This is a genomic window from Escherichia sp. WS1451 (assembly GCF_046487365.1).
In the GTDB taxonomy this organism is placed as follows: domain Bacteria; phylum Pseudomonadota; class Gammaproteobacteria; order Enterobacterales; family Enterobacteriaceae; genus Escherichia; species Escherichia coli.
Genome location: NZ_JBJQJP010000012.1, coordinates 1 through 57671, shown reverse-complemented (window position 1 = coordinate 57671; position 57671 = coordinate 1). Strand labels below are relative to the sequence as shown.

The 57671-nt window shown below is 48.0% G+C and carries 49 protein-coding genes, 1 tRNA gene and 1 pseudogene (1 of these 51 running past the window's edge); 24 read left to right on the top strand and 27 right to left on the bottom strand.

Translation table 11 applies throughout. The features are described 5' to 3' along the window. Window positions 1–44, bottom strand: partial view of a ribosome biogenesis factor YjgA gene (gene yjgA, locus ACJHX7_RS15975; protein WP_000166270.1) — the beginning only. It extends 508 nt beyond the left edge of the window; the window shows 44 of its 552 coding nt (coding positions 1–44); the start codon lies at window positions 42–44; its stop codon lies beyond the left edge, outside the window. A gap of 93 nt (window positions 45–137) precedes the next feature. Here yjgA and pmbA point away from each other — a divergent pair, with 93 nt between their 5' ends. From pmbA to ACJHX7_RS15955, 4 genes are all read left to right on the top strand, one after another. Then, window positions 138–1490 (top strand): metalloprotease PmbA, encoded by a 1353-nt coding sequence (gene pmbA, locus ACJHX7_RS15970; protein WP_016242696.1) that lies wholly within the window; start codon window positions 138–140, stop codon window positions 1488–1490. A 183-nt stretch (window positions 1491–1673) separates the two neighbouring features. Further along, a complete protein-coding gene (cybC, locus tag ACJHX7_RS15965; protein WP_021576676.1) occupies window positions 1674–2060 on the top strand; it encodes a cytochrome b562 in 387 nt (128 codons plus the stop codon). Window positions 2061–2251: 191 nt separating this feature from the next. Next, on the top strand, window positions 2252–2494 hold the full coding sequence (locus ACJHX7_RS15960; protein ID WP_032172221.1) for a type II toxin-antitoxin system RelB/DinJ family antitoxin: 243 nt from the start codon (window positions 2252–2254) through the stop codon (window positions 2492–2494). Continuing rightward, window positions 2484–2774: a type II toxin-antitoxin system RelE family toxin gene (locus ACJHX7_RS15955; protein WP_001105432.1), complete on the top strand. Its 291-nt coding sequence runs from the start codon at window positions 2484–2486 to the stop codon at window positions 2772–2774. Before ACJHX7_RS15960 ends, ACJHX7_RS15955 begins: the two co-directional genes overlap by 11 nt. Here ACJHX7_RS15955 and nrdG read toward each other — a convergent pair whose 3' ends face one another. The 5 genes and pseudogenes from nrdG to treR all read right to left on the bottom strand — a co-directional run. Beyond that, entirely contained in the window at window positions 2775–3239 is a 465-nt protein-coding gene (nrdG, locus tag ACJHX7_RS15950) for an anaerobic ribonucleoside-triphosphate reductase-activating protein (RefSeq protein ID WP_032172223.1), read from the bottom strand. Between the two features lie 179 nt (window positions 3240–3418). Continuing rightward, window positions 3419–5557, bottom strand: a complete 2139-nt coding sequence (gene nrdD, locus ACJHX7_RS15945; protein ID WP_000187799.1) for an anaerobic ribonucleoside-triphosphate reductase — start codon at window positions 5555–5557, stop codon at window positions 3419–3421. A 393-nt stretch (window positions 5558–5950) separates the two neighbouring features. Next, window positions 5951–7606 (bottom strand): alpha,alpha-phosphotrehalase, encoded by a 1656-nt coding sequence (treC, locus tag ACJHX7_RS15940; RefSeq protein WP_089582899.1) that lies wholly within the window; start codon window positions 7604–7606, stop codon window positions 5951–5953. Window positions 7607–7655: 49 nt separating this feature from the next. After that, window positions 7656–9077 (bottom strand): PTS trehalose transporter subunit IIBC, encoded by a 1422-nt coding sequence (treB, locus tag ACJHX7_RS15935; protein ID WP_089582898.1) that lies wholly within the window; start codon window positions 9075–9077, stop codon window positions 7656–7658. 118 nt (window positions 9078–9195) lie between these two features. After that, window positions 9196–10146 (bottom strand): annotated as a pseudogene (gene treR / locus ACJHX7_RS15930) (trehalose operon repressor TreR); the annotation flags it as partial. A gap of 181 nt (window positions 10147–10327) precedes the next feature. On the opposite strand from treR, the gene mgtL reads away from it, so the two are divergent. Beyond that, entirely contained in the window at window positions 10328–10381 is a 54-nt protein-coding gene (mgtL, locus tag ACJHX7_RS15925) for a mgtA regulatory leader peptide MgtL (protein WP_001387276.1), read from the top strand. A 140-nt stretch (window positions 10382–10521) separates the two neighbouring features. Further along, on the top strand, window positions 10522–13218 hold the full coding sequence (gene mgtA / locus ACJHX7_RS15920; RefSeq protein WP_000471847.1) for a magnesium-translocating P-type ATPase: 2697 nt from the start codon (window positions 10522–10524) through the stop codon (window positions 13216–13218). 205 nt (window positions 13219–13423) lie between these two features. On the opposite strand, the gene ridA is transcribed toward mgtA, so the two are convergent. From ridA to bdcA, 6 genes are all read right to left on the bottom strand, one after another. Further along, entirely contained in the window at window positions 13424–13810 is a 387-nt protein-coding gene (gene ridA / locus ACJHX7_RS15915; protein ID WP_000047539.1) for a 2-iminobutanoate/2-iminopropanoate deaminase, read from the bottom strand. A 72-nt stretch (window positions 13811–13882) separates the two neighbouring features. Next, window positions 13883–14344, bottom strand: coding sequence for an aspartate carbamoyltransferase regulatory subunit (pyrI, locus tag ACJHX7_RS15910; protein WP_000148579.1), 462 nt, complete (start codon window positions 14342–14344; stop codon window positions 13883–13885). Window positions 14345–14356: 12 nt separating this feature from the next. Beyond that, on the bottom strand, window positions 14357–15292 hold the full coding sequence (pyrB, locus tag ACJHX7_RS15905; protein ID WP_000013046.1) for an aspartate carbamoyltransferase: 936 nt from the start codon (window positions 15290–15292) through the stop codon (window positions 14357–14359). Window positions 15293–15295: 3 nt separating this feature from the next. Beyond that, a complete protein-coding gene (gene pyrL, locus ACJHX7_RS15900; protein ID WP_001296693.1) occupies window positions 15296–15430 on the bottom strand; it encodes a pyr operon leader peptide in 135 nt (44 codons plus the stop codon). A gap of 280 nt (window positions 15431–15710) precedes the next feature. Further along, entirely contained in the window at window positions 15711–16106 is a 396-nt protein-coding gene (locus tag ACJHX7_RS15895; protein WP_094030090.1) for a RidA family protein, read from the bottom strand. Between the two features lie 131 nt (window positions 16107–16237). Then, window positions 16238–16951 carry an SDR family oxidoreductase gene (gene bdcA, locus ACJHX7_RS15890; protein ID WP_094030091.1) on the bottom strand — a complete coding sequence of 238 codons (714 nt, stop codon included), beginning with the start codon at window positions 16949–16951 and terminating at the stop codon, window positions 16238–16240. A 70-nt stretch (window positions 16952–17021) separates the two neighbouring features. Between bdcA and ACJHX7_RS15885 the strand changes: the two genes are divergently transcribed. From ACJHX7_RS15885 to ACJHX7_RS15875, 3 genes are all read left to right on the top strand, one after another. Further along, the gene (locus ACJHX7_RS15885) at window positions 17022–17615 is read left to right on the top strand and encodes a TetR/AcrR family transcriptional regulator (protein ID WP_032172230.1); all 594 of its coding nucleotides are present in this window, start codon (window positions 17022–17024) and stop codon (window positions 17613–17615) included. A gap of 144 nt (window positions 17616–17759) precedes the next feature. Then, entirely contained in the window at window positions 17760–18212 is a 453-nt protein-coding gene (gene tabA / locus ACJHX7_RS15880; RefSeq protein ID WP_001361371.1) for a toxin-antitoxin biofilm protein TabA, read from the top strand. Window positions 18213–18334: 122 nt separating this feature from the next. Continuing rightward, window positions 18335–19987, top strand: a complete 1653-nt coding sequence (locus ACJHX7_RS15875; protein ID WP_088170630.1) for a DNA-binding protein — start codon at window positions 18335–18337, stop codon at window positions 19985–19987. 71 nt (window positions 19988–20058) lie between these two features. Here the strand turns inward: ACJHX7_RS15875 and argF are convergent, their stop codons facing one another. Beyond that, on the bottom strand, window positions 20059–21063 hold the full coding sequence (gene argF, locus ACJHX7_RS15870) for an ornithine carbamoyltransferase (RefSeq protein WP_000012928.1): 1005 nt from the start codon (window positions 21061–21063) through the stop codon (window positions 20059–20061). A 161-nt stretch (window positions 21064–21224) separates the two neighbouring features. On the opposite strand from argF, the gene rraB reads away from it, so the two are divergent. After that, entirely contained in the window at window positions 21225–21641 is a 417-nt protein-coding gene (gene rraB / locus ACJHX7_RS15865) for a ribonuclease E inhibitor RraB (RefSeq protein ID WP_000002953.1), read from the top strand. Window positions 21642–21686: 45 nt separating this feature from the next. Here the strand turns inward: rraB and ACJHX7_RS15860 are convergent, their stop codons facing one another. Beyond that, complete coding sequence (locus ACJHX7_RS15860; protein WP_088170629.1) at window positions 21687–22190, bottom strand: GNAT family N-acetyltransferase; 504 nt, start codon at window positions 22188–22190, stop codon at window positions 21687–21689. A gap of 192 nt (window positions 22191–22382) precedes the next feature. On the opposite strand from ACJHX7_RS15860, the gene ACJHX7_RS15855 reads away from it, so the two are divergent. Further along, window positions 22383–23579 (top strand): YjgN family protein, encoded by a 1197-nt coding sequence (locus ACJHX7_RS15855; RefSeq protein ID WP_063815131.1) that lies wholly within the window; start codon window positions 22383–22385, stop codon window positions 23577–23579. A 53-nt stretch (window positions 23580–23632) separates the two neighbouring features. On the opposite strand, the gene valS is transcribed toward ACJHX7_RS15855, so the two are convergent. From valS to pepA, 3 genes are all read right to left on the bottom strand, one after another. After that, window positions 23633–26488, bottom strand: coding sequence for a valine--tRNA ligase (gene valS, locus ACJHX7_RS15850; protein ID WP_000416392.1), 2856 nt, complete (start codon window positions 26486–26488; stop codon window positions 23633–23635). Beyond that, window positions 26488–26931, bottom strand: coding sequence for a DNA polymerase III subunit chi (gene holC, locus ACJHX7_RS15845; protein WP_000786399.1), 444 nt, complete (start codon window positions 26929–26931; stop codon window positions 26488–26490). The genes valS and holC overlap by 1 nt, the downstream gene beginning before the upstream one ends. A gap of 133 nt (window positions 26932–27064) precedes the next feature. Next, window positions 27065–28576 (bottom strand): leucyl aminopeptidase, encoded by a 1512-nt coding sequence (pepA, locus tag ACJHX7_RS15840; protein WP_112028409.1) that lies wholly within the window; start codon window positions 28574–28576, stop codon window positions 27065–27067. 153 nt (window positions 28577–28729) lie between these two features. Here pepA and ytgA point away from each other — a divergent pair, with 153 nt between their 5' ends. From ytgA to lptG, 3 genes are all read left to right on the top strand, one after another. After that, complete coding sequence (ytgA, locus tag ACJHX7_RS15835; protein ID WP_211180521.1) at window positions 28730–28780, top strand: protein YtgA; 51 nt, start codon at window positions 28730–28732, stop codon at window positions 28778–28780. Between the two features lie 62 nt (window positions 28781–28842). Further along, window positions 28843–29943, top strand: coding sequence for an LPS export ABC transporter permease LptF (gene lptF, locus ACJHX7_RS15830; protein WP_000584114.1), 1101 nt, complete (start codon window positions 28843–28845; stop codon window positions 29941–29943). Continuing rightward, window positions 29943–31025 (top strand): LPS export ABC transporter permease LptG, encoded by a 1083-nt coding sequence (gene lptG, locus ACJHX7_RS15825; RefSeq protein WP_410231656.1) that lies wholly within the window; start codon window positions 29943–29945, stop codon window positions 31023–31025. The genes lptF and lptG overlap by 1 nt, the downstream gene beginning before the upstream one ends. 148 nt (window positions 31026–31173) lie before the next feature. Here the strand turns inward: lptG and ACJHX7_RS15820 are convergent, their stop codons facing one another. The 5 genes from ACJHX7_RS15820 to idnD form a co-directional block, all read right to left on the bottom strand. Beyond that, complete coding sequence (locus tag ACJHX7_RS15820; RefSeq protein WP_001294540.1) at window positions 31174–32676, bottom strand: helicase HerA-like C-terminal domain-containing protein; 1503 nt, start codon at window positions 32674–32676, stop codon at window positions 31174–31176. A 77-nt stretch (window positions 32677–32753) separates the two neighbouring features. Further along, window positions 32754–33752: a DNA-binding transcriptional regulator IdnR gene (gene idnR / locus ACJHX7_RS15815; protein ID WP_001309159.1), complete on the bottom strand. Its 999-nt coding sequence runs from the start codon at window positions 33750–33752 to the stop codon at window positions 32754–32756. A 66-nt stretch (window positions 33753–33818) separates the two neighbouring features. Beyond that, window positions 33819–35138: a gnt-II system L-idonate transporter gene (gene idnT / locus ACJHX7_RS15810; RefSeq protein ID WP_001128336.1), complete on the bottom strand. Its 1320-nt coding sequence runs from the start codon at window positions 35136–35138 to the stop codon at window positions 33819–33821. Window positions 35139–35202: 64 nt separating this feature from the next. Then, a complete protein-coding gene (gene idnO / locus ACJHX7_RS15805) occupies window positions 35203–35967 on the bottom strand; it encodes a gluconate 5-dehydrogenase (RefSeq protein ID WP_000998703.1) in 765 nt (254 codons plus the stop codon). Between the two features lie 23 nt (window positions 35968–35990). Next, on the bottom strand, window positions 35991–37022 hold the full coding sequence (gene idnD, locus ACJHX7_RS15800; protein ID WP_001197409.1) for an L-idonate 5-dehydrogenase: 1032 nt from the start codon (window positions 37020–37022) through the stop codon (window positions 35991–35993). 216 nt (window positions 37023–37238) lie between these two features. Here idnD and idnK point away from each other — a divergent pair, with 216 nt between their 5' ends. Continuing rightward, window positions 37239–37802: a gluconokinase gene (idnK, locus tag ACJHX7_RS15795; RefSeq protein ID WP_000896742.1), complete on the top strand. Its 564-nt coding sequence runs from the start codon at window positions 37239–37241 to the stop codon at window positions 37800–37802. A 3-nt stretch (window positions 37803–37805) separates the two neighbouring features. On the opposite strand, the gene ahr is transcribed toward idnK, so the two are convergent. Then, entirely contained in the window at window positions 37806–38825 is a 1020-nt protein-coding gene (ahr, locus tag ACJHX7_RS15790; RefSeq protein WP_001361370.1) for an NADPH-dependent aldehyde reductase Ahr, read from the bottom strand. 195 nt (window positions 38826–39020) lie between these two features. Between ahr and ACJHX7_RS15785 the strand changes: the two genes are divergently transcribed. The 5 genes from ACJHX7_RS15785 (at window position 39021) to ACJHX7_RS15765 (ending at window position 45632) form a co-directional block, all read left to right on the top strand. After that, a tRNA-Leu gene (locus tag ACJHX7_RS15785) sits at window positions 39021–39105 on the top strand. A gap of 342 nt (window positions 39106–39447) precedes the next feature. Further along, window positions 39448–40227, top strand: a complete 780-nt coding sequence (locus ACJHX7_RS15780) for an HNH endonuclease (protein ID WP_001088803.1) — start codon at window positions 39448–39450, stop codon at window positions 40225–40227. 68 nt (window positions 40228–40295) lie between these two features. Continuing rightward, the gene (locus ACJHX7_RS15775) at window positions 40296–40673 is read left to right on the top strand and encodes a hypothetical protein (protein ID WP_000784767.1); all 378 of its coding nucleotides are present in this window, start codon (window positions 40296–40298) and stop codon (window positions 40671–40673) included. A 325-nt stretch (window positions 40674–40998) separates the two neighbouring features. After that, entirely contained in the window at window positions 40999–44514 is a 3516-nt protein-coding gene (locus tag ACJHX7_RS15770; protein ID WP_410231655.1) for an AAA domain-containing protein, read from the top strand. Window positions 44515–44642: 128 nt separating this feature from the next. Continuing rightward, the gene (locus tag ACJHX7_RS15765; RefSeq protein WP_086176906.1) at window positions 44643–45632 is read left to right on the top strand and encodes a restriction endonuclease; all 990 of its coding nucleotides are present in this window, start codon (window positions 44643–44645) and stop codon (window positions 45630–45632) included. 184 nt (window positions 45633–45816) lie between these two features. On the opposite strand, the gene ACJHX7_RS15760 is transcribed toward ACJHX7_RS15765, so the two are convergent. After that, complete coding sequence (locus tag ACJHX7_RS15760; protein WP_024179470.1) at window positions 45817–46800, bottom strand: toll/interleukin-1 receptor domain-containing protein; 984 nt, start codon at window positions 46798–46800, stop codon at window positions 45817–45819. Window positions 46801–47097: 297 nt separating this feature from the next. On the opposite strand from ACJHX7_RS15760, the gene ACJHX7_RS15755 reads away from it, so the two are divergent. Genes ACJHX7_RS15755 through ACJHX7_RS15740 form a run of 4 tightly spaced genes read left to right on the top strand, consistent with a single transcriptional unit; the run spans window position 47098 to window position 54350 of the window. Next, window positions 47098–48597, top strand: a complete 1500-nt coding sequence (locus tag ACJHX7_RS15755) for a class I SAM-dependent DNA methyltransferase (RefSeq protein ID WP_000172638.1) — start codon at window positions 47098–47100, stop codon at window positions 48595–48597. Window positions 48598–48602: 5 nt separating this feature from the next. Next, window positions 48603–50093: a class I SAM-dependent DNA methyltransferase gene (locus tag ACJHX7_RS15750; RefSeq protein WP_001361369.1), complete on the top strand. Its 1491-nt coding sequence runs from the start codon at window positions 48603–48605 to the stop codon at window positions 50091–50093. Continuing rightward, the gene (locus tag ACJHX7_RS15745) at window positions 50094–51287 is read left to right on the top strand and encodes a restriction endonuclease subunit S (RefSeq protein WP_000139624.1); all 1194 of its coding nucleotides are present in this window, start codon (window positions 50094–50096) and stop codon (window positions 51285–51287) included. It abuts the gene before it with no gap. After that, window positions 51288–54350 carry a type I restriction endonuclease subunit R gene (locus tag ACJHX7_RS15740; protein WP_000481472.1) on the top strand — a complete coding sequence of 1021 codons (3063 nt, stop codon included), beginning with the start codon at window positions 51288–51290 and terminating at the stop codon, window positions 54348–54350. 80 nt (window positions 54351–54430) lie between these two features. Here the strand turns inward: ACJHX7_RS15740 and ACJHX7_RS15735 are convergent, their stop codons facing one another. From ACJHX7_RS15735 to ACJHX7_RS15725, 3 genes are all read right to left on the bottom strand, one after another. Then, complete coding sequence (locus ACJHX7_RS15735; protein WP_001097955.1) at window positions 54431–56332, bottom strand: N-6 DNA methylase; 1902 nt, start codon at window positions 56330–56332, stop codon at window positions 54431–54433. Next, window positions 56329–57240: a hypothetical protein gene (locus ACJHX7_RS15730; protein WP_410231654.1), complete on the bottom strand. Its 912-nt coding sequence runs from the start codon at window positions 57238–57240 to the stop codon at window positions 56329–56331. The genes ACJHX7_RS15735 and ACJHX7_RS15730 overlap by 4 nt, the downstream gene beginning before the upstream one ends. Continuing rightward, the coding region (locus ACJHX7_RS15725; RefSeq protein ID WP_032224128.1) for an IS3 family transposase at window positions 57215–57671 on the bottom strand (457 nt) is incomplete at its 5' end. The genes ACJHX7_RS15730 and ACJHX7_RS15725, both read right to left, overlap by 26 nt.

Here is a 57671-nt window from a genome sequence, read left to right as displayed (position 1 = left end):
TCACCGGGAACGTCGTCGAGCCAGTCTTCGGGCTGCTTAGTCATCTCAGGCTCCTTAAAAAAAGAGGCTAATGTTACCAGTTAAGATGCGCACTGAAAAACGGTTCTCTGTTAGACTTCAGAGAAACTCTCTACATTATGGCACTTGCAATGAAAGTAATCTCTCAAGTTGAAGCGCAGCGCAAGATTCTGGAAGAAGCAGTTTCGACTGCGCTGGAGTTGGCCTCAGGCAAATCGGACGGTGCAGAAGTTGCCGTCAGCAAGACCACCGGCATTAGCGTAAGCACGCGTTATGGTGAAGTGGAGAATGTTGAATTCAATAGCGATGGCGCGCTGGGGATCACCGTTTATCACCAGAACCGTAAAGGTAGCGCATCGTCTACCGATTTAAGCCCGCAGGCCATTGCCCGCACCGTACAGGCGGCGCTGGATATTGCCCGTTACACTTCGCCAGATCCGTATGCAGGCGTGGCAGACAAAGAACTGCTGGCTTTTGACGCACCGGATCTCGACTTGTTCCACCCTGCGGACGTTTCTCCGGATGAAGCCATTGAACTGGCGGCTCGCGCGGAACAGGCGGCATTGCAGGCGGACAAACGCATCACCAATACCGAAGGCGGTAGCTTTAACAGCCACTACGGTGTCAAAGTTTTCGGCAACAGCCACGGCATGTTGCAGGGTTACTGCTCTACGCGTCATTCGCTCTCCAGCTGTGTAATTGCCGAAGAAAATGGCGATATGGAGCGTGATTACGCCTACACCATTGGCCGTGCGATGAGCGATCTGCAAACGCCAGAGTGGGTTGGGGCCGACTGTGCTCGCCGCACTTTATCGCGTCTGTCACCGCGTAAACTCTCCACCATGAAAGCGCCGGTCATTTTTGCCAATGAAGTGGCAACCGGGCTTTTTGGGCATCTGGTGGGGGCGATAGCGGGTGGATCGGTTTACCGTAAATCCACCTTCCTGCTGGATTCGCTGGGTAAACAAATTCTGCCGGACTGGCTGACCATTGAAGAGCATCCGCATCTGCTGAAAGGGCTGGCCTCTACGCCATTCGACAGCGAAGGTGTGCGCACCGAGCGTCGCGATATTATTAAAGATGGCATTCTGACTCAGTGGCTGCTGACCAGCTACTCGGCGCGGAAACTGGGGCTGAAAAGCACTGGACACGCAGGCGGTATTCACAACTGGCGGATTGCCGGACAAGGGCTAAGCTTCGAACAAATGCTCAAAGAGATGGGTACCGGGCTGGTGGTGACGGAGCTGATGGGCCAGGGCGTGAGTGCCATTACCGGTGATTATTCCCGTGGTGCAGCGGGCTTCTGGGTAGAGAATGGCGAAATTCAGTATCCTGTTAGTGAAATCACCATCGCAGGTAATTTGAAAGATATGTGGCGCAATATTGTCACCGTCGGTAATGATATTGAAACACGCAGTAATATACAGTGTGGTTCTGTGCTGTTGCCGGAGATGAAAATCGCCGGGCAGTAAAAAAACTGGCGCGACCTGCCGCGCTATAAACTAAAAAATTACACAAAATCATTCGCACTGCATCGAGACGGAAAGTGAATGAGAGCCGGGGAGCGTACTCGTAGTACGTGACTCGGGCGAATGAGCGTAGCCGTCGATGAGGCAGTGTGAAGGATGAAGTGTAAATAAAAAAGGAAGTGAGCAATGCGTAAAAGCCTGTTAGCTATTCTTGCAGTCTCCTCATTGGTATTCAGTTCGGCGTCGTTTGCCGCTGATCTGGAAGACAATATGGAAACCCTCAACGACAATTTAAAAGTGGTCGAAAAAGCCGATAACGCGGTGCAAGTCAAAGACGCGTTAACTAAAATGCGCGCTGCGGCGCTGGATGCGCAAAAAGCGACGCCGCCGAAGCTTGAAGGCAAATCACCGGACAGCCCGGAAATGAAAGACTTCCGCCACGGTTTCGATATTCTGGTCGGTCAGATTGACGACGCGCTGAAGCTGGCAAATGAAGGTAAAGTAAAAGAAGCGCAGGCTGCCGCAGAGCAACTGAAAACGACCCGCAACGTCTATCACCAGAAGTATCGTTAATTCTTTATTGGGCGGTGAAACGTTACCGCCCAACGCTTTCTTCTCCCTTCGTAAAATCACCGCAATATCTATCTTCACCACGGCATATTCCTGCGTGTCGTCCTCATTTTTGCGAGGCGTTTTCCAGAAATGAATGTAATGCATATGTAATGCTATAATGCATTACACTTTTCATAATTACCGGAGGCATAATGGCCACACTTAACGTCCGCCTGGATGACAAACTGAAAAATGAGGCTTATGCGGTGCTGGAAAAATTAAATATTACGCCTACTGAAGCAGTGCGGCTGCTGTTTCAGTACGTTGCGGAAAATGGACGAATGCCGGTAAAAACGCTCACTGTCAGTGATAGTGAAGAAGCCTTGTTACGCACTGTCAGGGAACGACTTTCCAACCCACAAGAGGCCATTAAGGTCCGACTGGATGAACTATGAGCTGGCGTTTGATCCGCGGGCGCTGAAAGAGTGGCAAAAACTGGGCGTGACAGTCCGGGAACAATTTAAAAAAAAGCTTGAGGATGTGCTGAAAAGGCCGCGCAATCCATCGGCTAAACTGCGGGATTTACCGGACTGCTACAAAATTAAGCTGCGCACACTGGGATATCGCCTGGTCTATTCCGTCAATGATAAAGAGTTACTCGTGTTGGTGATAGCTATTGGTAAGAGAGAGAACTCAGCCGTTTATGAAGACGCGACAAAACGGCTGGATGAGTGACTAACGTAAATGATGCACCACCTGATTGCTGCTGCCGCGCCAGATCAGGGAAGGGTCTTTTAAATCCTGCACAAATTTGCCGTCGACCAGCACGTTAATCAAATCAACAACCTGCATTTGCGTAGCGTTGAGTTCGTCGAGTTTATAGCCTGTCCACACCCAGATGTCTTTACCCGGACACTCGGCGCGGATGCGTTGTACCAGTTTCAGAATATCCGGCACGTTTTGCGGATGCAGCGGATCGCCGCCGGAGAGGGAAATACCCTGGCGTTTGATGCGAGTGTCATTCAGATCGTTAATGATCTGGTCTTCCATTGCTTTGGTAAATGGCTGACCGGAATTTACCCGCCATGTGCTTTTGTTATAGCAACCGGGGCATTCATGAACACACCCGGAGACAAACAGGGTGCAGCGAGTGCCGGGGCCGTTGACGATGTCGACAGGATAGTACTGATGAAAGTTCATTTTCGCTTCTCAATTGACGCCATGACTGCTCTGGTGCGTACGGGCGAAGTCCCCCGATGCTACGGCCACCTTGCGACGACACCAACTGGCCAGAGGCAATTCATTATGTCGGGAATCAGGAAGGGGCACGGAACGGTACCCTCTCCCTTGAGGGAGAGGGTTAGGGTGAGGGGGAAGGATTAACCTATCTGCCCATTCCCCAAATGTTTAACGCGGCGCTTAACTTCTTCCTGCTTACCAGCGTTAAACGGACGCGCATCCGGGCTACCTAAATATCCGCACACGCGGCGAGTCACCGACACACGGGAGGTGTCATGGTTACCACATTTCGGACAAGTGAAGCCTTTGCTGGTGCACTCAAACTCGCCGGTAAAGCCACACTCGTAGCATTCATCGATCGGTGTGTTGGTGCCGTAATACGGTACATGCTGATAGCTGTAATCCCAGACATCTTCCAGCGCCTTCAGGTTGTGCTGAATGTTTGGATACTCGCCATAGCAAATGAAGCCACCGTTCGCCAGTGGCGGGTAAGGCGCTTCAAAGTCGATCTTGTCGTACGGGTTCACCTTCTTCTCCACATCGAGGTGGAAACTGTTGGTGTAGTAACCTTTATCGGTCACGCCCGGCACCACGCCAAACTCAGCGGTATCGAGACGGCAGAAGCGGTCGCACAGGTTCTCACTCGGCGTACTGTAGAGGCTGAAACCGTAGCCCGTTTCTTCTTTCCACTGATCCACCGCCTGACGCAGACGCTCAACAATCGCAATACCTTTCGCGCGCAGCTGCTCGTTGTCGTAAACATGCTCGCCGCCGAACAGCGCGTTAATGGTTTCGTGGATGCCGATGTAACCCAGCGAAATAGACGCACGACCGTTTTTGAAGATTTCAGAAACGTCGTCGTCAGCATTCAGACGCACGCCACAAGCGCCTTCCATATAGAGGATCGGGGCTACGCGCGCTTTCACGCCTTCGAGACGAGCGATACGGGTCATCAGTGCCTTACGTGCCAGCACCAGACGTTCATCCAGCAGCTTCCAGAAGGTGGCTTCATCGCCTTTTGCTTCCAGCGCAATACGCGGCAGGTTCAGGCTGATCACGCCGAGGTTGTTACGACCATCGTGGATCTGCTCGCCGTTTTCATTTTCCCACACGCCGAGGAAGCTGCGGCAGCCCATCGGGGTTTTAAACGAACCGGTGACTTTCACTACCTGATCGTAGTTCAGGATATCCGGATACATGCGCTTGCTTGCGCACTCCAGCGCCAGCTGTTTGATGTCGTAGTTCGGATCGCCTTTTTTATGGTTCAGGCCATCGCGAATCGCAAACACCAGTTTCGGGAACACCGCCGTTTTACGGTTTTTACCAAGGCCTGCGATACGGTTACGCAGGATAGATTCCTGAATCAGGCGCGATTCCCAGCTGGTGCCCAGACCAAAACCAAAGGTCACAAACGGTGTTTGACCGTTGGCGGTGTGGAGGGTGTTTACTTCGTACTCCAGCGACTGGAAGGCATCGTAGCACTCTTTGATGGTACGAGAGTTAGCGTAGCCTTCGGCGTCCGGGATGTTCCACTCTTCTGCGGTCTTGCGATGTTTGTTGTAGCTGGCGGTGACAAACGGTGCCAGCACTTCATCGATACGGTTAATGGTGGTGCCGCCATAAATATGGCTGGCGACCTGAGCAATAATCTGCGCAGTTACAGCGGTTGCCGTAGAGATCGACTTCGGCGGTTCAATCTCGGCGTTCCCCATTTTAAAGCCCTGGGTCAGCATGCCTTTCAGGTCGATCAACATGCAGTTGAACATCGGGAAGAACGGTGAGTAATCGAGATCGTGATAGTGAATATCGCCACGCTCATGTGCCTGCACCACGTCACGCGGCAGCAGGTGCTGGCGTGCATAGTGTTTAGCCACGATCCCGGCCAGCAGGTCGCGCTGGGTTGGAATCACCTTGCTGTCTTTGTTGGCGTTTTCGTTGAGCAACGAGGAGTTGGTCTGCTCGACCAGACCACGGATCTCCTGGTTCAGGCGACCGCGTTTTTCACGTTCAATGTCGCGATCGTGACGGTACTCGATGTAAGCACGAGCCAGCTGTTTGTATGGCCCCGACATCAGCTGGTTTTCAACTGCGGTCTGGATCTCATTGATATCCACCTGGTTGCGGCCCTGCATCTGCTCGCTGACAACCGCAGCAACAGTGGCGCAATAATCGGCATCATCGACTTCCGCTGCTTTAGCTGCACGCAGAATCGCTTCTTTGATGCGCTCTGATTTAAACGGCACTTTGCAGCCGTCTCGTTTCATCACATGCGGTGTCATGATCGCTCCATATTTTTAAGAACAGGTTATCCACAGAAATTGGGAAAGGCGTTTTCCGGTTTTTTCGTTTCGTTTTCCGGTGCTTTCCGCAATCGCCATCCGCTTATCCACAACGCCGCACCTTTTTCGTGGGGAGCTGTAGTAGCAATTATAGTCGATTAATACAACATATTGGGTTGGGACGCATTTTAAAGTCTATATATAGTGCTTTGCATCAAGGATGTTTGAACTTTTTTTGATGTAGCTCAAAGTAAAAAGCAGAGCGTACGGATGACGGGCGCTACAGCGATATGTAAATTTTTTAATGAATTTTTTGATTATAAAATCAACAAAAACAACATGCTGACAGGCAAAACCCCGGAATGACAGGCATTACCGGGGCTTAGCGAAGATTTACTTCTGTAACCACCAGACAGCCTCAAAAGGCCGTAAAGTCATGGCACAGGGTTGTGGTGAGGCTTCTTCGTAGTTATGCATCACAAGCTGCCAGTTGCCGCGCATTTTCCCTGGCTGCCAGGGTTGGGTCTCACGGCTAAGGTTGGCAATGACCAGCAAGGTTTGCCCCTTCCACTCACGGCGATAGCACCACAATACAGGGCTGTTTGGCAGCAGATCCTGGTAATCGCCCCATGTCAGGACGGCTTCATGCTTACGCAGTGCGATTAACTTTTGGTAGGTGTAAAACACCGAGGACTCATCGGCCAGCGCTGCTTCTACGTTGATTTCCTGATAGTTATCGCCCAGGCCAATCCACGGTTCGCCAGCCGTAAACCCGGCATTATCGCCGTTGGTCCATTGCATGGGTGTGCGACTGTTGTCACGGGATTTACTGGCGAGGATTGCCAATAACTCGTCGGCATCACGACCATCGTTGCGCAGCTCGGCAAACATATTGAGGCTCTCCACGTCGCGATAGTCAGTAATGCGCGTGAAATGTGGGTTGGTCATGCCAATCTCTTCGCCCTGGTAGATATACGGCGTTCCCTGCATGCCATGCAGCACCATCGCCAGCATTTTTGCCGCAGGCACGCGGTATTCACCTTCATCACCAAAGCGAGAAACAATGCGCGGCTGATCGTGGTTACACCAGAACAAGGCATTCCATGCCACGTTGTGCATTCCTTGTTGCCAGTGGCGGAACAATGTTTTCAACGCCACAAAGTCAGGTTTAGCCAGCGTCCATTTCTCACCACCGGGATAATCGACCTTCAGGTGATGAAAATTAAAGGTCATCGACAATTCACTGCCTGTCAGTGCCGCGTATCGCTGGCAATGCTCAAGGCTGGTGGAGGACATTTCACCTACGGTCATTAACCCGCGTGGCGTAAACACATCGCGGTTCATCTCGTGCAAAAATTCGTGTGCTCGTGGCCCGTCGGTGTAGAAGCGACGCCCGTCGCCATCCAGGTCTTCAGGGTAACGCGGGTCTTTGGAGATCAGATTCACCACATCCAGGCGCAACCCGTCGACCCCACGATTGGCCCAGAACTCACAGACTTTTTTCAGCTCTGCGCGTACCGCTGGATTCTCCCAGTTGAGATCCGCCTGTTCTGGTGCAAAGAGATGCAAATAGTACTGTTCGCTTTCTGCATGCCAGCGCCACGCACTACCACCGAATTTTGAACGCCAGTTGTTCGGTGGCGTTTCTGGTTCTCCATCGCGCCAGATATAAAACTGGCGGTAAGGGCTTTCTTTGTTCAGCGCCTCACGAAACCAGGCATGTTGGGTAGAAGTATGATTAAACACCATATCGAGAATGATACGAATCCCGCGCGATTTTGCCTGCGTCACCAGTTCGTCAAAATCGTCCAGCGTGCCGTAGGTGGGATCAATCGCCGTATAGTTCGCTACATCGTAACCGTTATCGACCTGCGGAGAGACATAAAAGGGGGTTAGCCAGATGGCATCAACGCCCAGTTTATGCAGATAGTCCAGGCGTTGGATAACGCCACGTAAATCGCCGGTGCCGCTACCCGTGGTGTCCTGAAAACTCTTTGGATAAATCTGGTAGATAACGCCGTTTTGCCACCAGTGGGGAAGATGAGTCATTACGTTATTCCTGCAAATGCGAGGGGGCGAAATTGCGCCCCGAAGAAAATTAAACAATGTCCAGCGTGCCCAGGCGGTATTTCCGCTGATAGATAAACGAGGTGAGTACAATCGGGATGATGATGGCGATAGCCATTGCCAGCGCAAACACCTGCCAGTAGTTCGGCTGAATGGAGAGGATGCCCGGCAGGCCGCCTACGCCGATGCCATTCGCCATAACGCCGTTCAGGCCGCATAGCAATCCTGCCAGACCAGAACCAATCATCGCGCACAGCATCGGGAAGCGATATTTTAGGTTGATGCCGTACATAGCAGGCTCAGTGACCCCAAGCCAGGCGGAGATAGCGGCAGGCACGGAGATCTCGCGTTCATTGTGCTTGCGGCTGGAAATGATAATACCTATCACGGCGGAGCCCTGAGCGATATTCGACAGCGCAATCAGCGGCCACACTGGCGTGCCACCCATGCTTTGAATCATCTGCAAATCAATAGCAAGCGTGGTCTGGTGTACGCCGGTGATCACCAGTGGGGCGTACAGGAAGCCAAACAATGCCGCGCCAATCGGAGCAAAGCTGCCGGTCATCAGGTGACGTACCGCAAAGGCAACGCCATCGCCAATCATGCGACCAAACGGACCAATCAGCGCATGGGCGAGGAACACCGCGAGGATCAGCGAACAGACGGGCACCACCACCAGATAGAGGTAATCCGGCACGATGCGTTTAAGGCGAGTTTCAATAACGCCCAGCGCCAGCCCGGCTAACAGTGCCGGGATCACCTGCGCCTGATAGCCCACTTTGGCGATGCTGAACATGCCAAAGTCCCATACTTCCGGCAGCTGCTGCCCGAGCAGATAAGCGTTCATCAGCTGTGGAGAAACCAGTGTCACGCCAAGCACGATACCAAGGATCGGCGTGCCGCCCATTTTTTTCACCGCTGACCAGCAAATCCCGACCGGTAGGTAGAAGAAGATCGCTTCACCGATCAACCACAGAAAATCGTAGATCGTTTGCAGGGAAGGGTACATTTGCGCCAGCGTTTGACCGTTGCTCATGGGCAAATCGCCGATCACATTGCGAAAACCGAGGATCAAACCGCCGCTAATCAACGCGGGCAGCAACGGGAAGAAAATCTCCGCGAAATGAGAGATCAACTGCTCATGCCATTTCATATTCTGCCGGGCGGCTTTTTTTACCTGCTCTTTATCAACCTGCGCCTGTCCGGTTGACGCTATCAGTGCTTGATAGTAATCACCCACGTTGGTGCCAATCACCACCTGAAATTGCCCGGCATTGGTGAAACAGCCTTTCACCATGGGGAGTTGCTCAATTTCTTTCGGTCTGGCATTGGCCGGTTGGTTGAGGACAAAGCGCAGACGAGTAATACAGTGGCTCACCGTCGCAATATTGCCGCGCCCGCCGACCAGTTCAATCAACCGATCGATATCCGTTTGGTTTATTTTGCTCATCATAAAGCCCCATGGCAGATGACATTTTTGGTTGGCTGCAGAATATATTGCGCGGAAAAATTTAAAAACGGGAACGTTCCCGAAACGCAGCGAAGATCACAATTTATCGTTCAGGAAACGATCAGGACAGGGTGGCGGGGATGATGATTTGTTGCGGTTCGCTGCGCCCGGTGACCTGCGCGATCAACTGGCAGGCCGCCTGGCGTCCAGCTTCGGCGTAACCGGGATCTACGGTGACGATCTCCGGATGGAGGAATTTCATTAACGGTGTATTACCGACGCTCGCCAGTTGCAAGGTGTCGATGCGTTGCTCTTGCAGGTATTTACTTGCGCCAAGTGCCAGCGTGTCGGTTGCGCACAGTAACGCGGTAGTTTCAGGCGTAATCACTTTTGCTACGTTCTCATAGCCTTGCTTCATAGCAAGCCCTGGCAGAGCGGCAACAGGATGCAATTTATGCGCTTTGCAGAACGCCAGGTAGGCTTCGTGACGTCGCTTACCGGTCGTCACGTCACTATGCGGCACGCCGAGATAACTGATATTACGATGCCCCTGGTCATACAGCCGTTGCATCAGGATCTTGATTGCCCCTTCGTCGTCATAACAGACCGAAGCAAAGCCTTTTGCGTCACGCGCCAGCAGAACCAGCGATGACTGCCAGTGGGCTAACATTTCTTCTGTTATGCCGGTAAAACCGAACAGCACTACGCCGTCGATATTACGCCGTTTCAGGACCCCCAAATGTTCGGCAACTAATTGTGGGGAAAACTGACTTTCCATCATGATTGGATCGTAACCTTGTTCATAGAACGCTGGCAGCATGGTTTGAACGGCGAGATTTTCTGACAACGAATCCAGACGGGTAACAATGATGGCGACCACTTTATCGCTTTGCCCACGCATAGCGCGCGCAGAGCGGGAAGGGGAAAATCCATGCTGATTCATCACTGCTTCAACACGCTCGCGCGTGCGCTGGCTCACGCCGCTTTCGTTATTCAGCACCCGGGAAACCGTAGATTTCCCCACGCCGCTTAAGCGCGCGATGTCTTTGATGGTCAGCCGATTTTGCATCCTGTTGTCCCGTAACGTGTTGTTTAATTATTTGAGCCTAACTTTACCCGTGCATTCAGCAATGGGTAAAGTCTGGTTTATCGTTGGTTTAGTTGCCAGCAGGTATTATATCGCCATAGATGCTACGAATATTATTGGATTCTCCTTATTATTTGCGGCGCTTTTTTCACTTACCGGAGGTTATATGGAACCTGATCCCACGCCTCTCCCTCGACGGAGATTAAAACTTTTCCGGTAAGCCCGTCTTTTCACGGCGTTACCGGATGCGTAAGGCCGTGACGTTTTAACGTCCCTGCTCAGCTTTATTACCTTCAGGTAAGGCTTCGCCACGCCTGAAGACATTTCTGTACTGTTTCAGACAGTGCGGAGGGACTCCTTATGTTTAAAGAAATTTTTACCCGGTTCATTCGCCATTTACCTTCCCGTCTGGTTCATCGCGATCCATTGCCTGGCGCGCAGCAGACAGTGAATACGGCGGTCCCGCCGTCCTTAAGTGCGCATTGCCTGAAAATGGCGGTGATGCCCGAAGAAGAATTGTGGAAAACGTTCGACACCCATCCGGAAGGATTAAATCAGGCGGAAGTGGAATCTGCCCGCGAACAACATGGTGAAAATAAATTACCCGCACAACAACCGTCGCCGTGGTGGGTTCATTTATGGGTCTGCTATCGCAACCCCTTTAATATTTTACTCACCATTCTCGGCGCTATTTCTTACGCCACGGAAGATTTATTTGCCGCGGGCGTTATCGCGCTAATGGTCGCTATTTCTACGTTGCTGAACTTTATTCAGGAAGCACGTTCCACTAAAGCGGCAGATGCCCTGAAAGCGATGGTCAGCAATACTGCGACGGTGCTGCGCGTAATTAACGACAAAGGCGAAAATGGCTGGCTGGAGATCCCGATCGACCAGCTGGTGCCCGGCGATATTATAAAACTGGCGGCAGGGGATATGATCCCGGCAGATTTACGTATCTTGCAGGCGCGGGATCTGTTCGTCGCTCAGGCGTCGCTAACCGGTGAGTCTCTGCCCGTAGAAAAAGCCGCTACCACTCGCCAGCCGGAGCACAGCAATCCGCTGGAGTGCGACACCCTGTGTTTTATGGGCACCACCGTGGTGAGCGGCACGGCACAAGCAATGGTGATTGCCACAGGTGCCAATACCTGGTTTGGTCAACTGGCGGGGCGTGTTAGTGAGCAGGAAAGCGAGCCGAATGCCTTTCAGCAAGGGATCAGCCGCGTCAGTATGCTGCTGATTCGCTTTATGCTGGTGATGGCTCCGGTGGTGTTGCTTATCAACGGTTACACCAAAGGCGACTGGTGGGAAGCGGCACTGTTTGCGCTTTCGGTCGCGGTAGGCTTAACGCCAGAAATGTTGCCGATGATTGTTACCTCGACGCTGGCGCGCGGCGCAGTAAAGCTGTCGAAACAGAAAGTGATCGTCAAGCATCTGGATGCCATTCAGAACTTTGGCGCAATGGATATTCTGTGCACTGATAAAACCGGCACCCTGACGCAGGACAAAATTGTGCTGGAGAATCATACCGATATCTCCGGTAAAACCAGCGAACGCGTGCTGCATAGCGCGTGGTTGAACAGTCATTACCAGACCGGGCTTAAAAACCTGCTTGATACCGCGGTGCTCGAAGGTACGGATGAAGAGTCAGCGCGCTCGCTGGCCAGCCGTTGGCAAAAAATTGATGAGATTCCGTTTGATTTCGAGCGTCGTCGGATGTCGGTGGTTGTGGCAGAAAATACCGAACACCATCAGCTGGTTTGCAAAGGCGCATTGCAGGAAATCCTCAATGTGTGTTCGCAGGTGCGTCACAATGGCGAGATTGTGCCGCTCGATGACATTATGCTGCGTAAGATTAAGCGGGTTACTGATACGCTGAATCGTCAGGGGCTGCGCGTGGTTGCGGTGGCGACGAAATACCTGCCAGCGCGTGAAGGAGATTACCAGCGGGCGGATGAATCCGACCTGATCCTCGAAGGATATATTGCTTTCCTTGATCCGCCAAAAGAGACAACAGCTCCGGCACTGAAGGCATTAAAAGCGAGTGGAATTACCGTAAAAATCCTTACTGGCGACAGTGAGTTAGTTGCAGCGAAAGTGTGCCATGAAGTGGGGCTGGACGCGGGAGAGGTGGTCATTGGTAGTGATATTGAAACGCTATCTGACGACGAACTGGCAAATCTCGCACAGCGCACCACGCTGTTTGCTCGTCTGACGCCGATGCATAAAGAACGCATCGTAACGTTGCTGAAGCGCGAAGGGCATGTGGTTGGCTTTATGGGCGATGGTATTAATGATGCGCCCGCCTTACGCGCTGCGGATATCGGCATTTCTGTGGATGGCGCGGTAGATATTGCCCGTGAAGCGGCTGATATCATCCTGCTGGAAAAAAGCCTGATGGTGCTGGAAGAGGGGGTTATTGAGGGACGTCGCACTTTCGCCAACATGCTGAAATACATCAAAATGACGGCGAGCTCTAACTTCGGTAATGTGTTCAGCGTGCTGGTGGCGAGTGCTTTCTTGCCCTTCCTGCCGATGTTGCCGTTACACTTGCTTATTCAGAACCTGCTGTACGATGTGTCACAGGTGGCGATCCCGTTTGATAACGTCGACGACGAGCAAATTCAAAAGCCGCAGCGTTGGAATCCGGCGGATCTGGGGCGCTTTATGATCTTCTTCGGACCGATCAGCTCGATCTTCGATATTCTGACGTTTTGCCTGATGTGGTGGGTATTCCATGCCAACACGCCGGAAACGCAAACGCTGTTCCAGTCGGGCTGGTTTGTGGTGGGATTACTGTCGCAAACGCTGATTGTGCATATGATCCGCACCCGTCGTGTACCGTTTATTCAGAGCTGTGCATCGTGGCCGTTAATGATCATGACCGTGATCGTGATGATTGTCGGGATCGCATTGCCGTTTTCACCGCTGGCCAGTTATCTACAGCTGCAGGCGCTGCCGTTAAGCTATTTCCCGTGGCTGGTTGCGATTCTGGCAGGGTATATGACGTTAACCCAGTTGGTGAAAGGGTTCTATAGCCGTCGTTACGGCTGGCAATAAAGAATCAACTGGACATGGTGACCCGGATTCAGATTGCAGACAAAGTGAGTTTTGTTCATGCCGGATGCGGCGTAAATGCCTTATCCGGCCAATAAATTCAATAAATTGCAGGAATCACGTAGGCCTGATAAGCGTAGCGCATCAGGCGATTTTGCGTTTGTCATCAGACTTAATCCGGGCATGATAGCCCGGATTTCCATCAAGATTAGCGACGAACAGCGATCGCTTCGATCTCAATCTTCACGTCTTTCGGCAGACGGGCTACTTCAACGCAAGAACGTGCCGGGAAGGTGGCGTTGTGTTCGGTGAAGAAGGCTTCGTAGGTAGCATTAACGGTTGCGAAGTCGTTCAGATCTTTCACAAACACGGTGGTTTTAACGATATCGCCCACTTTCAGGCCAGCGGCTTCGACGATCGCTTTTACGTTATCCAGCGACTGACGTGCCTGTGCAGCGACGTCTGCCGGTACTTCACCCGTTTTCGGATTTACCGGGATCTGACCGGAGGTGATGATCATATTGCCCAGATCAACGCCCTGTACGTAAGGACCGATAGCTGCCGGTGCATTTTCCGTCGCGATAGTTTTGCTCATGATTTCTCCTTTATTACAGCGGTAAAAAGTCTGGCTCATTATAGGGAGCCAGACTTTTATTACCAACCGCAATTAATTGGCCAGCACCACATTATGGGAAAACTCTTTTTCACAGTATTTGCATTTGAGCGCGATGTCATTGGCGCGTTTTCGCACGGCAAAGCTGGATGAAACCGGTTCGGCATGGCTGATACAGTTGCTGTTCGGGCAGATCAGCACATTGTCGATGCGCTCCGGCAGGCTGGGGCGCGATTTACCCACCACTTCATAGTTGTCGATACGGTTAACCGTGGCTTGCGGTGCATATAACGCCAGCTGATCAACCTGATCCTCACTTAAAAAGGTATTTTCGATTTTGATCAAATCTTTGCGGCCCATCTCGCCAGAAGGCAGGTTCAGACCAATGGTGATGCGCTGATCCGTTTCGGTCAGCTTGAACAGACTCAACAGCTTAAAACCGATCTGGGCGGGGATATGGTCAATTACCGTGCCGCGTTTAATAGCTTCAACCTGCAATTTATTATCGTGTGTCATCTCTATTTCCCCTTACAGTACCAGATCGCGATTCAGAACCAGTGCCAGTAACGCCTGGCGAGCGAAAATCCCGTTGCCTGCCTGCTGGAAGTACCAGGCGTGAGGCGTTTTATCCACATCCGTCGCAATCTCATCAACACGCGGCAGCGGATGCAGCACTTTCATATTGGCTTTGGCGTTGTGGAGATCGCTGGCGCGAAGAACAAACTGCGCTTTCACGTTGGCGTACTCGGACGGGTCCAGACGCTCTTTTTGCACGCGGGTCATGTACAGGATGTCTACTTCCGCCATCACTTCTTCAATAGAGCTGTGCAGACTCCAGGCGATCCCTTTTTCATCGAGCATATCCAGAATGTATTGCGGCATTGCCAGCGCATCCGGCGCGATAAAGTAAAAACGGTTGCCGTCGAACTTCGCTAACGCCTGAGTCAGGGAGTGAACGGTGCGGCCATATTTCAGGTCACCAACCATTGCGACGTGGAGATTGTCCAGACGCCCCTGGGTTTCCTGAATGGTGAATAAGTCCAGCAAGGTTTGCGTCGGATGTTGGTTGGAGCCATCACCGGCATTCAGTACCGGTACATTGCCAGAAAATTCGGTGGCCAGGCGCGCCGCACCTTCCTGCGGATGACGCATCACTATCGCATCGACGTAAGTGCTGATAACCGAAATGGTATCGGCCAGCGTTTCGCCTTTTTTACCCAGTGATGTATTGGCGCTGTCGGAGAAGCCCACCACGCTGGCACCCAGGCGGTGCATGGAAGTTTCGAAAGAGAGGCGGGTACGGGTAGAGGCTTCGAAGAAACAGCTGGCAATGACTTTGTGCTTCAACAGCTCTGGTTGCGGGTTTGCTTTCAGTTTCGCCGCTGTCGCCAGCACCAGATTAAGGTCATCGCGACTAAGGTCGTTTATGGAAATGATATGTTTCTGATATAGCGGATTAGCCATCTTTTATCTCCTGACGCCTGGGCAAAAAAAAGCCCCTCGATTGAGGGGCTGGGAATGGGTGATCAACGGGAAGAAAAACGGCAGGCCAGCGTCTTTTTTCAGACGCGGTAAGACAAAATGTCGAACACACTGAACCATACATCCTCCCGGCAAATTGTCCGGCATTATACTCATCGTCAGAAGCGGTGCAAGCATTTGATGCAATATTTTGTCAGCGCAAACGGTTTATTTGAATTATAAGTCAAAATATATGCATTTTTATTTGATGTGATTCTGGAGGAGAACTGTCGTTCGGTATTAATAATTGCAGACATTTCCTGCTTTTTTCTTTTTCACTTTCACGCAATCAGATATGCATTTTATTCCATTCATCCGACTTATAGGGCGGAGTGTGAAAACGAACGGCTAACACTATTGCTTACTGCGCAGGGATGCGCGCTATCACTTTAATTTCAAAATCAAAGCCTGCCAGCCATGTAACACCCACCGCCGTCCAGTTTGGATAAGGTGGGGCGCTAAATATTTCATTTTTCACCGTCATGATGTCTTCAAATTGTTTTTCTGGATCGGTATGAAAGCTCGTAACATCAATGATATCGTCAAAAGTGCATCCCGCAGCAGCCAGGGTCGCATGCAAATTATCAAATGCCAGTCTGACTTGTTGCTGAAAATCGGGTTCTGGTGTTCCGTCCTCTCGACTTCCTACTTGCCCGGAAACAAACAGCAAATCGCCGGAACGAATAGCCGCAGAATAACGATGCTCAGCATACAGTGAATGTCGGCCAGCAGGGAAAATAGCGGTTCTTTCTACCATTTGGTTATCCTCAAGATTTACGACATGAACAGAAGATTTATATTTACCGGGAGCCGCTTTTAGGGGGACGACGTGAGTAAACAAAACCCAGACATCATGGATAATGGCTGGGCTTAATTGAGCGTAGTCGGTTATGAGCCAAATGCGCCATCAATGGTATGCATCGCGCCGGTAACAAAACTGGCTTCTGGCCCTGCTAACCATGCAACCATACCAGCGACCTCTTCCGGTTGCCCATGTCTTTTGATGGCCATAAAACTATGCAACATATCGCGCATTGGCCCGTTGGCGGGATTAGCGTCGGTATCAATTGGTCCTGGCTGGACGACGTTAATGGTGATCGCACGCGGTCCAAAATCACGGGCCAGCCCGCGCGCCATGCCTTGCAGGGCAGATTTACTGGCGGCATAAGCAGCCATGCCTGCAACAGGCATACGATCGCCATTCACGGAGCCGATGATTAAGATACGCCCGCCTTCGGGCATCTGCCGGGCGGCTTCAACAGAGGCATGATAAGGAGCATGAATATTGATTTTGAAAAGGCGATCAATATCGTCGGCATTTAATTCCAGGGCATCGCCAAAGACGCCAATACCTGCATTTACCACCAGGATATCCAATGCGCCGCTCTTACGAACGACATCAATAACAGCGTCTCTGTCAGCACTATCTGTGAATACTGCTGTCGCTCCAGTCTCATGTGCCAGGCGTTCAGCGGCATCTTTCGACCCCGCATAGGTGAATCGTACATTGGCTCCATCGGTGACGAAACGACGTACGATAGCGGCACCGATTCCACGGCTACCACCGAGGATGAGAACTGTCTTACCTGTAAAAGCGCCCATAAGGACTCCTTGATTTATTATGTAACATGCATTACAAAACTGTTTTAACTTTCTGTCAACAAGTTTTGTAATGGTCACTAAAAAACAATCTCGCGTTCCAGGTCGTCCCAGACGTTTCGCTCCTGAGCAGGCAGTCTCTGCGGCAAAAGTGCTTTTTCACCAAAAAGGTTTCGATGCTGTCAGTGTTGCTGAAGTTACTGATTATCTTGGTATTAACCCCCCGAGCCTCTACGCGGCTTTTGGCAGTAAGGCTGGGTTATTTAGCCGTGTACTCAATGAATATGTCGGTACGGAAGCTATTCCGCTTGCCGATATTCTTCGTGATGATCGTCCGGTAGGCGAGTGCCTGGTTGAGGTATTAAAAGAAGCGGCGCGCAGATATAGCCAAAACGGCGGCTGCGCTGGCTGTATGGTTCTTGAAGGTATTCATAGTCATGATCCACAAGCGCGTGATATTGCCGTTCAATATTATCACGCCGCAGAAACGACCATTTATGACTATATCGCCAGGCGGCATCCACAAAGCGCACAATGTGTGACTGATTTTATGAGTACCTTGATGTCAGGGCTTTCTGCGAAGGCACGGGAGGGGCACTCCATCGAACAACTCTGTGCAACAGCTGCCATGGCGGGGGAAGCGATAAAAACTCTTCTCAAGGAGTGATGCGGGCCTTGACCCGAAAGGCGGGAACGCGCCTGCCGATAAGTTGTGATAAGACAATAATTCACGCGTTAAGGCTGGCGGAATTGATCATCTTTTCGTATAACGATAGAAATGAAACATTGTTTTAATTTAGGAGTGGAAAAGATGATCATCGGAAATATTCATAATCTTCAGCCGTGGCTACCCCAAGAGTTACGCCAGGCGATTGAGCATATCAAAGCAAACGTTACGGCAGAAACGCCCAAGGGCAAGCACGATATCGAAGGCAATCGTCTGTTTTATCTTATCTCGGAAGATATGACCGAGCCGTACGAAGCTCGCCGTGCGGAGTACCATGCCCGCTATCTCGACATTCAGATTGTGTTAAAAGGTCAGGAAGGCATGACCTTCAGCACGCAACCTGCAGGCGCGCCGGATACCGACTGGTTAGCAGACAAAGACATCGCATTTTTGCCGGAAGGCGTTGATGAGAAAACAGTTATTCTTAATGAAGGTGATTTTGTTGTGTTTTATCCGGGGGAAGTGCATAAACCGCTGTGCGCAGTGGGCGCGCCAGCCCAGGTTCGCAAAGCAGTAGTGAAGATGCTGATGGCGTGATGACTTTTCGCCGTAAATAACTCCAGGTTTACGGCGAGTTTGTGAAAAGAGCGTTTTTTGATATTTTTTTGTGAGTAAAATTTGTAATGCTTAGACGTTCTTATTAACTCAAGGAGTTCGTCATGAGCAAAATATCAGATTTGAATTATTTTCAACACATTACATTAGCCGACAATTTTAAACAAAAAAGTGAAGTTTTAAATACCTGGCGTGTTGGAATGAATGATTTTGCCCGTAATGCCGAGGGGCAGGATAATACAAGAAATATCCTTGATCCTAAGACATTTTTGGAGTTTTTGGTAAAAATATTTACCCTGGGTTATGTGGATTTTAGCAAACGCTCCAACGAAGCGGGAAGAAATATGATGGCTCATATTGAGTCCTCATCTTATATCAAAAATAATGATGGCAGTGAGTTAATGAAGTTTGTTATGAATAATCCTGAAGGGGAACGAGCGGATTTATCTAAGGTGGAAATAGAAATTACACTTTCCACTATCACTACTATGGGGACTCGTCAAGGACATACGGCTATTATATTTCAACAACCTGATGGTTCGACTAATCGTTATGAAGGAAAGTCCTTTGAAAGAAAAGATGAGAGTTCATTACACCTGATTACTAACAAGATTCTGGCGTGTTACCAACGCGAAGCTAACAAGGAAATAGCTCGTCTATTAAATATTCCGCAGGAGTTAAATAATTCTCATGACTTAAATAACTCGCAGGTGAGTTGTAAAGGTTCAGTTGATTCTACGATTACGGATTTATTAGAAAAACCATTGAATAATGCATTATTAGCAATAAGGAAAGAACATCTGCTATTAATGCCTTATGTATGTAATGAATCGATTTCATACTTGCTGGGTAAAAAAGGGATACTGAAAGAAATAGATGACCTTAACGTATTAAATAATTATCTTATTAATAATAAAAAAGCTACTGACAATGAAATTAATGACATCAAAGTTAACCTGTCTCATATTCTTATTGATTCCTTGGATGATGCAAAAGTTAACCTTGCACCGGTCATCGTTTCGATTCTGGAGACTTTTTTAAAATCCCCATATATTAATGATGTAAGAATACTGGATTGGTGTTTTAATAAAAGCATGCAATATTTTGATGATTCAGCAAAGATAAAGCATGCATGCTCTGTGATAAATCATATTGATTTTAGCCGCGATCAATCTAAAGATTTTAGCTGCGATCAATCTAAAATTAAAATAGCTGAGACCTTATTTTTCAATCTCGATAAAGAACCCTATAAAAATAGCCGTAAATTACAGGAATTGATTTGGGATAAGTTGGTTGCATATGTCAATGATTTTAGCTTAAGCAATCAAGAAAAATCACGCTTAATACTAAGGTTATTTGATGATGTTAAGTTACTATTTAATGAAGTGCCTGTCAGCATTTTAGTAAATGATATTTTTTTGAAGGATTTTTTCATGAAGCAACCTGATTTTGCTAAGTGGTACTTCTATCAATTACTTAAGTGTTATGAGGGCGAACAGCTGTATCTTAATGAGTTAGGATATGTTTATGGTGATGAAGAAAAAACAAAAGAAATTGTAAATAAACTTCCGGGTTATGTCGTTAAGATTTTTGAAGAAAAGATGGGTAATGAATTAAAAATTAGAACAAGAATGATGAAAATCCTCCGGAATGGCAAAATCAATATATATGGATATATTAATGAAGAACAGTTAGGAAAATTAAATCCTCCGGAAGATTTACGTATAGCAATAAAAAAATTGGGGTGGAATAATTGAACTATCACTGCATAAAATAATGTGACGCCGGGATGTTTTTGTATTTCCCGGCATCTTTATAGCGATATCAATTATTTACTGAGCGTCGCGACCATCACCGCTTTGATGGTATGCATGCGGTTTTCCGCCTGATCAAATACAATGCTGGCGGCAGATTCGAAGACCTCATCAGTCACTTCCATTCCGCCATGTAGGCCAAACTCTTCCGCCATTTTTTTGCCAAGCGTCGTTTGGTCGTCATGAAACGCGGGCAGGCAGTGGAGGAATTTGACCTCCGGGTTACCGGTCAACTGCATCATCTTGCTGTTCACTTGATAATCACGCAGCAATGCAATGCGTTCAGCCCATTTCTCTTTTGCTTCACCCATCGACACCCATACATCGGTATAGATAAAGTCAGCACCTTCAACTCCTTTAGCTACATCTTCCGTCAGCGTAATATTCCCGCCATTTTGTTGTGCCAGGGCGCGGCATTCCGTAACCAGCGCAGCTTCCGGCCAGCATGCCTGTGGCGCGACCAGACGCAAATCCAGACCGGTAAGCGCTGCAGCTTCGAGCATCGAATTGCCCATGTTGTTACGTGCGTCACCTGCATAGACCAGCGTCATTTCGTTGAACGTTTTGCCGGGCAAATGCTCCTGCATGGTGAGGAGATCCGCCAGCAGCTGCGTGGGGTGAAACTCATTGGTCAGGCCGTTCCATACCGGCACGCCAGCGTATTCCGCCAGTGTTTCGACAATCTCCTGACCATAGCCGCGATACTGAATACCGTCATACATACGACCAAGCACGCGGGCAGTGTCTTTAATCGACTCTTTATGACCAATTTGGCTGCCGCTTGGGCCGAGATAAGTAACACGAGCACCCTGGTCATATGCGGCAACTTCGAAAGAGCATCGGGTACGGGTCGAGTCTTTTTCGAAGATGAGCGCGATGTTTTTACCAGTGAGTTTGGCTTCTTCTTTACCGCTTTTCTTATCTGCTTTCAGCTTCGCGGCTAACTGCAGCAGGCTGTTAAGTTCAGCTGGCGTGAAATCGAGTAATTTCAGGAAATGCTTATGATAAAACCCGGACATAGATCCCTCCTGTGGCTAACGCCTTAATGAATTAAAATTCAATTTATATGGATGATTATTCATTTGCAAGTCTAAAGCATAAATCTTTATCACAAAGGTGGAGGCAATGTCAGTGGTGTGTGACAATAAGAGTATCGGCAGGACATTAAGAGGAATGAGCCATGGCAAACCCGGAACAACTGGAAGAACAGCGTGAAGAAACACGTTTGATTATTGAAGAATTACTGGAAGATGGCAGCGATCCGGACGCGTTGTACACCATCGAACACCATCTTTCCGCAGACGATCTGGAAACTCTGGAAAAAGCGGCAGTTGAAGCGTTTAAACTCGGTTACGAAGTGACCGATCCAGAAGAGCTGGAAGTTGAAGATGGTGATATCGTGATTTGCTGCGACATCCTCAGCGAGTGCGCGTTGAATGCCGATCTGATCGATGCCCAGGTTGAACAACTGATGACGCTGGCGGAGAAATTTGACGTTGAGTACGACGGTTGGGGCACTTACTTTGAAGATCCTAACGGCGAAGATGGCGACGATGAAGATTTTGTCGATGAAGACGATGACGGGGTTCGCCACTAATTAATTGATTAAAATGCCCGATAGCACATACTAGCGGGCATTTTTTTAGAGTTCGCGTAGCATCCGCACTTCACAATCGACATGGCCCGTGCAGCCAAGCGCATAGTCGATATGCTCAAAGCCCAAATGCTCATAAAGCGCAATGGCTTCCTTTAAAAAAGCGGTCGTTTCCAGATAGCAGCGTTTGAAGCCCATCTCTCGTGCCTGCTCCATCGCCATTAAGACCAGTTTTTTCGCTAGCCCTTTACCGCGAATAGCCGGAAGAAAATACATCTTTTGCAGTTCGCAAATGTCCGACTCACTCCCGGTTAATGGCGCAATCCCACCGCCGCCGACCAATTCACCCTCGTACTCAACCACCCAATATGCATGGCCAGGCTGACTATACACTTGATACAGCTCGTCAAGATTCGGATCGGCGACGGTGTAGCCTTTATCAGCGGTAAGACCGTATTCGGCGGATACCTGACGAATGACGCGGGCGATAGCAGGATTATCCTGCAGCGTCAGGCGACGCATTACAGGTGATTGCGGCGCAATGTTATTCATAGTTTAACCCAATAAAAATAAATTAATTATACATTTGTTTAATACCACTCTCTTCTTACGTGCGCAAGCATCTTATAAAGCAATAAAGTTTTTGCCAGCCTATTACTGATAAGAGTATTGTAACGTGGCAGAACATTTTACTGTCTGTATATATAAATTATATCAATGGATTTTTTAATTCAGGGAATTTTTATGGCTCAAGTTATTAATGATATGGATGTTCCGTCCCATTCGTTTGTTTTTCATGGTACAGGTGAGAGATATTTTCTTATTTGTGTGGTGAATGTGTTGTTAACGATTATAACGCTAGGTATCTATTTACCATGGGCATTAATGAAATGTAAGCGTTATCTCTATGCTAATATGGAAGTTAACGGACAACGATTTTCTTATGGGATTACCGGTGGGAATGTTTTTGTTAGTTGTCTTGTTTTTGTTTTTTTCTATTTCGCAATCTTAATGACAGTGTCAGCAGATATGCCGCTTATTGGCTGTGTTTTGACTTTGTCACTGTTGGTTTTGCTTATATTTATGGCAGCAAAAGGACTGCGTTATCAGGCCTTGATGACCAGTCTCAACGGCGTAAGATTTAGTTTTAATTGCTCTATGAAAGGGTTCTGGTGGGTGACCTTTTTCTTGCCGATTTTAATGGCCCTTGGGATGGGGACTGTTTTCTTTATCTCGACAAAGATGCTACATGCCAATAGTTCAAGTAGCGTTATTATATCTGTGGTTCTGATGACAATAGTTGGTATTGTTTCCATTGGTATTTTTAATGGCACTTTATATAGTCTGGTAATGAGTTTTCTCTGGAGTAATACCAGTTTCGGTATACACCGTTTCAAGGTGAAATTAGATACTACATATTGTATAAAATATGCCATTCTCGCATTTTTAGCTTTATTACCTTTTCTCGCTGTTGCTGGTTATATTATCTTCGATCAAATATTAAATGAGTATGATAGTTCTGGGTATGCAAATGATGATATTGAGAATTTACAGCAATTTATGGAAATGCAACGTAAAATGATAATCGCGCAGTTAATCTATTATTTTGGGATTGCTGTTAGCACCAGTTATTTAACGGTGTCGTTGCGAAATCATTTTATGAGCAACCTGTCACTGAATGATGGGCGTATTCGTTTTCGCTCAACTTTAACGTACCACGGTATGCTTTATCGCATGTGTGCGTTGGTGGTGATATCCGGGATTACGGGTGGTCTGGCTTACCCACTGCTGAAAATATGGATGATTGACTGGCAGGCAAAAAATACGTATTTGCTGGGCGATTTGGATGACCTTCCTTTAATCAATAAAGAAGAACAACCAGATAAAGGCTTCTTAGCCAGTATTTCACGGGGAGTTATGCCTTCTTTACCATTTCTGTAAGAGATAAAAAAGGCCGGAGCATGCTCCGGCCTTCGTTTTCATCACGGTGTTGATTACAGCGCGGCGATAACAGCCTGCTGTTCAATCAGCTTCGCTTTCGCTTCTGCATAGCCTTCCAGCTTCTCACGCTCTTTCGCGATGACCGCTTCCGGTGCGCGGGCGACAAAGCCTTCGTTCGCCAGTTTGTTCTCGATACGGCTGATTTCACCTTCAATCTTCGCCACTTCTTTCGCCAGACGCGCCAGCTCATCTTCTTTGTTGATGAGGCCAGCCATCGGGATCAGCAGCTCTGCGCCGTCGATGATCTTGGTAACGGAAACCGGACCTTTGTCATCGGCAGGCAGCACGGTGATACTTTCCAGACGCGCCAGCGTTTGCAGGAAGCCACGGTTTTCATTTACGCGACGTTCTGCATCCGCGCTGCAACCACGCAGCAGCAGCTCCAGCGGTTTACCCGGTGCGATGTTCATTTCTGCACGGATGTTACGTACCGCAACGATCGCCTGCTTCAGCCACTCGGTGTCGGCCAGTGCGGCTTCATCGACCTGAGACGCATCGTACTGCGGGAACGGTTGCAGCATGATGGTGTCGGCAGTGATACCGCAAAGTACTTTCACACGCTGCCAGATGGTTTCGGTGATGAACGGAATGATCGGATGCGCGAGGCGCAGCAGACCTTCCAGTACAGTCACCAGCGTATGGCGAGTACCGCGCAGTTCGGCTTCGGTGCCACCGTTCATTACCGGCTTGGTCAGCTCCAGATACCAGTCACAGAACTGGTTCCAGGTGAACTCATACAAAATGCCTGCGGCGATATCGAAGCGGAAGCTGTCCAGCGCTTCGCGGTACGCTTTGATGGTCTGGTTGAACTCTGCCAGAATCCAGCGATCCGCCAGCGACAGCGTCATTTCACCGCCGTTGAAGCCGCAATCCTGACCTTCTGTGTTCATCAGCACAAAGCGGCTGGCGTTCCACAGCTTGTTACAGAAGTTACGGTAACCTTCCAGGCGTTTCATATCCCAGTTGATGTCACGACCGGTAGAAGCCAGCGCCGCCAGGGTGAAGCGCAGGGCATCGGTGCCGTGCGGCTCAATGCCGTTCGGGAACTGTTTCTCGGTGCGCTTACGGATTTTGTCCGCCAGCTGCGGCTGCATCATATTGCCGGTACGTTTTTCCAGCAGTTCTGGCAGCGAAATACCGTCAACCATATCCAGCGGGTCGATAACGTTACCCTTGGATTTGGACATCTTCTGGCCTTCGTCGTCACGAATCAGACCGGTCATGTAAACAGTGTGGAACGGCACCTGCGGTTTGCCATTTTCATCTTTGATGAAGTGCATGGTCATCATGATCATGCGGGCAATCCAGAAGAAGATGATGTCGAAACCAGATACCATCACGCTGGTTGGGTGGAACTGACGCAGGGCGTCGGTATTTTCCGGCCAGCCAAGGGTAGAGAAGGTCCACAGCGCAGAAGAGAACCAGGTGTCGAGAACGTCTTCGTCCTGACGCAGGACAACATCAGCACCGAGGTTATTTTCTTTACGCACTTCGTCTTCGTTGCGGCCAACATAAACGTTACCCGCTTCGTCATACCATGCCGGGATACGGTGACCCCACCACAACTGACGAGAGATACACCAGTCCTGAATATCGCGCATCCAGGAGAAGTACATGTTTTCGTACTGCTTCGGTACGAACTGAATGTCGCCGTTCTCAACCGCTTCAACTGCCGGTTTCGCCAGTACATCGGCACGCACGTACCACTGGTCGGTCAGCATCGGTTCGATAACCACGCCGCCACGGTCGCCGTAAGGAACGGTCAGGTCGTGCGGTTTAATTTCTTCCAGCAGACCGAGCGCGTCAACCGCAGCAACGACTGCTTTACGTGCAGCAAAACGCTCCAGTTTCTGGAACTCTGCCGGGATTTCGCTGGAATAAACGTCAGATTCGTTACCTTTGGTATCGAACACCTGGGCGCTTTCACGGATATCGCCGTCAAAGGTCAGGATGTTGATCATCGGCAGGGCGTGACGTTTACCGACTTCATAGTCGTTAAAGTCGTGCGCTGGGGTGATCTTCACGCAGCCGGTGCCTTTTTCCATGTCGGCGTGTTCGTCGCCAACGATCGGAATACGACGGTTAACCAGCGGCAGAATGACATATTTGCCAATCAGATCTTTGTAACGCGGATCTTCCGGGTTAACGGCCACGCCGGTATCGCCCAGCAGGGTTTCCGGACGAGTAGTCGCAACCACCAGATAATCTTTACCGTCTGCGGTTTTCGCGCCGTCAGCCAGCGGATAGCGGATGTGCCACATCGAACCTTTCGATTCGCGGTTTTCCACTTCCAGGTCGGAGATAGCGGTGCGCAGTTTCGGGTCCCAGTTTACCAGGCGTTTGCCACGGTAAATCAGGTCTTCTTTATACAGACGAACGAAAACTTCTTTCACTGCATTGGACAGGCCTTCGTCCATCGTGAAGCGTTCACGCTCCCAGTCCACGGAGTTGCCGAGACGACGCATCTGACGGGTAATGGTGCCGCCGGATTCCGCTTTCCATTCCCAGATTTTGTCGATGAAAGCTTCGCGGCCGTAGTCGTGACGGGTTTTACCTTCTTCTGCGGCAATCTTGCGCTCAACGACCATCTGGGTAGCGATCCCGGCGTGGTCAGTACCGACCTGCCACAGGGTGTTTTTGCCCTGCATGCGCTGATAGCGGATCATAGTATCCATGATGGTTTGCTGGAAGGCGTGACCCATATGCAAACTGCCGGTGACGTTCGGCGGCGGGATCATGATGCAGAAACTTTCCTGGCTTTCATCGCCATTAGGCTTAAAGTAGCCCTGCTTTTCCCAGTGCTCGTAAAGCGGCTGTTCGATATCTTGTGGGTTATATGTCTTTTCCATTATTTCCAGGTTGCCGTATTCAGGTTGAAACCAGCCACGCGGTAGGCTTTATAGCGTTCGCGCGCCAGTTGTTTCAGAGAATCTTCATAAGGAACGAAGTCTACCACTTCTGTGAAAGCGGTGGCAAAATCTGCAAAGCTTGTTCGCAGACTAATCAATATATCGCGCGGGCTGCTGCTGCGTTTTTGCGGCCAGGCGATCTCCACCGGCGCACCGCCGCGCGGTCCTTCTCCCGCTAAATTATGCGGAACAAAGCTTTCTGCCGGACGCGCCCACAGGGCTTCATCCAGCCGGTAAGCCTGCTTTTCATCTTCACAGGCGATGAGTACGCGCTTACCGCTGCGCCAACGTTCTGCGGCAATTTCACACACCAACTGCTCAACGGCGCTTAAGCCATCGACGGTGGTGTCATTGTCCAGAAGGTAGAACGTTGCGTTTTTCATATATGGGGCTTCTTGTGGTGGATTTAAATATTGCTGCATTCCTCACCCTGAAAGATGAGCAATGAATTTCTATTGCGCTCGATCGGTTCCCTCTCCCTTAGGGAGAGGGTTAGGGTGAGGGTAAAACGCAAACTTACTCTTCGCCGTTAAACCCAGCGCGGTTTAACAGGAACTGTGCCAGCAACGCTACCGGACGACCGGTTGCGCCTTTTGCTTTACCAGAACGCCAGGCGGTTCCTGCAATATCCAGGTGCGCCCAGTTGTACTTACGGGTAAAGCGTGACAGGAAGCAACCTGCGGTAATCGCCCCACCAGGACGACCGCCAATGTTCGCCATATCGGCAAAATTGGACTCCAGTTGTTCCTGATACTCGTCACCCAGCGGTAAACGCCATGCGCGGTCACCGGACTGTTCAGACGCGGCAATCAGTTCATGGGCCAGCGGATTATGGTTCGCCATCAGACCAGTAATATGATGACCCAGCGCGATCACGCAGGCACCGGTCAGCGTCGCCACATCAATCACCGCTTCCGGCTCAAAACATTCAACGTAAGTTAACACGTCGCACAGTACCAGGCGGCCTTCGGCATCGGTGTTCAGCACTTCAACGGTTTGACCGGACATGGTGGTTAACACATCGCCCGGACGATAGGCACGCCCGCCAGGCATGTTTTCACAGCCTGCCAGCACGCCAATAACGTTAATAGGCAGTTGTAGCTCTGCGACCATCCGCATCACGCCGTAAACCGCTGCCGCACCGCACATATCGTACTTCATCTCATCCATGCCTTCTGAAGGCTTGATGGAGATACCGCCGGAGTCGAAGGTTAAACCTTTACCCACCAGCACGATTGGGCGTGCATCTTCCGACGCGTTGCCTTTGTACTCAATCACCGACATCAGCGATTCGTTTTGCGAACCCTGACCGACCGCCAGATAAGAGTGCATCCCCAGCTCTTTCATCTGCTGTTCGCCGATAACGCGGGTGATAACATTCTTGCTGTAGCTGTCAGCCAGCTGGCGCGCTTGTGAAGCGAGGTAAGCGGCGTTACAGATATTCGGCGGCATATTGCCGAGATCTTTTGCTGCTTTAATCCCGGCGGCAATCGCCAGACCGTGCTGGATCGCGCGCTCACCGCTGGTCAGTTCACGGCGGGTCGGCACGTTGAACACCATTTTACGCAGCGGACGACGCGGTTCGCTCTTGTTCGTTTTCAGCTGATCGAAACTGTAGAGCGTCTCTTTTGCAGTCTCGACAGCCTGACGCACTTTCCAGTAGTTGTTACGGCCTTTAACGTGCAGTTCAGTCAGAAAGCAGACCGCTTCCATCGAGCCAGTATCATTCAGCGTATTAATGGTTTTCTGAATAACCTGCTTGTACTGACGCTCATCCAGCTCACGTTCTTTGCCGCAACCAATAAGGAGAATTCGCTCGGAAAGTACATTCGGAACATGGTGCAGCAACAGTGTCTGCCCCGGTTTTCCTTCCAGTTCGCCCCGACGTAGCAGGGCGCTGATGTACCCATCGCTGATTTTATCGAGCTGTTCTGCAATCGGAGAAAGGCGACGTGGTTCGAAGACGCCCACGACGATGCAGGCACTCCGCTGTTTCTCCGGGCTACCGCTTTTTACACTAAACTCCATGCACTACGCTCCTGAATCTTAAAGACAACGGCGGTGGCTACAGATAGAATTGCAAGCTTTCGTAACTCATGTCCGCTGTTGCGATGACTTCGTGTTAATCTTAACGTTATTACGGCATTGGCACGTCAGAACAAAATCTGAGAGGTGAATCCGTTGAGTATAATTATCTTAGCGACGATTTCGACGACTCAAGAGAATAAATGACGTTTAAGCCATGAAACAAGCTAAAATCCTGCAAAAGACGAGTTTTTACGGGCGTATTTAAAGTGATAATCATAAGATATCTGGTGCGGGAGACGCTCAAAAGCCAGCTGGCGATACTCTTCATCTTGCTTTTGATCTTCTTCTGTCAAAAGTTAGTGAGGATCCTCGGCGCAGCGGTTGACGGCGATATTCCGGCGAATCTGGTGCTCTCCCTTCTCGGGTTGGGCGTGCCGGAAATGGCGCAGCTTATCCTGCCATTAAGCCTGTTCCTCGGGCTGCTGATGACGCTGGGCAAACTGTATACCGAAAGTGAAATTACGGTAATGCATGCCTGCGGCCTGAGCAAAGCGGTTCTGGTGAAAGCGGCAATGATCCTTGCGGTATTCACGGCAATCGTCGCGGCGGTTAACGTGATGTGGGCGGGACCGTGGTCATCGCGTCATCAGGATGAAGTGTTAGCAGAAGCGAAAGCGAACCCTGGCATGGCGGCATTGGCGCAAGGGCAATTCCAGCAAGCGACTAATGGCAGCTCGGTGCTGTTCATCGAAAGCGTTGACGGCAGCGATTTCAAAGATGTGTTCCTCGCGCAAATTCGACCAAAAGGTAATGCACGTCCTTCTGTGGTGGTGGCCGATTCCGGACATTTAACCCAGCTGCGCGACGGCTCCCAGGTCGTCACTCTCAATCAGGGAACGCGCTTCGAAGGCACTGCACTGTTACGTGATTTCCGCATTACGGATTTCCAGGATTATCAGGCGATCATTGGTCACCAGGCGGTGGCGCTCGACCCGAACGATACCGACCAGATGGACATGCGCACATTGTGGAACACTGACACCGATCGTGCCCGCGCAGAACTGAACTGGCGTATCACGTTGGTGTTCACCGTGTTTATGATGGCACTTATGGTTGTACCGTTGAGCGTGGTTAACCCGCGTCAGGGACGCGTACTGTCGATGCTGCCAGCCATGCTGCTGTATCTACTTTTCTTCCTGATCCAGACCTCCCTGAAATCGAACGGCGGTAAAGGTAAGCTGGACCCGACGCTGTGGATGTGGACCGTTAACCTGATTTATCTGGCTTTGGCGATTGTTCTCAACCTTTGGGACACCGTGCCGGTCCGCCGCCTGCGCGCCAGTTTTTCGCGTAAAGGAGCGGTGTGATGCAACCTTTTGGCGTACTTGACCGCTATATCGGTAAGACTATTTTCACCACCATCATGATGACGCTGTTCATGCTGGTGTCGCTGTCGGGCATTATCAAGTTTGTCGATCAGCTGAAAAAAGCCGGGCAGGGGAGTTACGACGCGTTAGGCGCAGGAATGTATACCTTGCTGAGCGTGCCGAAAGATGTGCAAATCTTCTTCCCGATGGCGGCTCTGCTTGGGGCGTTGCTTGGTCTTGGGATGCTGGCGCAGCGCAGCGAACTGGTAGTCATGCAGGCTTCTGGTTTTACCCGTATGCAGGTGGCGCTGTCGGTGATGAAAACCGCCTTTCCGCTGGTCTTGCTGACGATGGCGATTGGTGAATGGGTCGCGCCGCAGGGCGAGCAGATGGCGCGTAACTACCGTGCGCAGGCGATGTACGGCGGCTCGTTGCTCTCCACTCAGCAAGGCTTATGGGCGAAAGATGGCAACAACTTCGTCTACATTGAGCGGGTTAAAGGTGACGAAGAGTTAGGTGGCATCAGTATTTATGCCTTTAACGAGAATCGTCGTCTGCAATCCGTACGTTATGCCGCTACTGCGAAGTTTGACCCGGAACATAAAGTCTGGCGTCTGTCGCAGGTTGATGAATCTGATCTGACCAATCCGAAACAGATCACCGGTTCGCAGACGGTGAGCGGCACCTGGAAAACCAACCTCACGCCAGACAAACTGGGCGTGGTGGCGCTGGACCCGGATGCACTCTCCATCAGTGGTTTGCACAACTATGTGAAGTATCTGAAGTCGAGCGGTCAGGATGCCGGACGTTATCAGCTCAACATGTGGAGCAAAATCTTCCAGCCGCTATCCGTGGCGGTGATGATGCTGATGGCGCTGTCGTTTATCTTTGGCCCACTGCGTAGCGTACCGATGGGCGTGCGTGTGGTCACCGGTATCAGCTTCGGTTTTGTCTTCTACGTACTGGACCAGATCTTCGGCCCGCTGACATTGGTTTACGGCATCCCGCCGATCATTGGCGCACTGTTGCCAAGCGCCAGCTTCTTCTTAATCAGCCTGTGGCTGTTAATGAGAAAATCGTAATCTAACAAGGGAGCGAAAGCTCCCTTTATTATTGTTGACAAAGTCAAATACGAGTTCGAACGGTCCCCTCGCCCCTTTGGGGAGAGGGTTAGGGTTAGGGTTAGGGTTAGGGTTAGGGTTAGGGTTAGGGGCACAGATCACGTCTGACTTACCTTTTTCTCCCCCCCAGCAAACTCCCCAACATCCCGCGTACAATCTGATTCGTCACCTGGCGAGCGGCGCTTTTCGCCATTGTTTGCACCACACCATCTTTCTTCCCGCCGCGTGGTCCGGTAGTGCCAAACAAAATATCCTTCAATCCACCAAGAATACCGTCATCCACCGCCACCTCTTTCCCTTTCACGGGGGGATTATTTTGCTGCTCGGTACTGGCCTGAAAGCCTTTTTGCAGCATCTCATAGGCGGACTCGCGGTCCACCTCATCTTCATATTTGCCATACACCGGGGAGTGATTAATCAGGCCATTACGCTCATCTTCCGTCACCGGCCCCATTCGCGAACAAGGTGCGATCACCATCGCCCGTTCCACCACAGAAGGACTTCCTTTTGCATCGAGAAACGAGATTAACGCCTCGCCGGTCCCCAGTTCCTGGATTGCCTTTTCGGTATCAAATGCCGGATTGGCCCGCATGGTTTGCGCCGCTGCCTTCACTGCTTTCTGATCTTTTGGCGTAAAAGCCCGCAAAGCGTGCTGAACGCGATTACCTAGCTGCCCGAGCACATTATCCGGAATATCAGACGGGTTTTGCGAAACGAACCAGACGCCCACGCCTTTTGAGCGAATAAGCCTTATCACCTGCTCAATCTTATCCAGCAGTACCTGCGGTGCATCGTTAAACAGCAGATGTGCCTCGTCGAAGAAAAACACCAGTTTTGGTTTCTCCAGATCGCCCGCTTCAGGCAATTGTTCATACAATTCTGAAAGCATCCACAGCAGGCTGGCGGCGTACAGTTTCGGCATCTGATAAAGCTTCTCGGCGCTGAGGATATTGATAACGCCTTTACCGTTGGCATCGGTACGCATCCAGTCTTTGATATCCAGCATCGGCTCACCAAAAAAGTGCGCCGCGCCTTGCTGTTCCAGCGATAACAGCCCGCGCTGGATGGCACCAACCGATGCGCTACTGATATTACCGTACTGATTCTGGAAGGATTTGGCGTTATCGCCGATGTACTGGGTAATCGCCCGCAAATCTTTAAAGTCGAGCAGCAACAATCCCTGATCGTCCGCAATGCGGAAGATAATATTCAGCACGCCAGATTGCACATCGTTGAGATTCAACAGTCGTGCCAGCAACAGCGGCCCCAGATCCGAAACCGTCGCCCGCACCGGATGGCCTTTCTCGCCAAAGATATCCCACACCACCACCGGATTGGCATGCGGTTGCCAGTCGTTGACGCCGATATTTTTAAGCCTTGCGAGCAGTTTTTCCGACGCCGTTCCTGCCTGCGCGATGCCGGTCAGATCGCCTTTCACATCGGCCATAAACACCGGAACACCGATTTCCGACAATGACTCTGCCAGTTTTTGCAACGTGACAGTTTTACCCGTCCCCGTTGCGCCAGTAATCAGCCCGTGACGGTTAGCCATTCCCGGCAGTAAAAACAGTTCTGTGTCCGGCGTGCGGGCAATTAACAGGGGTTCGCTCATGAGATTTCCTCCAGTTTCCTGCCTGGAGTATAGGCAACGTCCGGCAAAGAGAATATGTGTAATGAAGAGAAAATAACCTAAAGCGTGTTACCGTGATAAATCTGATACCCGAGGTCAACAGTGTTGTGGTTGTGATCGTTATTCTTAATTTTGCTCAGCAACATTTGGGCGGCCATCCGACCAATATCAAAACGGGGAGTAATTACGCTGGCGAGGCTTGGGATCATTTGCCTGCCAATCTCCAGCCCATGAAAACCCGCAATGGAAATTTGTTCTGGCACGGCGAGGTTTCGCTCGCGGCACAGCAGAAGCGCACCCATCGCAATATCGTCATTGGTGCAAAATACACCGTCTAAATCCGGGTTTGCGCTAAGGGCATCACGCATTAACTGCATTCCTAAATGAATGGATGAGATGGCGCGTGGATTCATGCGTAATGGGGAAAGATTATGCAGCATCATCGCATCGCAATACCCCTGATAACGCTGTTCATCGCGGGTGTCATCTTTGGAACCGAGATACAGAATTTTGTGCCTGACTCGCTTCTCCAGCATGGTACACACCATGTCAAAAGCGGCCTGCCGATTATCAAAACCGACCTCCATATCCAGCCGTTCTCCCTGTACATCCATCAATTCCACGACCGGAATGGTGGCTGAACGCAGAAATTTCACCGTCCTGATGGTGTGATATTTTTCCGAAAGTATAATCCCGTCAATGTTATAAGAGAGCAGGTTAATCACCGACTCTTCTTCGGAATCGCGATCGTAATTGTAATTAGCAATAAGGGTCTGATAATTATGCTCAGAGGTGACGGATTCTATTCCCGCGAGAATGTCAGCGAAGAGTTGATTTTGAAATGACGGAATCAAGATACCGAGGGTATAACTTTGTGCATTCAACAACATGCCGGGAGCGCGATTAGGGATATAATTGATCTCTTCCATAATTTTGGCGATGCGCTCGCCTGTTTCCTTTGCCACCTTTTTCGGCGAGCGGATATAACGACTCACGGTCATTTTTGTTACGCCAGCCAGCGTAGCGATATCCTGTAAAGAAATTCTGTGATTGCGCATAACTTCTCCCAACGTCGGGGGAATCTTCAATCTTCCCCCGAAACTACATCACAATATTTTATTCTTTCAGTGCAATACGGCGTTAATGGCTAACACGCCCAGCAAACCCATAATAGAAATAAGGGTTTCCATCACCGTCCAGGTACGCAACGTTTCACCAACCGTCAGATTAAAATACCCTTTAAATAGCCAGAAGCCAGGGTCGTTTACGTGTGACGCGATCACGCTGCCCGCACCGGTTGCCAGTACCATTAAAGCGGGATCGGCATGGGTAACGTTGATAATCGGCAACACCACACCCGCGGTGGTAATGGCCGCGACTGTGGCAGAGCCCAGAGCGATACGCAACAGCGCCGCAACAGTCCAGCACATCAATAACGGCGAAAGTGTAGTTCCGGTCATTAAGTGTGAAATATACTGCCCGACACCGCTATCTACTAATACCTGCTTAAACGCGCCGCCGCCAGCGATAATAAACACAATCATCGCGATAGCGCCTATAGAATCCCCAATGATATCCATGATTTGCTCGATGGTGCGTCCATTACGTCGGCCCAGTGTGAAAATCGCAATAACAATGGCAATAAACAGCGCAACGGCAGGGTTACCGACAAATTCAAAGAAGAGGCGCACGGTGTTAGTTTTCGGTAACGTAATTTCACAAACGGCGGCGATAGCCATCAGGATGACCGGGATCACGGCAGCGAAAATACTGTTCCAGAAGGAGGGCATCTCCTCTTCGCTAAACAGATGAGGATTAAATAAGCCTTCCGGTGGTGCTTTCTCAAAGCGAGTTAGCAGTTTAGAAAACAGCGGTCCTGCGACAATAACTGTCGGAATGGTAATGATAAATCCATACAGTAAAGTCGTTCCGAGATTAGCCTCAAAGATAGTCGCGATGGCAGTAGGCCCTGGATGTGGCGGCAGAAAACAGTGGGTTACAGAGAGCGCTGCTACCATCGGTACGCCAACATACAACAGGGGTAATCCAGATGATGCCACGATGGTAAATACCAACGGCAGCAGCAGGACAAAACCCACTTCAAAAAACATGGCGAGGCCCACAACCAGACCGGTGATCACTAGCGCCCATTGCACGCGTTTTTTACCAAAAGTAGCAATCAGCGTAGTGGCGATACGTTGTGCCGCGCCCGTATCAGAAATCAGCTTGCCTAACATGGCCCCGAAACCGAGGATCATTGCCAGCCCGCCGAGCGTGCTGCCGATACCATTTTGTATAGAGTGCAGGACGGCCTGTGCATCCATCCCTTCGGCAAATCCGACGACGGCAGCGACCAGAACGAGGGCAATAAAGCCGTTAACTTTAAAGCCGATCATCAGGATAAGAAGCAGCGCGACGCCTGCCGCAATAATGATTAATGGCATAGTCTTTATCTCTTATTAGTGCCAGAAAAGCAGCGCTTTCGCGCTGCACGTAGGGTGGTGGCTGTTAAACAGCCACTAACATGCCGCCATCAACAAACAACAGGTGGCCGTTTACGAAATCAGAGGCTTTTGAAGAAAGGAACACCGCAGCACCAATCAGTTCCTGCGGATCGCCCCAGCGTGCGGCGGGGGTCCGTTTGCACAACCAGGCGGTGAAGGCTTCGTCCTCAACCAGTGCTTTAGTCATTTCTGTTTTGAAATAGCCCGGCGCAATACCGTTGACCTGAATATTGTGGCGCGCCAGCTCGACGCACATGCCGCGGGTGAGCATTTTTACCGCTCCTTTCGATGCGGCATAAGGGGTGATGGTGTCACGTCCCAGTTCGCTTTGCATCGAGCAAATATTAATAACTTTACCCGCCTTGCGTTCAACCATGTGACGAGTTACCGCTTGCGACACCAGGAACACGGCGGTCTGGTTTACTGCGATCACATCATTCCACTCTTGTTCAGGGAACTCAGTAAAAGGATGACGGCGCTGGATACCGGCGTTATTCACCAGCACATCAATGGGGCCGATGTCCTTTTCGATATGTTCAACGGCGGCATCAATTTCATGTTTATGAGTAACATTAAAAGGTGCGGCAACGGCCTGAATACCCTCCTGGTGGAGTTTTTCTACAGCAAGTTCTGCGCGTTCGGCAGTAATATCATTAATAATTATTTGTGCGCCATATTTACCCAGGCCGGTTGCCAGTAAATAGCCAATGCCCTGTGCTGAACCGGTAATCAAGATATTTTTTCCTGCCAGTGAAAATAGATCGTTCATTGTATTATTCCTTTATTTATCTCTTAGAAAACAAGCTGGACTTTTGCTGCCTGGGTTTTATCACCGGCGAAACGTAGCGCCTCTTCCAGGTCAGTGAAGAGATATTCAGCACTCAGTAAAGGCAGTGGATTGATAACGCCATTCGCCAGCCATGACACTGCGGTATTAAATTCGCTGGTAAAACGGAAAGAGCCTTTGAGTGAAATCTCCTTACCAATCAACGTCATCATTGGGAATTCTGCCATCGCGCCTCCCATCCCTACCTGCACCATTACGCCGCGTGCACGAGTGACCTCCAGACAGGTATTCACTGATGAAGGATGACCGGACACTTCAAAGCTGACATCGAAATAGCCTTTTTCCGCTTTCCAGTGATCCATATCGTCGTTTTGTGGGTTTACGAGCACATCCGCCCCCATCTCTTTGGCCAGCAAAAGGGAACGGGGACTCACATCAGCACAGACAATTTCCGCGGCCCCCAGTGTTTTCACTGCACTGACAATCAGGCAGCCAATGGGCCCAACACCGGAAATAAATACTCGCTTGCCCTGTAACTCGCCGGCCTGATGTGCGGCATGAATCGCGACGGCTAAAGGTTCGGCAAAAGCCATAACCTTTTCGTCAGCTTTGGCCGGATAAGGGACACATTGCGACGTTTCGACCATTTTATAACGGGTAAAACCACCATCAACATGAGGGAAATACATGGCACTGCCAAAAAAACGCATATCTGTACACTGATTCTCGTTATGTTCAATGCAGTATTTGCAGTGACCGCACGGTTTAGACGGATTAATGGCTACCGTTTGCCCTTCATGTAATTCTGATGAGTCGCTATGAATAACTTTACCGATAACTTCATGACCTAACACCATCGGTGCCTTTATCATGAAATTACCTACTTTTCCTTCCTGATAATAATGTAAATCGGAACCGCAAATTCCACCTCGGGTTATTTGTACTAATGTTCCATTATTATTCCAATCTATCGTCTGCTCGGTAACGGCAACAGTTTTCTTGCCCGCAACAACGCAGGACTGTGTTTTCACTTGCATAAATTCCTCACTGGTCAGGTAGACACCTCGGAAGCATTTAAGCGGTTTTAATTGTCATTATTTGTGATGAAGATCACGTCAGAAAATTGTTACATTACTATGTTACGCATAACGTGATGTGCCTTGTAATTCTTATCAGCAGAAATAAAAAAACGTGAAATTATTATGCCACCAGGCGTAGTATCGCAGCAGGTAAGATGATTCAGGAGATTTTAAATGGCGGGTGAAAGCTTTATTTTGATGGGCGTTTCAGGGAGTGGTAAAACATTAATTGGTAGCAAGGTTGCCACGTTATTATCTGCTAAATTTATTGATGGTGACGATCTTCATCCAGCCAAAAATATAGATAAAATGTCGCAGGGTATTCCATTATCTGATGAAGATCGACTTCCCTGGCTGGAACGCTTAAATGATGCTTCATACAGTCTTTATAAAAAGAATGAAACAGGATTTATTGTCTGTTCATCATTAAAAAAACAGTATCGTGATATTTTACGCAAGGGTAGCCCCCATGTTCATTTCCTCTGGTTAGATGGCGACTATGAAACTATTCTCGCGCGAATGCAGCGGCGGGCTGGGCATTTTATGCCGGTAGCGTTACTAAAAAGTCAGTTTGAGGCGCTGGAGCGTCCACAAGCAGATGAACAGGATATTGTGCGCATTGATATCAACCATGATATTGCCAATGTCACCGAACAATGTCGGCAGGCCGTGCTGGCGATACGACAAGACAGAATATGTGCGAAAGGGGGCAGCGCCTCAGATCAGCGCTGCGAATGATTTTCAAAAATCGGCTTTCAGAACCACGCGGTAACGCGCCTTACCGTTGCGCACATGCTGGATGGCGTCGTTTATTTTCGACATCGGGAACAGTTCGGTGGTCGGCGCAACCTTGCTGCGGGCCGCAAAGCGCATCAGCTTACGAAGCTCATAAGGTGTGCCGGTTGCTGAACCAGAGACGCTGCGGTCGCCCGCAATTAACGTAAAGGCCGGAACAGACAGCGGCGTGAGGACCGCACCGACGGTGTGGAAATTACCGCCATACGTCAGCGCCTCAAAATAAGGCTGCCAGTCGAGGCTGACGTTGACGGTGTTGATAATGAGATCGAACTGCCCCGCAAGTGTTTTCAGTGCCTGCGGATCGCGGCTATTCACCACTTTATCGGCACCCATCGCCAGTACTTCCTGCTCTTTCGCAGGATTCGAACTAAAGGCTGTCACCTCGCATCCCATTGCGTGCAGAAGTTTTATAGCGATATGCCCCAGCCCGCCAATACCAATTACCCCAACGCGGCTGGTAGCAGTGATATGGTGCATCAACAGTGGTTTAAAGACCGTGATACCGCCGCACAACAGCGGCCCGGCGGACTCGATATCAATATTTTCTGGCAGTGGAATCACCCATTGCCAGTCCGCACGCAACTTCTCGGCAAAGCCACCGCGATTCATAATCGTCGGCACCGCACCTTGCTCGCAGTTGATCTGATTACCGCTAATACAGGCGTCGCAGTGACCACAGCTACGCGCCGTCCAGCCAATCCCGACACGCTGACCGACCTGCAAACCTTTATCCTGCGCGGCGCTCCCGAGCGCCACCACGCGCCCAATCACCTCATGCCCGGCAACCAGCGGATATTGTGAAAATCCCCATTCGTTATCGATCATTGACAGATCGGAATGACAGATCCCGCAGTAATCCACCTGCACTTCAACATCTTGTGGCTTCAGCTCACCGGGATCGTACTCATAAACTTCCAGTTCGCCGCCCGCTTCTTTTGCGGCATAGCTTTTTATCATCGACATTTTTTGGTCCTTCTCGGGTGTTGTCTGGGAAGTGTAGAGCATGGCAGGGCGGGGTGCCTGGAGTGTGACAAAGGTTACACATCGCTGTATGCAATGCTGAAAATTTCAGCACTTAGCGAGGTGCGAGCAAGCTGGCGCTTGCATGGTGGCGTGCGACAGGTATAATCCACAACGTTTTCCGCATACCTCTTCAGTGCCGAAGTGGCGAAATCGGTAGACGCAGTTGATTCAAAATCAACCGTAGAAATACGTGCCGGTTCGAGTCCGGCCTTCGGCACCACATCGTATGCAAATCGAGTCGCTCAAGGGCGGCTTTTTTTGTGCCTGGAATCCAGTATTTACCTATCATTCCCGCTATATTAACTCTCTCAAGGCGAACCAACTTCAACGTACATCTACCAACAGATGATGGTATTTCCGTTTCGAAAATGCTTGTACCTAGAGGCAGGGGATAAGCAATACAAACTGACCGATGGCAGCGGAATGCACCTGCTTGTTCCTCTTAATGGTTCTGAGTATTAGCGTTTGCAGTACCGTTTTGCAGGTAAGCAGATCAGTTTAGTAAACGATCTTTTCAGATATAATCTGGTGATAATTTACTCTGCAAAAACAGGACGTAATATTGAATAGCTCTGAAGACGATTTGCTTGAAGTGGCGTGGTATTTGTCGAAGTACGGAAAATCTCAACCACCCGCAGGACTGGGTGTTCAGAAATGGAAAGAGGCTTTTGCCTTGTTTTATCCTCGATTTGGAGCGGGCAAAACTGCCAGTGAGTTTCACAATAGTCTGAAAAATAGTCGTGACCGTTTTGATTCCTGGCTTAGTGATGTACGTGTCGGCTGGCTTGACGAGCAGGGCGCTCCTGCTGCGCTTTCTCATTCAGCGCAGCGTGTGTATCAGCGAATGAGTGTGCTTTCAGACAGTGCGATTGAGCAGCGCGTTCTTTCGTTAATATCTTCTGCTGGAGATGAACAGGCACAACGAGACTGTCTTGCTATTCAGCAGGATAAAAGTATTGAAGATACCGTACGCGAGCAGCTGATTGCGGCACGGCTGGGGCAAGGTACCTTTCGGAAAAATTGTCTCATGTTGTATCCGGCATGCCCTGTTACGGGAACGACTTTTGCACCTTTACTGCGTGCCAGCCATATAAAGCCGTGGGCTGCCTGCGAGAATGGAAATGAACGTCTTGATCCTTTTAATGGAATTATATTGGCTGCGCATATTGATATTCTATTCGATCAGGGATGGATTTCGTTTGAGAACGATGGGCATTTATTAATTAGTAAGGCGCTGGATATTAGCGTTAAAGAGCAATGTTTGTTGCCGGAGAAAATAAAGGCGTTTTCTGTTGAATCGTATTGTTATCTGGAGTGGCATCGGAAGAATTTACTGAGATAATTAAGTTTTGACGAGAATGCCTTTGATATAGGATGTCGCGATTCGTTTGGTAAGGGGAAAGTTACAAAATGAAGATGGTAAAAATATATTCAACAGGAGGTTGTGATGCTGCAACACGTGAAGGTTCGGCGGAAATTGTGCTGGAATGCGAAGGAAAAATAAAATATCTGACTTTCTCCTACAGTGATACGACCGCAAATAGATGCATTCTCCATGGCTTAATTGATGGTGTGAATTGTTTGAAGAAACCCTGTAACGTTGAATTAATCAGTTCATGTGAGCTCGGTGTGAAGAAAGCGCAGAAAGGAAAGGGAGTTAATGTTGATTTGCACCAGGAATTATGTGGAATCTTGATAAAGAAAGAATGTGAATATTCTTTTTCTGTCATGCATGGTGAAGGCGACATTTTGAATGCTTTTATTCGCAAGCATCGGACAAAACGATAGCTGGCGCGCCTACATACAGAACCATCTTCGACAGCGATATTTTCTGAACTTACAGGCTCCAATATTGCACTGAACGCTGTCCAGCAGGGCTCACGGGCTTTCGGGGCGTGCTGCGCAGCCGGTAATCCTTTGCTGCTTCGGTTATAAAGCTTTTATGTGCCATGCAACATGATATGGTCGTTTTCTGAACTCCGTATAACCTGAGTATTTGTATCGAAGCGTGAACAAAACATTGCAGCCAGCCTTTCAACGTGGACAATAGTTATCCATACGGTGATTTTATATTCGATAAATCAATGGATTTCATTGAGTCATAGGACTGGTAATGGATGAAAATGCTTTAGGGTTTGCCTCATACTGGCGCAACTCGCTTGCAGATGCTGAGTCAGGAAAGGGCAGTTTTGAACGGAAAGACGCCAAAAATTTCACTCACTGGCATGGGATAGCGGCGGGACGTCTTGACGAAGCGATTGTCAGTAAATTTTTTGAGGGAGAAAAAGACGATGTCGAAACGGTCGATGTCGTCTTGCGCCCAAAAGTTTATTTTCGGTTACTGCAGCATGGTAAGGACCGTTCCGCAGGCGCACCTGATATTGTTACCCCGCTAGTGACGCCAGCCTTGCTAAGCCGTGAGGGTTTTTTATATCCGACGCCAGCGACCTCCATTCCCAGAGACCTGCTTGAACCTTTGCCAAAAGGAGCATTTTCGATTGGTGATATTGGGCAGTATGACAAATACAAGACAATCCATACCTCGTTCTCTATCAACTTTGATGACAGCATTGATAAGACTGCCGAAACGGATGAAGAACGGGAAGCACGATATGCAGCCTTGCAGCAGGAGTGGCGTCAATATCTGGATGATTCAGAGAGGCTGCTGAAGAATGTTGCCGGCGACTGGATTAAAAATCCTGAGCAATATGTACTCGCTGAGCACGGTTATATTGTTAAAACGGCGCAATCTGGCGGTGCCAGTTTCCATATCCTTTCTCTTTATGATCACCTGCTTGTTTGCAAGAAGGATGTGCCGCTCTTCAATCGCTTCGCCTCGCGAGAGGTTCATGCTGCAGAGTCTTTGCTGGCCCCAGGAGCAAAATTCAGCGACAGGCTTGGACACTCCGGAGATAAGTTTCCGCTGGCAAAGGCTCAGCGCGATGCCTTAAGCCATTTTCTGGATGCAAGACATGGCGATATCCTTGCTGTTAATGGACCTCCGGGAACCGGAAAAACCACGCTGGTGCTTTCTATCATCGCCACGCAGTGGGCCAGAGCAGCTCTCGAAAAATCTGAGCCTCCGGTTATTATCGCGACTTCAACGAATAACCAGGCTGTAACGAACATTATTGAGGCATTCGGGAAAGACTTTTCGCAAGGTTCAGGTGCGATGGCCGGACGATGGTTGCCAGAGCTGAAAAGCTTCGGCGCTTATTTTCCCTCAAGCACTCGTAAAGCTGAGGCAGCCAAAAAATATCAAACTGAAGATTTCTTCACCCAGGTTGAGTCAAAAGAGTATGTAGAGGATGCACTGCTGTTTTATCTGGAGAAGGCTAAGGCAGCCTTTCCTGAAAAAGAGTGTTCATCCCCTGAAAAGATCATTGAACTCCTGCATGGTCAGTTGGCAGCAAAATCCGAGCAACTGATAAGACTGAACGCAACATGGCAAATGTTAAGCCAGATTCGGGCTGCGCGTGAGCTTATTGCTAATGATATTGAGCAATATCTCGATAATTTAAATAAATTACTTTCCGGACAAGAACAAAAAGTCACTCTACTGAAGAGTGCTAAAACGGAATGGAAAAAATATCGCGCCGGTGAATCACTGATCTATTCATTATTTTCCTGGCTCCCGGCGGTTCGCAATAAGCGACAGTACCAAATACAGCTGTTTCTCGAAGATAAATTAGGCGCGCTGATTGCAGGAAATCAGTGGTCTGATCCTGAAACTATCGAACGTAATATTGATGGGCTGCTCAATTCCGCTGAGCGCGAGCAAACAACATACCGGCAGCAGATTGACTCCGCCCATGAAATCGTTCTTAAAGAACAGCAGGCGGTTCAGGAGTGGCAGAGGCTGGCATTTGATTTAGGGTATGAGGGCGACGAGGAACTGAGCTTCTCACAGGCCGATGAACTGGCTGATACGCAGATTCGCTTCCCTGCATTTTTACTGACGACTCACTACTGGGAAGGTCGTTGGCTGATGGATATGGCCAGAATTGATGATCTGCAGGAAGAGAAGAAGAAACAAGGCGCTAAAGGGGTAACCGCCCGTTGGCAACGTCGAATGAAACTCACTCCATGTGTGGTGATGACATGCTATATGCTGCCCGGCAATATGCAGATAAGTGAGCACAAAGGACAACGTAAATTCGAGAAAAGTTATTTGTATGATTTTGCCGATTTACTCATTGTCGATGAAGCCGGGCAGGTGCTTCCTGAAGTGGCTGCTGCCTCGTTTGCATTAGCTAAGAAGGCATTAGTGATTGGCGATACGGAGCAGATCCCGCCAATATGGAGTATTGCTCCCGCGATTGATGTCGGTAACATGCTGGCGGAAAAAATTCTGTCTGGCAGTACGCAAGAAGAGATTACCGAGAAATATACGGCAATCGCAGACCTTGGTAAAAGTGCCGCATCTGGCAGCGTTATGAAAATAGCGCAGTTTGCTTCGCGCTATCAATATGATCCCGAACTGGCTCGTGGTATGTACCTATATGAACACCGCCGGTGCTTCGATAATATTATTGGATACTGTAATACGCTCTGCTATCACGGTAAGTTGTTGCCTAAAAGAGGGCGTGAAGAGAGCAATTTAATGCCCGCAATGGGTTATCTCCATATTGATGGTAAAGGAGAGCAGGCAAGTAGTGGAAGTAGATATAATTTGCTTGAGGCTGAAACGATAGCGGCCTGGTTGGCAGAGAACCAGCAAAATATTGAAGCGCATTACGGCAAATCGCTTCAAGAAGTTGTCGGTATCGTGACGCCTTTTAGCGCGCAGGTATCCACTATAAAACAGGCGCTGGGTAAACAAGGTATCAGTACGGGCGCGAATGAAAAGTCGCTCACAGTGGGCACCGTGCACTCTCTTCAGGGAGCGGAAAGAGCGATTGTTATATTCTCGCCAGTCTATTCAAAACATGAAGACGGCGGGTTTATTGATAGCGATAACAGCATGCTGAATGTTGCAGTCTCCCGTGCGAAGGATAGCTTCCTGGTCTTCGGCGATATGGATCTGTTTGAGATCCAGCCTCCCTCATCTCCGCGAGGATTGCTGGCAAAATATCTCTTTGAGTTCGAGAAGAATGCGCTCTCTTTTGATTATAAAGAGCGTAAGGATTTAAAAACTTCCGAGACCAAAATCTACACACTTCATGGTGTGGAGCAGCATGATAACTTCCTGAATCAGACGTTTGAAAATACCGATAAACACATCACGATAGTTTCTCCATGGCTGACCTGGCAAAAGCTGGAGCAAACGGGTTTTCTTGATTCCATGATTGCGGCGTGTTCACGTGGTATTAACGTCACGATAGTCACTGACAGAAGCTACAACACTGAACATAAAGATTTTGAGAAGCGAAAAGAGAAGCAGCAGAACCTTAAAGCGGCGCTGGAGAAACTGAATGCGCTGGGTATTGCTACAAAGCTGGTAAACCGTGTTCATAGCAAAATTGTTATTGGTGATGATGGTTTGCTATGCGTGGGATCGTTCAACTGGTTTAGTGCGACACGGGAAGCGCGATATGAACGATACGATACATCGATGGTTTACTCTGGTGATAACCTGAAAGGTGAGATTGAGGCTATTTATAATAGTCTTGATAGGCGTCAGGTTTAGAACAGACATTTTGATTAGCCATCTTATCGGTGTTTTTCCCCTGGATAAGGTGGCTGAATGGAATGATCACGTCCCGGTATAACGATGAAGTATTTTCAGAAGGAATTATTGTGGCGACTAAGATGTGGATGATCCGCGGTGATGGCGGAAAATTGTACGACGACTTCAGAGACAAACAGGTTGTTGCAATTGGTTGGTCGCAGCTCGCTCCCTATGTGAAACCTGGATGCTCAAGAGAGCAGTTGTTTACCCGGTATCAGGAGCTTGAGCCACAGACTAAGCCAGGCACAGTTCGTTCTGGAGCTTCTCAGGTCTGGCGCTTTGTGAATGAAATGCAGAAAGGCGACTGGGCTATCACTTATTCACCTTCTAATCGGACCTATTTAATAGGGAAAATAGCGTCAGATTTTGAGTTTCATGCCGAGTGGCTTGAAGATGGCATGGGCATCGCCCGTAAAGTGAAGTGGAATGCGGAAGAGATTAAGCGCGATAGTCTGAGTGATGCAACTAGAAACACCCTTGGTTCAACGCTGACAGTTTTTCAGGTGCCTGATTTTGCTGTGAATGAATTAGTGCAGGGCAATAAGCCTGTCTCAGATATCGTGCCGGAAGTACCTGTTTCAGGTGAAGAGGATGAGGTCGTTTCTAATCCTCTGCGCGACATGGAAATGATCGCTTTTGAAGGCATCAAGGATCGTATCAACCGTCTCGACTGGGATGAGATGCAGAATCTGGTCGCTGGCGTGTTACGCAGCATGGGATATAAAACTCAGGTATCGCCTGCGGGTGCTGACCGTGGGAAAGACATCATTGCTTCGCCTGACGGATTTGGGTTTGAAAATCCGCGCATTATTGTTGAGGTGAAGCACCGGCGGGAACAGATGAGCAGCCAGCAAATCCGTAGCTTTATCGGTGGCCGCCATAAAGACGATCGCGGGCTGTATGTCAGTACCGGCGGATTCAGCAAGGATGCGCGTTATGAGGCCGATCGTTCTACAATCCCGTTGACGCTATGGACGCTGGATGATTTGGTACGCGCGTTAGTTGAAAACTATGAGCAAGTGGATATAGAGACTAAGCTATTGGTGCCGCTTAAGAAAACGTATTTGCCAGCATGAATTTGCAACGCCTATTTTTGTATTTACAGGCGTTGCTGTAACTACAGCAGGAGCCCATTAATTTCGTCCCCAAGTAACAGCGCTCTGGCAAGATTAAATTGCACCATTTCTCAACGCCTATTGAGATATTGCCAATAATGACAGCACAAAAATCGGGCAGTATGCCCGACTGTGATATGGCAAATTATCGGGACATTCTTTGCTTGATTAGCCCGAAGAACATTTCCCAGAGATGTTCCGACATACCTTCATTGGTCAATAGTTCGTCTCGTGAAGTTCCTCGACTGAAGCCTCCCATCAGAGCACGAAAACCAAGAGTCTGGCCGTTATCAGCAAGGCTTAGAGTTTCGTTAATACTGTTTCGAACAACATTATCCTGGCTATAACAGATATCTCCCATTCCATGATGTTGATTGCCTCGCCAGATGCCACATTGGCCGACCTTACTGCCATTGATATACACGGCACAGGTGAATGAATCTGTATCAAGCCGATTAAAATCGATATCTAATCCGGGGTGGCGCTTTTTGAGTTCATCTAACGAATTTTCAAAATAGCGGGCAACATATTCAAAGCCCTCACGTCTGGCACGATCTTTATCCAGATCGGTAAATTTCTTGGGTAGAGTAAGGTTGCTTGAACGCGGTGTAAAAACGGAATCTACTCCCTGAAAGATCGGATTCGCCGGAGCCGGTGAAGGGATATGTATGGTTTGCTGTGGTTTTTTGGCTTCCATCCGGGCAATGGCACGCGAGACAGCCTCGACGACCTGAACGTAGCCTTCATCGTGGGTGGCAAACTTAGTGATGGGTTTACCGTCGATAGTCGCCGCCATAATGCTGCCGAATTCTAACTGATGCCATGCACAGTCTCTTAAAATTACCGGAATGACCACTGCCTCGCCCCGGTTATGCCGTTCCAGTGCGTTTTTCATCTCTACCTGATAGCAGTAATCAGAAGCAATAAAGTCACTGCTGATCAGGATCAGGATGATATCTGCTTGCGAAAAATAGTGGTCGATCTGACGTTCGAACTCCTGACCAGGAACGATGCGGCGATCGTGCCATGTTGTGATCTTCCCGGTTCGCTTCAGCGGGGAGAGATGCTTCTCAAGTTCATTGCGTAGTGCTTCATCTGCATGGGAATAGGAAAAAACGAGAGTGGTTATAGCGCGTAAGATGCTCCGATGGAGAAATGAGGAAATGCCGCCATTTTGCGCCAATAAGGGTAAAAGAGTAATCCCCTATTACCACAAGGTATTGATGCGGAAATCAGCCCTTCAACTTGGTATCATTCTGATGCCAGAGTATTATCTCTGGCAATTTCCTTGATTTAAGCAACTTGGGTAAAGGCGTCATACGTATTGAACGCTCAGGTGGTTGTGGAATCGCTTTGCTTGCTTTTTTACTGTGAAATCCATGAGTTGCTGAGAGTTCAAGCACTGCAGGATCGAAAAGAGACAACAATGACACTGATTAACCTAAAAGATCTCGAGGCCCATCTATGGCATGCAGCCCATATTATTACAGGGCCCATTGATGCGTCAGATTACAAAACGTACATTTTCCCCATCTTGTTCTTCAAGCGCATTTGTGACGTGTATGACGAAGAATTTGCTGATGCGATGGAGAGCGTTGGGGATGCAGAGCTTGCCAAGGGCAAGATGTTTCACCGTATTCAGATACCTGAAAATTGCCACTGGCGCGATGTTTTCGCTGAGACCAAGGACATCGGTCAGGCTTTAAAAGAGTCCTTCCGTGGTATAGAACTGGCAAACCCTAAACTGCATGGCATTTTTGGCGATGCCAGCTGGACCAATAAAGAACGCCTTTCTGATGAGTTACTGGCTACGTTACTCAATCACTTCAATAAGGTGAACCTTGGCGTTTCTAGTGTCCGTGACGATGATATGGGGCGCGCATACGAGTATCTGATCAAACGCTTTGCAGACAAAGCCAATAAGAAAGCCGGTGAGTTCTATACCCCACGAACTATCGTTCGTTTGATGGTTAACATTCTTGATCCAAAAGCCGGTGAGAGTGTCTACGATCCCGCCTGTGGTACCGGTGGTATGCTGCTTGAGACCATCCACCATGTAAAAGAAAATGGTGGTGATCCGCGTTTACTAAAAATCAAGGGTCAGGAAAAGAACTTAACGACGGAAGCTATTGCGCGTATGAATCTGTTCCTGCATGGACAGGAAGATTTCGATATTGTCCGAGGGGATACTTTACGCGAACCTAAATTTTTAAAAAGCGATCGTTTAGAAACCTTTGACTGCGTTGTTGCCAACCCACCGTTTAGCTTAAAAGAATGGGGATACGATCTGTGGTCGAACGATCCCTATGGCCGTAAGCAATATGGCCTGGCGCCTAAAACAAATGGTGATTTTGCCTGGGTGCAGCATATGTTTGCTTCACTTAACGACAATGGACGTATGGCAGTCGTATTACCTCATGGTGTGCTGTTTCGTGGCGGCGCAGAGGGGGCAATTCGAACCAAATTACTGCAAGAGAATCGCATTGTGGCGATTATTGGTGTTGCTTCCAACCTGTTCTATGGGACTGGGATTCCTGCGTGTATTTTGGTGCTGCGTAAATCACGTCCGGCCGCGCATAAAGATCATGTATTGATCATCAATGCTGAAGAAATCTATACCAAGGGACGTGCGCAGAATACGCTGTCCAACAAGCAGGCCGATGAAATATACCAAATCTATCATGACCAGGCGCAACAAGGGCCAGATGCAAAAGAAATCGAAGGCGTTGCACGCTGGGTTCCTCTGAAGGAGATTGAAGAAAATGACTTCAATCTAAATATTGCTCGTTATGTGCAAAAGCCACTCGAAGAAGAAACCATCACTGTGGAAGAGGCGCTCAAAGATTTTCAACGGAAGCTGGCTGAGCTGGAAAAAGCAGAAGAGGAGCTGGAGGCCCTGCTTATCAAAGAAGGTTTCGAGGTATGAGTATTATGAGTAATAAAAAGCTGGAAGAGCTGCTCTGGGGAGCCGCCGAATTTCTTCGTGGCCAAATTGACGCATCAGACTACAAGCAGTATATCTTCCCGTTGCTGTTTTACAAACGCCTGTCAGATGTCTATCTGGAAGAATATAACGAGGCGATGGAGCTCCATGAAGGCGATGCTGAATACGCCGCCATGCCGATGTTTCACCGTTTCAATATTCCCTGTGAAGCCAGTTGGGAAAAGGTACGCAATACCAGTAAAAACATTGGTGAAGCGATCCAGAATGCGCTTCGACTAATTGAAGCCAATAATCCGCGTTTACATGGCGTCTTCGGTGATGCGCAGTGGACCAATAAAGAGCGCCTGCCCGATCATCTGCTGGCTGATCTGATTGAACATTTCAGTAAAATACCGCTCGGTATTAAATCTGTCGCTCAGGATGATCTTGGTGAGGCCTACGAATACCTGATTAAAAAGTTCGCTGATGATTCCGGTCATACGGCAGCAGAGTTTTACACCAACCGAACAGTTGTGCATTTAATGACGCGCATTATGAGCTTAAAACCGGGTGAAACAGCCTATGATCCAACGTGTGGCACTGGTGGGATGTTGCTAAATGCAGTGATGGATCTCCGTGCAAGAGGTGAAGAGTGGCGCTCTGTGCACCTTTATGGTCAGGAAGTGAACCTGCTGACTTCCGCTATTGCTCGTATGAATATGTTCCTGCACGATATTGAAGAGTTTGATGTGCTGCGTGGTGATACTTTGGCTGAGCCAAAGTTTATTGAAAACGATCGGCTCAAGCAGTTTGATGTGATTTTTGCTAACCCACCGTACTCCATTAAGAAATGGAATCGTGACAAGTTTGCCGCCGATCCCTATGGGCGTAATCTTTATGGTGTACCACCGCAGGGCTGCGCTGATTATGCGTTTTATACCCATATAATCAAAAGCTTAAAACCTGATACCGGTCGTGCAGCCATGCTCTGGCCGCACGGTGTACTGTTCCGCGATTCAGAGCAATCCATACGTAAACAGGTCATTGAATCGGACATTATTGAAGCAGTGATTGGGCTGGGACCAAATCTGTTTTACAACTCGCCGATGGAATCTTGTGTGGTGGTGCTTAATTGCAATAAACCAGTCGAACGCAAAAACAAGGTTTTGTTTATTAACGGGGTTGAGCATGTCACCCGTGAACGCGCTCATAGTCGCCTATCCGATGAGGATTTGGAGGTATTATGCGAGGCTTATTTTAATCCGGAGAAAAAAAGCGATATAACCGCTTTAGTGGATATCGAAGCTATTAAAGAAAACCTTTATAACCTGTCAATTCCACTGTATGTGCAAGCACAAAACAACGGTGAAGTACATAATATTGAACATGCGATTGAAGCGTGGAAAGTAAGCCGTACTCAGTTGAAAAAGCAAACTAATAAATTATTCCAGAGCCTTGCAGAGCTTGGATATAACGTTGAAAGCAAGGTGGAGCAGTAAATGACAGAACAGCAATTACCTGAAGGCTGGCAAATGGTGAAGTTTGGCGATATCGCTAAACATATCTCTAAACGAGTGGAACCGAGCGAGACAGACCTTGAAATTTATGTCGGTTTGGAGCATTTAGACCCTGACAGCCTGAAAATCAAACGTCATGGTACACCCAGCGACGTTGAAGGGCAGAAGCTTTTAGTGAAAAAAGGCCAGATTATTTTTGGTAAGCGTCGTGCTTATCAACGTAAGGTTGCTGTAGCTGATTGGGATTGTATTTGTTCGGCTCATGCCATGGTGCTGGAAGCCAATTCAGCAAAGGTTATTCCTGAGTTTTTGCCATTTTTTCTGCAGTCTGATGTATTTATGAATCGCGCAGTAGCGATTTCTGAAGGTTCATTATCTCCTACAATAAAATGGAAAACGCTAGCAACGCAAACCTTCTTATTTCCCAGTATTAACCAACAAAAGAAAATGCTCAAAGTCTTTCAATCAATTGAAGAGACTATAAGGCAGTGTTGGCGTTTAATTAATAGTTCAATTACACTTCGTTCTGCAACAAGAGCTGAGGTTTTATATAAGGGTGGAAGCTCAAAGAACTTAATTTCAACTCATTGGGGAAATGTTCCTGAGGGGTGGGAAATTAAACCCTTGTCTTATTTGGCAACGATAAACCCAACTTACAGGTATGGCGATCAGTCGGAAGTCACTTTTTGCGAAATGGCTACTCTGGCTACCGACTCCATGAAAATTACTGGTGATTTAAGTATCAAGAAGATAGGAAGCGGTGGTTCGAGATTTAAGAATGGAGACATATTGTTTGCTCGTATTACGCCTTGCGCCGAAAATGGAAAAATGGCCATAGTTGATTTTTTAGAGGATAATTCAGTGGGGCAAGGCTCCACTGAATTTATAGTGCTGTCCCCGAAAAATATATCTTCTGAGTATCTTTATCATCTTTGCAGAACAAACCGTGTGCGGCAATTTGCCATAAACAATATGGAAGGTTCTACCGGGAGACAAAGAATACCTGCGCAAGTTTTTGAAAGTATTATGTTGCCTGTTCCTCCGAAAAACGAAATAAAGAGACTTGAAAATTGTTTATCAGACACGGAGAAATTACATTTGGTCGTTCTGTCAAAATTAGAAAGTATCATTAGAACGAAGAAATCTTATATGCAAAAAATATTTGAGGTGATATAAATGTTTAACGAACAAACCGTCACAGAAAATGGAATTATCGACCGTTTAAAAGGGTTAAGTGGGGTTAAGTGGACATACTGCCACGGAGAAAATCTGCCTAAGCAAGCGCAGGATATCTTTGTTGATGAGTGGCTAAAAGACGCGCTTTGTTCGTTAAACCCTGATATCGGCAGACAGCCTGACTATGCCGATGAGGTCATCTACAAACTGCGGGGAGTGGTTTTAGAGGCTCGCCATACCGGTTTGGTAAAGGCCAATGAAAACTTCCAGGAATGGTTGATGGCCGACAAAACCTTGCCTTTTGGTAAGAATGGCGACCATATCACCATCAATCTGATTGATTTTGACAATATAGAGAACAACCACTTTGTGGTGGCGCAGCAGGTTCACTATATCGCGGCCACTGAAGTCTATTTTGATATTGTTCTTTATGTGAACGGCATACCACTGGTAGTAGGCGAAGTTAAAACCGCAACACGCCCCAGCGTGACCTGGCAAGACGGTGCTGCCGATTTCATGGGTGGCAAAAAGTACTACTGGAAAAATGTTGAATCTTTCTTTGTACCTAACTTGCTGTGCTTTGCCAGCGAAGGTAAAACCTTTGCCTATGGAGCCATTAATGCCCGAGTTAAAGACTGGGGACCCTGGCATAATACTGAGCTTCGTGATGAAATTTTGCCGGGTCTGGCATCGGTACTCAATAGCTGTGAGAGTTTGTTAAATCCGCAAACCTTATTGCAGTTACTGGAATCTTTTGCATTATTTTCAACCGTCAAAACGGGCAAAAATACTCCACCTAAACGCGTTAAAATCCTGCCGCGTTATCCGCAATTTGAAGCTGCAAAACAAATTGTTGAGCGTGTTCGTAGAGGCTATCCAAAAAAAGGTCTTATTTGGCATTTCCAGGGATCGGGTAAATCCTTGTTGATGCTTTACGCCGCCAAAATGCTACGTGCCGATAATGCGTTAAAAAACCCGACGGTACTTATCGTTGTGGACCGGCGAGATCTGGACAGCCAAATTAACGAGACCTTTGGTGGAGCCGACGTTAAGAATCTGATTAAAGTGCAAAGCTGCAAAAAGTTGGGTGAATACATTGAACAAGACAGCCGTGGCATTTTAATCACCACCATCTTTAAATTTAAAGATATCGAAATTGACGATAGCAACCCTAATGGCCTGAACAACCGGGACAATATCATTGTGTTGGTTGACGAAGCTCACCGTACACAGGAAGGGGGATTAGGCGAGAAAATGCGCTGGGCGTTGCCCAATGCCCACTTCTATGGCCTGACTGGTACTCCGATTTCTGGCATTGATCGTAATACGTTCAAATTGTTCGGTGCCGAAGAAGATCCGGGTCGCTATATGAGCCGCTATAGCTATAAGCAGTCGATCCGTGACGGCGCAACTAACCCGGTGAAGTTCGAACCTCGGCTGGCTGAACTCCGAGTGGATCGTGATGCCATCAATGAAGAGTTCGAGCAACTGGCTACTGAAAACAACCTGGATGAAGAAGAGAAAGCAGCATTGTCCAGGCGTGCAGGCAAGCTGGCAATCATGCTGAAATCCCCTAGGCGTATGGCTGCGGTGAGTAATGATATTGCTGAGCATTTTACCAACCATGTTATGCCGAAAAAGATGAAAGGCATGGTTGTGGTATACGATCGCGAAGCCTGTGTGCAGATGTATTATTTGCTCGGTGAAAAGCTTGGTTTTGATGCGGTTGAAGTGGTTATGAACGTTGACCAGGCTCCGGTTAAAGTTGAAGAGGGTGGCAAAAAAGACAAGCTCAACAAGGATTGGCTTAAATGGCATGATGAGTTGGAGCTGCCTGTCAAACAAGTCGATTTTGAACGCTGGCAGCACATCGATGCCGAAGAGCAGGTGCAAAAGGATCTAATTGAGTGCTTTAAAGATCCTGAACATCCATTACAGCTTATTATCGTAACCGCCAAGCTGCTTACGGGCTTTGATGCCCCGATTTGCTACTGCATGTACCTCGATAAGCCTCTACGCGATCATACCCTTCTGCAGGCCATGTGCCGAACTAACCGGCTGTACGAAACCGATACTGTACGCAAGGACATGGGATTAATTATCGACTACCTCGGCGTTTTCGAAAATCTGCGTACCGCTCTGGCCTATAACCCTGAAGAAATTGAAGGAGTTGTAGAGGGAATTGAGGCATTTAAAGAGCTATTGCCGTTACAACTGAATAAATGTTTGTCCTTCTTCCCTGGTGTGGATCGGTCCATAGCTGGTTTTGAAGGTATTATGGCCGCGCAGGAATGCCTGCCGACCAACGAGAAGCGCGATGAATTCGCTGCCAGCTTTGGTGTGTTATCCAAGTTATGGTCAGCTATCAACCCAGATCCTTTTTTGACCTCTTATCGTCAGGACTATAAATGGCTGGCGCAAATTTATGAATCGGTGCGTCCGGTAGGGCAGACAGGTGCGCTTGTTTGGGCTGCCCTTGGCCCCGAAACAATCAAGATGATCCATGAGCATACTGATATCAATCGTATTCGCGATGATATTGACGAGTTGGTCATGGACGAGCACGCTATTTTTACCCTGACCGCTAAAGAGCAGGAACAACGTGCCAAACGCCTGGAGATTGATCTTATGGGACGTTTGCGCGGCAGTCATGATCCTAAATTTGTGGCATTGGGCGAGCGCCTTGAAAAACTGCGTCAGGACTATGAAGCTGGTGTTATCAAGGCCATTGACTGGTTGAAAGGCCTGTTGGATGCAGCGAAAGATACCGTACAAGCCGAGCGCGAAACAGGCGAGCGCCCAGTAACTGAAGCTGATAATAAACAGGCGTTGACTAAGCTTTTCCTCGAAACACGTCCGGAAACTACCCCTAAGTTAATCGGTGATGTTGTAGAGCAAATTGATAAAATCGTGAAAGCTACCCGCTTTGATGGCTGGCAAAATTCCAACAGTGGCCCGCGCGAAATCCAAAAGGCGCTTTTACTGACCTTGGCCCCGTTTGGACTAGGGAAAGATAAAGAGTTGTTCCAGAAGGCGTATGGGTATATTGAGGAGCATTATTAATAGTAGCTTCAGCAGTACAGATATTGCAACTTACTTGCAACCAGTAGCAGGGTGTTTTATGGACACCCTGCTATTGTGATCTATTCTATTAAAAGACCTTTATACAAATTCTCTTTAAGTTCTCGCTTATCATTCATTATTTTTTCAATGAGCTTATTATATTGTTCAAGAGTATTATCTAACTCATCAAGCCACATATTTAATTTATGCTGGGTCGTTAAAGGAGGAATGCTAATTTCTACATTTTTTATTTGTGCTGTGGTTAAATATTGTTGAGCGGTACCAACGGCGAGCTTTCTTAAGTTTAAAGTAGATAATAATTTTGCAAGGTAGGGTGTTAAAACCTTATTAGGTGAATAATTCTTAATAATTAATGAATTATTTGTCACCCAAATATCACCTTGAACATACCGAACGTTTCCACAAAGAGCTCCGACCTTACCAATAATAATATTTTCACCATTTTCCATTGCCTCATTATTATATCCAATAACTCCATTTCCACCGTATACAGGAATTGGTCCAGTGGGTAACAGCCTGTTTTTTTGCAATAAATTTCCGGATTTTACTATTGCAATATTTCCAACTTTAAGTCTCTCAAATTCATATTCATGCGAATGATTTTTTATTGTTGACTCTAAGATTGCTATTTTTTCTCTTAATAAAGACAACTCGGTTAGTAATAATTCATTATTACGTATTGTCTGTTCAATGTTAACTATAGAATCACTAAGAAACTCATATGAGTTTCGCTCTTTATCTTTTAAGAGTAAGTTATAAGATGAAGGTGTATCACTAATATTGATAATCCAGGAGTGTTCAGTTATTGTTCTATTTTTTGCTGACTCTAAAAAATCTATAAAATCATCGAATTTTATAGTATTTGTACGTGAGTATTTTTCACCATTATTTAAATTGTAGAAAAATATTCTATCTGTTGGGCCAGAATTACTTATAAAAAGAATACATAATTTTACTGCAGTGTAAGGAAGCAATGCACCTGACGGTATAGATAAAATATATTCTAAATTATAATTTTGGAAGATCTTATCTTTAAGAGTGATGCACTCTTTACTCACATCATATAAAAAACGCTCTGGTAATATTATGGCTGCTTTGCCATTAACAGCGAGAGAGTCAATAACATGCTCCAGGAAGTAATAGTCTAGATTAGGTCCTTTATAATGTGTGTCAATATGAATATTATCCCAACCGCTCTTTTTTCCAAATGGTGGGTTAGTTAAAACAAAGTCATATTTTTTATTCTTATAGTTTTTATCTAAGCTATCTTTTAGTATTATTTCAAAATTAAATTCTTTATTGATTAAAAGGTTAACAATTGAGATTAGACAGGCAAATGATGATGTGTCATTACCAATAAGGGAATAATTAAAGTTTTTGTTTAAACTGTTGCCTTTAATATATCGTGCTGACTCTATTAATAAACCCCCAGTTCCACATGCTGGGTCGTAGATTGATGTGCCATCTGTAGGTGATAACATTTCAACCATGAGCTGAACTAAAGCAGATGGAGTAACATATTCCCCTGAACGACCCGATTCATTAACCATCCTAAGAATTAAAGATTGATAAGAATTTGCATATTGATAGAACTCTGTAAGTGAATGTATATGCGAAAGAGAATAATCTATATATTTAATTATTTCATGGTCATTGATGTTATTAATTAAAAAACCTATCTTACTCCTGAGGTTTTCAAGCATGTCGTGGTTTATATTTTTTATATCTATCGAGAAAATAAAACTTTCATATAGTTGCTGATAATAATATTTAATTTCATTAATGTTGTTGCTTGATATGTTTTTTATATCTGAAAATCTTTTATCATTTTCATAAAGATATAATTTTATATAATGTAAAAAAATAAATAATGAAATTAACTCTACTGCTTGTTCTGTATTTCTTATCGAACTCTTTTTCTTGATTAGTGTAAGTAGATCTTCAAATAAAGAGGTGTTCATTTTAATTTCTCCACCAAAAAATTGTACATGTTCACTATATCTTCACTGATCTCAGCAGGTGGTATAAGTTCTATATATAAGTAAAGTTTTGAGATATCTAATCCTATACCATCAGAATCAATTATTTTTGTGATGCAATGTTTTACGTTAAGCCGGCTAATTGCTGAATTATCTCCAGGATCGTTTTCTTTTAAATAACTGTTAGCCGGCAGATCACCATTGTTTATTTGCCCGATAAATCCATGATGAGACAATGCCGTATAAGATAATAAGTAGTTTTTTATTTCTCTTCTTTTCCAGGCAAGGAGATATATTTTATTTTTGTTTTTATTTTCTAACTTCGCTATATGTTTTGAATATTCACTTCCATTGACTTGAACTCCATCTTTCTGATAGGTAATTGGAGCCTCATCTTTGTCGCAGATCATGAATATTCTTTTGACTTTTTTATCAGTATTTACATTTAAAAGCGAATTAATCCACTCTATTTTTGGTTTTGCGAATTCTTGATTTAAATTATCATAACCAGAGGACTGTTTTATTGCATGGAGGCCATCTAACTTTGATACATCAAGTCCTTTTTTCTTTGCTAAGGCATAAAAAATAGTCCAATCATTATAATCATCCATCAATACTATGTTTTCTAGTTTACGACACACTTCGAACTGTACGTCTGATATTCTTGTCAAGACAGATAAACGTTCTATTATAGTTTTTATTTTATCGTCTTCTTTTATTTTTCCTTTGTCAACAATCTTTAAGTTTTTAAAATCATTATCAGTAGCTGTAATTGAGTCTAATAGATGGGTGGTTGTTATCGCATAACCATTAATACTATGTAGTCGATGCCATAAGAGCTCAATATTCTTGTTGGATTTGCCCCTATATTTCCAGACATCTGTTATCACTTAACCCATTACAAGCCCGCTGCCGCAGATATTCCCGTGGCGAGCGATAACCCAGCGCACTATGCGGATGCCATTCGTTATAATGCTCGAACGCCTCTGCAAGGTTCTTTGCTGCCGTTAACCCGTCTGGTTTGGGCATGATACTGATGTAGTCACGCTTTATCGTTTTCACGAAGCTCTCTGCTATTCCGTTACTCTCCGGACTCCGCACCGCCGTGTTCTTCGGTTCAAGTCCCAACATCCGGGCGAACTGGCGTGTTTCATTAGCCCGGTAGCATGAACCATTATCCGTCAGCCACTCCACTGGAGACGACGGAAGATCGTTGCCGAAGCGGCGTTCCACCGCTCCCAGCATGACGTCCTGTACTGTTTCACTGTTGAAGCCGCCGGTAGTGACCGCCCAGTGCAGTGCCTCACGATCACAGCAGTCC

What these genes read in the sequence shown, in the direction of transcription:
- pmbA (WP_016242696.1), top strand. Translation starts at nt 138, where the DNA reads ATGGCACTTGCAATGAAAGTAATCTCTCAAGTTGAAGCGCAGCGCAAG.
- cybC (WP_021576676.1), top strand. Translation starts at nt 1,674, where the DNA reads ATGCGTAAAAGCCTGTTAGCTATTCTTGCAGTCTCCTCATTGGTATTC.
- ACJHX7_RS15960 (WP_032172221.1), top strand. Translation starts at nt 2,252, where the DNA reads ATGGCCACACTTAACGTCCGCCTGGATGACAAACTGAAAAATGAGGCT.
- ACJHX7_RS15955 (WP_001105432.1), top strand. Translation starts at nt 2,484, where the DNA reads ATGAACTATGAGCTGGCGTTTGATCCGCGGGCGCTGAAAGAGTGGCAA.
- nrdG (WP_032172223.1), bottom strand. Translation starts at nt 3,239, where the DNA reads ATGAACTTTCATCAGTACTATCCTGTCGACATCGTCAACGGCCCCGGC.
- nrdD (WP_000187799.1), bottom strand. Translation starts at nt 5,557, where the DNA reads ATGACACCGCATGTGATGAAACGAGACGGCTGCAAAGTGCCGTTTAAA.
- treC (WP_089582899.1), bottom strand. Translation starts at nt 7,606, where the DNA reads ATGACTCATCTTCCCCACTGGTGGCAAAACGGCGTTATCTACCAGATT.
- treB (WP_089582898.1), bottom strand. Translation starts at nt 9,077, where the DNA reads ATGATGAGCAAAATAAACCAAACGGATATCGATCGGTTGATTGAACTG.
- mgtA (WP_000471847.1), top strand. Translation starts at nt 10,522, where the DNA reads ATGTTTAAAGAAATTTTTACCCGGTTCATTCGCCATTTACCTTCCCGT.
- ridA (WP_000047539.1), bottom strand. Translation starts at nt 13,810, where the DNA reads ATGAGCAAAACTATCGCGACGGAAAATGCACCGGCAGCTATCGGTCCT.
- pyrI (WP_000148579.1), bottom strand. Translation starts at nt 14,344, where the DNA reads ATGACACACGATAATAAATTGCAGGTTGAAGCTATTAAACGCGGCACG.
- pyrB (WP_000013046.1), bottom strand. Translation starts at nt 15,292, where the DNA reads ATGGCTAATCCGCTATATCAGAAACATATCATTTCCATAAACGACCTT.
- pyrL (WP_001296693.1), bottom strand. Translation starts at nt 15,430, where the DNA reads ATGGTTCAGTGTGTTCGACATTTTGTCTTACCGCGTCTGAAAAAAGAC.
- ACJHX7_RS15895 (WP_094030090.1), bottom strand. Translation starts at nt 16,106, where the DNA reads ATGGTAGAAAGAACCGCTATTTTCCCTGCTGGCCGACATTCACTGTAT.
- bdcA (WP_094030091.1), bottom strand. Translation starts at nt 16,951, where the DNA reads ATGGGCGCTTTTACAGGTAAGACAGTTCTCATCCTCGGTGGTAGCCGT.
- ACJHX7_RS15885 (WP_032172230.1), top strand. Translation starts at nt 17,022, where the DNA reads ATGGTCACTAAAAAACAATCTCGCGTTCCAGGTCGTCCCAGACGTTTC.
- tabA (WP_001361371.1), top strand. Translation starts at nt 17,760, where the DNA reads ATGATCATCGGAAATATTCATAATCTTCAGCCGTGGCTACCCCAAGAG.
- ACJHX7_RS15875 (WP_088170630.1), top strand. Translation starts at nt 18,335, where the DNA reads ATGAGCAAAATATCAGATTTGAATTATTTTCAACACATTACATTAGCC.
- argF (WP_000012928.1), bottom strand. Translation starts at nt 21,063, where the DNA reads ATGTCCGGGTTTTATCATAAGCATTTCCTGAAATTACTCGATTTCACG.
- rraB (WP_000002953.1), top strand. Translation starts at nt 21,225, where the DNA reads ATGGCAAACCCGGAACAACTGGAAGAACAGCGTGAAGAAACACGTTTG.
- ACJHX7_RS15860 (WP_088170629.1), bottom strand. Translation starts at nt 22,190, where the DNA reads ATGAATAACATTGCGCCGCAATCACCTGTAATGCGTCGCCTGACGCTG.
- ACJHX7_RS15855 (WP_063815131.1), top strand. Translation starts at nt 22,383, where the DNA reads ATGGCTCAAGTTATTAATGATATGGATGTTCCGTCCCATTCGTTTGTT.
- valS (WP_000416392.1), bottom strand. Translation starts at nt 26,488, where the DNA reads ATGGAAAAGACATATAACCCACAAGATATCGAACAGCCGCTTTACGAG.
- holC (WP_000786399.1), bottom strand. Translation starts at nt 26,931, where the DNA reads ATGAAAAACGCAACGTTCTACCTTCTGGACAATGACACCACCGTCGAT.
- pepA (WP_112028409.1), bottom strand. Translation starts at nt 28,576, where the DNA reads ATGGAGTTTAGTGTAAAAAGCGGTAGCCCGGAGAAACAGCGGAGTGCC.
- lptG (WP_410231656.1), top strand. Translation starts at nt 29,943, where the DNA reads ATGCAACCTTTTGGCGTACTTGACCGCTATATCGGTAAGACTATTTTC.
- ACJHX7_RS15820 (WP_001294540.1), bottom strand. Translation starts at nt 32,676, where the DNA reads ATGAGCGAACCCCTGTTAATTGCCCGCACGCCGGACACAGAACTGTTT.
- idnR (WP_001309159.1), bottom strand. Translation starts at nt 33,752, where the DNA reads ATGCGCAATCACAGAATTTCTTTACAGGATATCGCTACGCTGGCTGGC.
- idnT (WP_001128336.1), bottom strand. Translation starts at nt 35,138, where the DNA reads ATGCCATTAATCATTATTGCGGCAGGCGTCGCGCTGCTTCTTATCCTG.
- idnO (WP_000998703.1), bottom strand. Translation starts at nt 35,967, where the DNA reads ATGAACGATCTATTTTCACTGGCAGGAAAAAATATCTTGATTACCGGT.
- idnD (WP_001197409.1), bottom strand. Translation starts at nt 37,022, where the DNA reads ATGCAAGTGAAAACACAGTCCTGCGTTGTTGCGGGCAAGAAAACTGTT.
- idnK (WP_000896742.1), top strand. Translation starts at nt 37,239, where the DNA reads ATGGCGGGTGAAAGCTTTATTTTGATGGGCGTTTCAGGGAGTGGTAAA.
- ahr (WP_001361370.1), bottom strand. Translation starts at nt 38,825, where the DNA reads ATGTCGATGATAAAAAGCTATGCCGCAAAAGAAGCGGGCGGCGAACTG.
- ACJHX7_RS15775 (WP_000784767.1), top strand. Translation starts at nt 40,296, where the DNA reads ATGAAGATGGTAAAAATATATTCAACAGGAGGTTGTGATGCTGCAACA.
- ACJHX7_RS15770 (WP_410231655.1), top strand. Translation starts at nt 40,999, where the DNA reads ATGGATGAAAATGCTTTAGGGTTTGCCTCATACTGGCGCAACTCGCTT.
- ACJHX7_RS15765 (WP_086176906.1), top strand. Translation starts at nt 44,643, where the DNA reads ATGATCCGCGGTGATGGCGGAAAATTGTACGACGACTTCAGAGACAAA.
- ACJHX7_RS15755 (WP_000172638.1), top strand. Translation starts at nt 47,098, where the DNA reads ATGACACTGATTAACCTAAAAGATCTCGAGGCCCATCTATGGCATGCA.
- ACJHX7_RS15750 (WP_001361369.1), top strand. Translation starts at nt 48,603, where the DNA reads ATGAGTAATAAAAAGCTGGAAGAGCTGCTCTGGGGAGCCGCCGAATTT.
- ACJHX7_RS15745 (WP_000139624.1), top strand. Translation starts at nt 50,094, where the DNA reads ATGACAGAACAGCAATTACCTGAAGGCTGGCAAATGGTGAAGTTTGGC.
- ACJHX7_RS15740 (WP_000481472.1), top strand. Translation starts at nt 51,288, where the DNA reads ATGTTTAACGAACAAACCGTCACAGAAAATGGAATTATCGACCGTTTA.
- ACJHX7_RS15735 (WP_001097955.1), bottom strand. Translation starts at nt 56,332, where the DNA reads ATGAACACCTCTTTATTTGAAGATCTACTTACACTAATCAAGAAAAAG.